Source organism: Roseovarius sp. YIN77, assembly GCF_057219155.1.
The window spans coordinates 1-55482 of record NZ_JBXVVI010000020.1; the positions used below are offsets into that span (position 1 = coordinate 1).

At 56.4% G+C, this 55482-nt stretch carries 59 protein-coding genes, 1 tRNA gene, 1 pseudogene and 1 riboswitch; of the genes and pseudogenes, 24 read left to right on the plus strand and 37 right to left on the minus strand.

Features of this window, described 5'->3' with window-relative positions; translation table 11 throughout:
* Positions 1-427: 427 nt before the first annotated feature.
* From ftsH to ybgC, 9 genes are all read right to left on the minus strand, one after another.
* Positions 428-2344: an ATP-dependent zinc metalloprotease FtsH gene (gene ftsH, locus AC2D8P_RS14110; protein ID WP_484703436.1), complete on the minus strand. Its 1917-nt coding sequence runs from the start codon at positions 2342-2344 to the stop codon at positions 428-430.
* Between the two features lie 81 nt (positions 2345-2425).
* Positions 2426-3703 (minus strand): tRNA lysidine(34) synthetase TilS, encoded by a 1278-nt coding sequence (tilS, locus tag AC2D8P_RS14115; RefSeq protein ID WP_484703437.1) that lies wholly within the window; start codon positions 3701-3703, stop codon positions 2426-2428.
* Entirely contained in the window at positions 3700-4515 is an 816-nt protein-coding gene (gene ybgF / locus AC2D8P_RS14120; protein WP_484703438.1) for a tol-pal system protein YbgF, read from the minus strand. Before ybgF ends, tilS begins: the two co-directional genes overlap by 4 nt.
* A gap of 9 nt (positions 4516-4524) precedes the next feature.
* Positions 4525-5040, minus strand: a complete 516-nt coding sequence (gene pal, locus AC2D8P_RS14125; RefSeq protein WP_484703439.1) for a peptidoglycan-associated lipoprotein Pal — start codon at positions 5038-5040, stop codon at positions 4525-4527.
* Positions 5041-5109: 69 nt separating this feature from the next.
* Complete coding sequence (tolB, locus tag AC2D8P_RS14130) at positions 5110-6450, minus strand: Tol-Pal system beta propeller repeat protein TolB (protein ID WP_484703440.1); 1341 nt, start codon at positions 6448-6450, stop codon at positions 5110-5112.
* Complete coding sequence (locus AC2D8P_RS14135) at positions 6447-7550, minus strand: hypothetical protein (RefSeq protein ID WP_484703441.1); 1104 nt, start codon at positions 7548-7550, stop codon at positions 6447-6449. Before AC2D8P_RS14135 ends, tolB begins: the two co-directional genes overlap by 4 nt.
* Positions 7551-7559: 9 nt before the next feature.
* The gene (tolR, locus tag AC2D8P_RS14140; RefSeq protein WP_484703442.1) at positions 7560-8042 is read right to left on the minus strand and encodes a protein TolR; all 483 of its coding nucleotides are present in this window, start codon (positions 8040-8042) and stop codon (positions 7560-7562) included.
* A gap of 1 nt (position 8043) precedes the next feature.
* The gene (gene tolQ / locus AC2D8P_RS14145) at positions 8044-8739 is read right to left on the minus strand and encodes a protein TolQ (RefSeq protein ID WP_484703443.1); all 696 of its coding nucleotides are present in this window, start codon (positions 8737-8739) and stop codon (positions 8044-8046) included.
* A gap of 109 nt (positions 8740-8848) precedes the next feature.
* Complete coding sequence (gene ybgC, locus AC2D8P_RS14150) at positions 8849-9238, minus strand: tol-pal system-associated acyl-CoA thioesterase (protein ID WP_484703445.1); 390 nt, start codon at positions 9236-9238, stop codon at positions 8849-8851.
* Between the two features lie 153 nt (positions 9239-9391).
* On the opposite strand from ybgC, the gene plsY reads away from it, so the two are divergent.
* The gene (gene plsY, locus AC2D8P_RS14155; RefSeq protein WP_484703446.1) at positions 9392-9997 is read left to right on the plus strand and encodes a glycerol-3-phosphate 1-O-acyltransferase PlsY; all 606 of its coding nucleotides are present in this window, start codon (positions 9392-9394) and stop codon (positions 9995-9997) included.
* A 28-nt stretch (positions 9998-10025) separates the two neighbouring features.
* Here the strand turns inward: plsY and AC2D8P_RS14160 are convergent, their stop codons facing one another.
* The 4 genes from AC2D8P_RS14160 to AC2D8P_RS14175 are packed head-to-tail and all read right to left on the minus strand — an operon-like array spanning position 10026 to position 12333.
* On the minus strand, positions 10026-10472 hold the full coding sequence (locus AC2D8P_RS14160; protein ID WP_484703447.1) for a MarR family winged helix-turn-helix transcriptional regulator: 447 nt from the start codon (positions 10470-10472) through the stop codon (positions 10026-10028).
* Positions 10472-11302, minus strand: a complete 831-nt coding sequence (locus tag AC2D8P_RS14165; RefSeq protein ID WP_484703448.1) for a carbon-nitrogen hydrolase family protein — start codon at positions 11300-11302, stop codon at positions 10472-10474. The genes AC2D8P_RS14160 and AC2D8P_RS14165 overlap by 1 nt, the downstream gene beginning before the upstream one ends.
* Before the next feature lie 17 nt (positions 11303-11319).
* Positions 11320-11577: a glutaredoxin 3 gene (gene grxC, locus AC2D8P_RS14170; protein ID WP_484703449.1), complete on the minus strand. Its 258-nt coding sequence runs from the start codon at positions 11575-11577 to the stop codon at positions 11320-11322.
* A 36-nt stretch (positions 11578-11613) separates the two neighbouring features.
* Positions 11614-12333 (minus strand): double zinc ribbon domain-containing protein, encoded by a 720-nt coding sequence (locus AC2D8P_RS14175; protein WP_484703450.1) that lies wholly within the window; start codon positions 12331-12333, stop codon positions 11614-11616.
* A gap of 42 nt (positions 12334-12375) precedes the next feature.
* On the opposite strand from AC2D8P_RS14175, the gene AC2D8P_RS14180 reads away from it, so the two are divergent.
* From AC2D8P_RS14180 to AC2D8P_RS14195, 4 genes are all read left to right on the plus strand, one after another.
* Complete coding sequence (locus tag AC2D8P_RS14180) at positions 12376-13248, plus strand: methyltransferase domain-containing protein (protein ID WP_484703451.1); 873 nt, start codon at positions 12376-12378, stop codon at positions 13246-13248.
* A gap of 35 nt (positions 13249-13283) precedes the next feature.
* Positions 13284-14315, plus strand: coding sequence for a ferrochelatase (hemH, locus tag AC2D8P_RS14185; RefSeq protein WP_484703452.1), 1032 nt, complete (start codon positions 13284-13286; stop codon positions 14313-14315).
* Between the two features lie 77 nt (positions 14316-14392).
* Positions 14393-14986: an OsmC-related (seleno)protein gene (locus tag AC2D8P_RS14190; RefSeq protein WP_484703453.1), complete on the plus strand. Its 594-nt coding sequence runs from the start codon at positions 14393-14395 to the stop codon at positions 14984-14986.
* Positions 14987-15060: 74 nt separating this feature from the next.
* A complete protein-coding gene (locus AC2D8P_RS14195) occupies positions 15061-15357 on the plus strand; it encodes a putative quinol monooxygenase (RefSeq protein ID WP_484703454.1) in 297 nt (98 codons plus the stop codon).
* Positions 15358-15404: 47 nt separating this feature from the next.
* Here AC2D8P_RS14195 and AC2D8P_RS14200 read toward each other — a convergent pair whose 3' ends face one another.
* Positions 15405-16001, minus strand: a complete 597-nt coding sequence (locus AC2D8P_RS14200; RefSeq protein WP_484703456.1) for a L,D-transpeptidase — start codon at positions 15999-16001, stop codon at positions 15405-15407.
* Positions 16002-16172: 171 nt separating this feature from the next.
* Between AC2D8P_RS14200 and dalA the strand changes: the two genes are divergently transcribed.
* Positions 16173-16703, plus strand: a complete 531-nt coding sequence (gene dalA / locus AC2D8P_RS14205; RefSeq protein ID WP_484703457.1) for a divisome-associated lipoprotein DalA — start codon at positions 16173-16175, stop codon at positions 16701-16703.
* On the opposite strand, the gene AC2D8P_RS14210 is transcribed toward dalA, so the two are convergent.
* The 4 genes from AC2D8P_RS14210 to AC2D8P_RS14225 form a co-directional block, all read right to left on the minus strand.
* Positions 16700-17197 carry a L,D-transpeptidase family protein gene (locus AC2D8P_RS14210; protein ID WP_484703458.1) on the minus strand — a complete coding sequence of 166 codons (498 nt, stop codon included), beginning with the start codon at positions 17195-17197 and terminating at the stop codon, positions 16700-16702. The genes dalA and AC2D8P_RS14210 overlap by 4 nt on opposite strands.
* Before the next feature lie 113 nt (positions 17198-17310).
* On the minus strand, positions 17311-18327 hold the full coding sequence (locus tag AC2D8P_RS14215) for a 5-oxoprolinase subunit C family protein (protein ID WP_484703459.1): 1017 nt from the start codon (positions 18325-18327) through the stop codon (positions 17311-17313).
* Positions 18324-19010: a 5-oxoprolinase subunit B family protein gene (locus tag AC2D8P_RS14220; RefSeq protein WP_484703460.1), complete on the minus strand. Its 687-nt coding sequence runs from the start codon at positions 19008-19010 to the stop codon at positions 18324-18326. Before AC2D8P_RS14220 ends, AC2D8P_RS14215 begins: the two co-directional genes overlap by 4 nt.
* Complete coding sequence (locus AC2D8P_RS14225) at positions 19007-19768, minus strand: LamB/YcsF family protein (RefSeq protein WP_484703461.1); 762 nt, start codon at positions 19766-19768, stop codon at positions 19007-19009. The genes AC2D8P_RS14220 and AC2D8P_RS14225 overlap by 4 nt, the downstream gene beginning before the upstream one ends.
* Before the next feature lie 122 nt (positions 19769-19890).
* Here AC2D8P_RS14225 and AC2D8P_RS14230 point away from each other — a divergent pair, with 122 nt between their 5' ends.
* The 3 genes from AC2D8P_RS14230 to AC2D8P_RS14240 all read left to right on the plus strand — a co-directional run bounded on the left by AC2D8P_RS14230 (position 19891) and on the right by AC2D8P_RS14240 (position 22861).
* A complete protein-coding gene (locus tag AC2D8P_RS14230) occupies positions 19891-20886 on the plus strand; it encodes a type I glyceraldehyde-3-phosphate dehydrogenase (RefSeq protein WP_484703462.1) in 996 nt (331 codons plus the stop codon).
* Positions 20887-20953: 67 nt separating this feature from the next.
* On the plus strand, positions 20954-22438 hold the full coding sequence (locus AC2D8P_RS14235) for an AMP nucleosidase (protein WP_484703463.1): 1485 nt from the start codon (positions 20954-20956) through the stop codon (positions 22436-22438).
* Positions 22439-22573: 135 nt separating this feature from the next.
* On the plus strand, positions 22574-22861 hold the full coding sequence (locus AC2D8P_RS14240) for an HU family DNA-binding protein (protein ID WP_484703464.1): 288 nt from the start codon (positions 22574-22576) through the stop codon (positions 22859-22861).
* Positions 22862-22913: 52 nt separating this feature from the next.
* Here the strand turns inward: AC2D8P_RS14240 and AC2D8P_RS14245 are convergent, their stop codons facing one another.
* Positions 22914-23804, minus strand: a complete 891-nt coding sequence (locus AC2D8P_RS14245; protein WP_484703465.1) for a LysR substrate-binding domain-containing protein — start codon at positions 23802-23804, stop codon at positions 22914-22916.
* A gap of 592 nt (positions 23805-24396) precedes the next feature.
* Here AC2D8P_RS14245 and AC2D8P_RS14250 point away from each other — a divergent pair.
* Entirely contained in the window at positions 24397-25767 is a 1371-nt protein-coding gene (locus AC2D8P_RS14250) for an FAD-binding oxidoreductase (RefSeq protein ID WP_484703466.1), read from the plus strand.
* Positions 25768-25793: 26 nt separating this feature from the next.
* On the opposite strand, the gene AC2D8P_RS14255 is transcribed toward AC2D8P_RS14250, so the two are convergent.
* Positions 25794-26579: a phosphodiesterase gene (locus AC2D8P_RS14255; protein ID WP_484703467.1), complete on the minus strand. Its 786-nt coding sequence runs from the start codon at positions 26577-26579 to the stop codon at positions 25794-25796.
* Positions 26580-26728: 149 nt separating this feature from the next.
* Here AC2D8P_RS14255 and AC2D8P_RS14260 point away from each other — a divergent pair, with 149 nt between their 5' ends.
* Positions 26729-27601, plus strand: coding sequence for a DMT family transporter (locus AC2D8P_RS14260; RefSeq protein ID WP_484703469.1), 873 nt, complete (start codon positions 26729-26731; stop codon positions 27599-27601).
* A gap of 64 nt (positions 27602-27665) precedes the next feature.
* Here AC2D8P_RS14260 and aroC read toward each other — a convergent pair whose 3' ends face one another.
* The 5 genes from aroC to petA form a co-directional block, all read right to left on the minus strand.
* Positions 27666-28766, minus strand: coding sequence for a chorismate synthase (gene aroC, locus AC2D8P_RS14265; RefSeq protein ID WP_484703470.1), 1101 nt, complete (start codon positions 28764-28766; stop codon positions 27666-27668).
* Positions 28767-28859: 93 nt separating this feature from the next.
* Positions 28860-29498: a hypothetical protein gene (locus AC2D8P_RS14270; protein WP_484703471.1), complete on the minus strand. Its 639-nt coding sequence runs from the start codon at positions 29496-29498 to the stop codon at positions 28860-28862.
* A gap of 171 nt (positions 29499-29669) precedes the next feature.
* Entirely contained in the window at positions 29670-30461 is a 792-nt protein-coding gene (locus AC2D8P_RS14275; RefSeq protein ID WP_484703472.1) for a cytochrome c1, read from the minus strand.
* A gap of 14 nt (positions 30462-30475) precedes the next feature.
* Complete coding sequence (gene petB / locus AC2D8P_RS14280) at positions 30476-31798, minus strand: cytochrome b (RefSeq protein WP_484703473.1); 1323 nt, start codon at positions 31796-31798, stop codon at positions 30476-30478.
* Between the two features lie 11 nt (positions 31799-31809).
* Positions 31810-32370 carry a ubiquinol-cytochrome c reductase iron-sulfur subunit gene (gene petA / locus AC2D8P_RS14285; protein WP_484703475.1) on the minus strand — a complete coding sequence of 187 codons (561 nt, stop codon included), beginning with the start codon at positions 32368-32370 and terminating at the stop codon, positions 31810-31812.
* A gap of 611 nt (positions 32371-32981) precedes the next feature.
* Here petA and AC2D8P_RS14290 point away from each other — a divergent pair.
* Complete coding sequence (locus AC2D8P_RS14290; RefSeq protein WP_484703476.1) at positions 32982-33434, plus strand: hypothetical protein; 453 nt, start codon at positions 32982-32984, stop codon at positions 33432-33434.
* Between the two features lies 1 nt (position 33435).
* Here the strand turns inward: AC2D8P_RS14290 and AC2D8P_RS14295 are convergent, their stop codons facing one another.
* Positions 33436-34044, minus strand: a complete 609-nt coding sequence (locus AC2D8P_RS14295) for a glutathione S-transferase (protein WP_484703477.1) — start codon at positions 34042-34044, stop codon at positions 33436-33438.
* Positions 34045-34326 (minus strand): hypothetical protein, encoded by a 282-nt coding sequence (locus AC2D8P_RS14300; RefSeq protein ID WP_484703478.1) that lies wholly within the window; start codon positions 34324-34326, stop codon positions 34045-34047. It abuts the gene before it with no gap.
* 124 nt (positions 34327-34450) lie between these two features.
* Positions 34451-34596, plus strand: a riboswitch (FMN riboswitch).
* Between the two features lie 65 nt (positions 34597-34661).
* Here AC2D8P_RS14300 and AC2D8P_RS14305 point away from each other — a divergent pair.
* Positions 34662-35096 (plus strand): 6,7-dimethyl-8-ribityllumazine synthase, encoded by a 435-nt coding sequence (locus AC2D8P_RS14305; RefSeq protein WP_484703479.1) that lies wholly within the window; start codon positions 34662-34664, stop codon positions 35094-35096.
* 91 nt (positions 35097-35187) lie between these two features.
* Here AC2D8P_RS14305 and AC2D8P_RS14310 read toward each other — a convergent pair whose 3' ends face one another.
* Positions 35188-35817 (minus strand): glutathione S-transferase, encoded by a 630-nt coding sequence (locus AC2D8P_RS14310; RefSeq protein ID WP_484703480.1) that lies wholly within the window; start codon positions 35815-35817, stop codon positions 35188-35190.
* Between the two features lie 242 nt (positions 35818-36059).
* Between AC2D8P_RS14310 and AC2D8P_RS14315 the strand changes: the two genes are divergently transcribed.
* Positions 36060-37007: a homocysteine S-methyltransferase family protein gene (locus tag AC2D8P_RS14315; RefSeq protein ID WP_484703481.1), complete on the plus strand. Its 948-nt coding sequence runs from the start codon at positions 36060-36062 to the stop codon at positions 37005-37007.
* Positions 37008-37026: 19 nt separating this feature from the next.
* On the opposite strand, the gene AC2D8P_RS14320 is transcribed toward AC2D8P_RS14315, so the two are convergent.
* The 3 genes from AC2D8P_RS14320 to dapF all read right to left on the minus strand — a co-directional run bounded on the left by AC2D8P_RS14320 (position 37027) and on the right by dapF (position 39925).
* Positions 37027-37728 (minus strand): hypothetical protein, encoded by a 702-nt coding sequence (locus tag AC2D8P_RS14320; protein ID WP_484703483.1) that lies wholly within the window; start codon positions 37726-37728, stop codon positions 37027-37029.
* Positions 37729-37829: 101 nt separating this feature from the next.
* Positions 37830-39086 (minus strand): tRNA (N(6)-L-threonylcarbamoyladenosine(37)-C(2))-methylthiotransferase MtaB, encoded by a 1257-nt coding sequence (gene mtaB, locus AC2D8P_RS14325; RefSeq protein WP_484703484.1) that lies wholly within the window; start codon positions 39084-39086, stop codon positions 37830-37832.
* Entirely contained in the window at positions 39086-39925 is an 840-nt protein-coding gene (dapF, locus tag AC2D8P_RS14330) for a diaminopimelate epimerase (RefSeq protein ID WP_484703499.1), read from the minus strand. The genes mtaB and dapF overlap by 1 nt, the downstream gene beginning before the upstream one ends.
* Positions 39926-40029: 104 nt before the next feature.
* Between dapF and AC2D8P_RS14335 the strand changes: the two genes are divergently transcribed.
* Positions 40030-40105, plus strand: a tRNA-Lys gene (locus AC2D8P_RS14335).
* A 221-nt stretch (positions 40106-40326) separates the two neighbouring features.
* Complete coding sequence (locus AC2D8P_RS14340; protein ID WP_484703485.1) at positions 40327-40527, plus strand: helix-turn-helix transcriptional regulator; 201 nt, start codon at positions 40327-40329, stop codon at positions 40525-40527.
* 46 nt (positions 40528-40573) lie between these two features.
* On the opposite strand, the gene AC2D8P_RS14345 is transcribed toward AC2D8P_RS14340, so the two are convergent.
* From AC2D8P_RS14345 to AC2D8P_RS14360, 4 genes are read right to left on the minus strand one after another with little or no spacing between them, the layout of a single operon-like run.
* Positions 40574-41452, minus strand: coding sequence for a replication-relaxation family protein (locus tag AC2D8P_RS14345; RefSeq protein ID WP_484703486.1), 879 nt, complete (start codon positions 41450-41452; stop codon positions 40574-40576).
* 20 nt (positions 41453-41472) lie between these two features.
* Positions 41473-41889 carry a hypothetical protein gene (locus AC2D8P_RS14350; RefSeq protein WP_484703487.1) on the minus strand — a complete coding sequence of 139 codons (417 nt, stop codon included), beginning with the start codon at positions 41887-41889 and terminating at the stop codon, positions 41473-41475.
* Positions 41890-41949: 60 nt separating this feature from the next.
* Positions 41950-42675: a type IV secretory system conjugative DNA transfer family protein gene (locus AC2D8P_RS14355; protein WP_484703488.1), complete on the minus strand. Its 726-nt coding sequence runs from the start codon at positions 42673-42675 to the stop codon at positions 41950-41952.
* Positions 42648-43409 carry a DUF4365 domain-containing protein gene (locus tag AC2D8P_RS14360; RefSeq protein WP_484703489.1) on the minus strand — a complete coding sequence of 254 codons (762 nt, stop codon included), beginning with the start codon at positions 43407-43409 and terminating at the stop codon, positions 42648-42650. The genes AC2D8P_RS14355 and AC2D8P_RS14360 overlap by 28 nt, the downstream gene beginning before the upstream one ends.
* Positions 43410-43640: 231 nt before the next feature.
* On the opposite strand from AC2D8P_RS14360, the gene AC2D8P_RS14365 reads away from it, so the two are divergent.
* From AC2D8P_RS14365 to AC2D8P_RS14395, 7 genes and pseudogenes are all read left to right on the plus strand, one after another.
* Entirely contained in the window at positions 43641-45161 is a 1521-nt protein-coding gene (locus tag AC2D8P_RS14365; RefSeq protein ID WP_484703490.1) for a Fic family protein, read from the plus strand.
* A 167-nt stretch (positions 45162-45328) separates the two neighbouring features.
* On the plus strand, positions 45329-45538 hold the full coding sequence (locus AC2D8P_RS14370) for a hypothetical protein (protein WP_484703491.1): 210 nt from the start codon (positions 45329-45331) through the stop codon (positions 45536-45538).
* A gap of 493 nt (positions 45539-46031) precedes the next feature.
* Entirely contained in the window at positions 46032-47246 is a 1215-nt protein-coding gene (locus AC2D8P_RS14375) for a hypothetical protein (protein ID WP_484703492.1), read from the plus strand.
* A complete protein-coding gene (locus AC2D8P_RS14380; protein ID WP_484703493.1) occupies positions 47210-47704 on the plus strand; it encodes a hypothetical protein in 495 nt (164 codons plus the stop codon). The genes AC2D8P_RS14375 and AC2D8P_RS14380 overlap by 37 nt, the downstream gene beginning before the upstream one ends.
* A 247-nt stretch (positions 47705-47951) precedes the next feature.
* A pseudogene (locus AC2D8P_RS14385) lies at positions 47952-48191 on the plus strand (ATP-binding protein); the annotation flags it as partial.
* 324 nt (positions 48192-48515) lie between these two features.
* Positions 48516-49193, plus strand: a complete 678-nt coding sequence (locus AC2D8P_RS14390; protein WP_484703494.1) for an aspartate/glutamate racemase family protein — start codon at positions 48516-48518, stop codon at positions 49191-49193.
* A 31-nt stretch (positions 49194-49224) separates the two neighbouring features.
* On the plus strand, positions 49225-52068 hold the full coding sequence (locus AC2D8P_RS14395) for an AMP-binding protein (RefSeq protein ID WP_484703495.1): 2844 nt from the start codon (positions 49225-49227) through the stop codon (positions 52066-52068).
* On the opposite strand, the gene AC2D8P_RS14400 is transcribed toward AC2D8P_RS14395, so the two are convergent.
* Together AC2D8P_RS14400 and AC2D8P_RS14405 are read right to left on the minus strand one after the other, a co-directional pair.
* Entirely contained in the window at positions 52055-53266 is a 1212-nt protein-coding gene (locus AC2D8P_RS14400) for a cytochrome P450 (RefSeq protein WP_484703496.1), read from the minus strand. The genes AC2D8P_RS14395 and AC2D8P_RS14400 overlap by 14 nt on opposite strands.
* Positions 53244-54368 carry an amidohydrolase family protein gene (locus tag AC2D8P_RS14405; RefSeq protein WP_484703497.1) on the minus strand — a complete coding sequence of 375 codons (1125 nt, stop codon included), beginning with the start codon at positions 54366-54368 and terminating at the stop codon, positions 53244-53246. The genes AC2D8P_RS14400 and AC2D8P_RS14405 overlap by 23 nt, the downstream gene beginning before the upstream one ends.
* A 275-nt stretch (positions 54369-54643) precedes the next feature.
* On the opposite strand from AC2D8P_RS14405, the gene AC2D8P_RS14410 reads away from it, so the two are divergent.
* Entirely contained in the window at positions 54644-55312 is a 669-nt protein-coding gene (locus AC2D8P_RS14410) for a sulfotransferase domain-containing protein (RefSeq protein ID WP_484703498.1), read from the plus strand.
* Positions 55313-55482 lie beyond the last annotated feature (170 nt).

The following is a 55482-nucleotide window of genomic DNA, read 5'->3' on the forward strand; positions in this document are numbered from 1 at the left end:
CATGCCCGTAAGGCAGCAAATTGTCGCTCGATATCCCAAGCTTCTCCCCAATCTCAATGATCGGACGCTTGACAGCCTCGCGAGCTATCTCAATGTCAGACTTGTAACTCATATATAGGATCCCCTGATTTTCGTGTCCCGGCCGTGCCGATTGTCGACCTATGCATACCGAGTGCATACCGATATTGGCAACGCCGCAGCACCGTATTTCCGACATTTCTGCCCCCGGAACCGTCGAAACCAAGCGCGAGAATTTCGCATTTGGTGCAATTCATTTCCTAAGGTGGAATGGATCACGGATAAGCCTATAAAACCAGGGGGCCGAGCCTAGAAAATCTTGCGAGATGTTCCGATTAGATGCGTCCAGAATCAAAAACCGCCGCTGATTCGCAGCGGCGGTTTTTTAGTTTTCTGACGATCCCAGGGATCACGCTGTCGGTGTCGGCTCCATATCCCCGCCGGGCTTGGCCTTGGGTTTGGTCTTTGGAATGGCTGTCACCGATGGTGCGCTGCCCTCGTCGGAGCCATTTTCATCATCTGGGTCGACATGTGGTGGCTCCCCGCGCAAGATACGCTGAATCTCTTCTCCGGTCAGGGTTTCATATTCCAGAAGACCCTGTGCCAGGCGTTCGAACTCTTCTTCGTTTTCAGAGACGATTTTATGGGCACGGTCATAGCCTTCGTCGATCAGGCGCTTGACCTCTTGTTCGATCAATTCCTTGGTCGCGGCCGACACAGAGAACCCCGCCGTCTGGCCCTGGTAGCCCTGATGGGCCTCTGAATAATCGATGTTGCCGACAAGATCGGACATACCGTAGCGCATCACCATGGCACGGGCCATCTGGCTGGCCTGCTGAATGTCACCTGCGGGGCCACTGGAGACCGAGTCCGGCCCATATTTCAGAATTTCCGCTGCCTTACCCGCCATGGTCATGGCGATCTTTTGTTCGGCCTCGTCCTTGAAGAGTTGAAGCTTGTCCACCTCAGGCAGGGACACCACCATGCCCAGCGCCGGACCACGTGGAATAATCGTGGCTTTGTAGACCGGATCACATTTGGGGAGTTTCAGGCCAACAATGGCATGGCCCGCTTCGTGATAGGCGGTTTTTTCCTTCTGCTCCTGCGTCAGGACCATGGACCGACGTTCGGCCCCCATCATTACCTTGTCCTTGGCGGATTCAAAATCCTCCATCGTGACAAAACGGCGGCCGATGCGGGCAGCTGTCAGGGCCGCCTCATTCACCAGATTGGCGAGATCGGCACCGGAAAAGCCGGGCGTACCACGGGCGATGATGCGCAGGTCCACATCCGGGCCCAGCGGCGTTTTGCGGGCATGAACGCCCAAGATTTTCTCGCGGCCCTTGATATCCGGGTTCGGAACGGTGACCTGACGGTCAAACCGGCCGGGGCGCAGCAGTGCGGGATCCAATACATCCTTACGGTTGGTGGCCGCGATGATGATCACGCCTTCATTGGCCTCGAACCCGTCCATTTCGACCAGAAGTTGGTTCAAGGTCTGTTCACGTTCGTCATTGCCGCCGCCATAGCCGGCACCACGGTGGCGGCCCACGGCATCGATCTCGTCAATGAAGACGATACATGGGGCGTTTTTCTTGGCCTGTTCGAACATGTCGCGAACACGGGAGGCACCAACACCCACAAACATTTCCACAAAGTCAGAGCCCGAGATGGTGAAGAAGGGCACGCCAGCCTCCCCCGCGATCGCACGGGCCAGCAGGGTTTTACCAGTGCCCGGAGGGCCGACAAGCAGCGCGCCCTTAGGAATCTTGCCACCCAGGCGGCTGAATTTTTGCGGGTCGCGCAGAAATTCGACGATCTCTTCCAGTTCTTCCTTGGCTTCATCAATCCCGGCGACGTCGTCAAAAGTGACCTTGCCCGCACGTTCCGTCAGCAATTTGGCCTTGGATTTACCAAAGCCCATGGCCCCGCCTTTGCCGCCGCCCTGCATCCGGTTCATGAAATAGATCCAGACCGCGATCAGCAGGATAAACGGCAAGAAGGTCATGATGATCGAGGCCAGCCCCGATTGTTCCTGCTGTTTGGCATCTACGGCGACGTTCTTTTCGATCAGGTAATCTGTCAGATCAGCGTCACCCGGTTTGATTGTGGAATAGGTATTGCCATCTGCCCCACGGAAACTGACCCGTTCCCCATCCAATGTGACGGCAGCGATATTGCCATCATCAACTTGTGCGATGAAATCTGAATAGCTGACCGTGCGGTTGTTGACTGACCCGCTGCCACCGCTGAACAGATTAAACAGCGCAAGGATCAGCAGAAAGAGCACGACCCAGAAGGCGATATTGCGTGCGTTATTGCCCAAGGAGATTCTCCATAAAATCCGGTTGGGGCTGCGCATAACACAGCCGCCATCCAGTTAAAATAGAGATGCCCGGGCACATGTTCAATGCGATAAGACAAACCGCACGAAATTGTTTCGCGATGGGGCAAGATTGGCCTGCCAGCCGTTTTCCAGCCCGGTGAGAGGTGCAGAGATCAGTTTTTCAGCCTGCCAGACAGCGGGCGAGGCGATCAAAGACGCGCGCGGCAGGCCGGTATCACGCCAGTTGGGGCAGCCTTTCAACCCCTCTGCCCCCAAGGCGCGAATGGTCAGATCAGAATCATGGGGACCGGCGAGTTGCCAGCGTCCATCCCAATTATCTGTTGTCGCGCAGGACAAATCACGCACAACATTGAATTCCCGTGCGATCCGAACCTGATCATCGCTGATGGTGATCCGGCATCCGGCAAGCGTGCGGGGTTTGTCAGCGATCAAAATGGCGTGGTGCAAGTTTTGCAACGTGTTGGCGCGCGGTGCATAGTCAGCCCCGCTGACCCACAGCAGCGCCTTGGTCACCAGCCGTCGGAAGATGTCAAAAGGCAGCTGGATCATGGGCTGGCGCGCTAACACCAAATCGCCACCCTTCTGACTGCAATGTCGCCGCGCAAAATCAGCGGTGGTTGAAATCAATGCAATGCGGGCAGAGGACAGGTTCAGGGCAATATCGTTCAAAACTCCCTGCGTAATGCCCAACGGTTTTAATACCGCCAGTGCCTGACGTGCCTTCACCCGGTCAAACCGCGTGTCCTCGTTTGAGGGATCATCAACCCATGGCACATCGTTGCGCTTCAGATACGCCCGCAATTCCTGGCGCGATGCTGACTGTAATGGCCGCGCCCAGGTCAGGTCGTCCTCCACCCACCTGCCCCGCATCGCGGCGAGCCCGTCAATGCCGGCTGACCGGGCCATGCGCATCAGGAAGGTTTCGGCCTGATCGTCAGCGGTATGGCCCAGCGCGATATGGCTGAGATGGTTTTGCTTGGCCCAGTCGGTGATCAATCGATACCGTGCGCGACGAGCCTGATCCTGAAGGTTGCCCGTGCCGTCCCAATCTGTCCATTTCACGGTGTCGTGCGGGATATCATGCTCGGCACAGAAATCAGCGACAATAATGGCTTCGTCAGCAGCTTCGGGCCGCAATCCGTGATCGACCGTCACCGCGAAAACCTGCCAGCCCGAATGTGGGGCGGCGCGGTGCATCAAGTGAAGCAAAGCCATGGAGTCGCCACCGCCTGATACGGCCACGCCAACACGACTTGGAGTATCAGGTGAAAAGGTCGACTGGACCACATGTAGCAAAAGAGCGTCCTGCCCCTCTGACACAGGAAACTTCTCACTCACAGGCAGTTGTACTCAACCTGTGCGGCGCGGGCTTCCAGCTCTGCCTCGGTGCCCGGAAACCGAATGCCGACCTGATCGAACATCTGGCAGGCATCCGATGTCTGACCAAGGGCGGCCAAAGTCGTGCCGACCTTGAACAGGGCATCCGACGCGCGCGCGCCATTGGGGGCGGTTGAAAAGCTGTCCAGATAGGCCCGGGCAGCATTTTGCGTCTGCCCAAGCTGTTCCAATGCGTCGCCCCGCAGGAAATGCGCCTCTGCACTTAGCGGGCCACCAGGGTAGGTTTGCGCGAAGGTCGCAAATTGTTCAGCGGCGGAGACAAGATCACCGCCTTCAAGTGCCGCCGCGGCCCGGTCAAAATCGGCCTGCTCGCCCACGGCAAGCTCCGCCCCACCGGTTGGCGTCGCGATCGCTGGCGCGGTGCCAACATCAACCCCACCCAGCGTCGTACTATCAGACAGATCGGCGATGTCGCAGTTTGCTTCGAGTTCACACAGACGGAATTCCAGATCACCGATCTGATTGCCACCGCGCGTGGCGATCTGGTTCACGTTGAACTCGATCTCTTCCGCCTTGGCGGTCAGGCGTTGCAATTCGCGCTCAATCGCATCAATCCGTTCCAAAGGCGTCACCCCACCAACCGCCGTTTGCGGCGCACCGGTTGTCGACAGGTGGCGTTTTAGGCGCTGCACCTCGACATAAAGCACCGACAGTTCCTGACGAATATCCGCCAGGGTTTCATCGCGGGACTGGGCGATGGCTGCCGGAGCGGTCAGGATCAGTGCCGCAATCACGGCAAAGGAACGGATCATAGCGGCCTCCTAGCTAGATGGGATACCTGCCGTCACCACCGATACAGACCGGCGGTTCTGACGATAGCAACTTTCATCCGAACAAATTTCTAACGGACGCTCTTTGCCATAGGATACGGTGTGCAAGCGGTTGGCGGCGACGCCTTGCGAGATCAGGTATTCCTGAACGGCGTTGGCACGGCGTGCGCCCAGCGCGAGGTTGTATTCCCGTGTGCCCTGTTCGTCTGCGTGACCTTCGATCCGCACCGTGTATTCTGGGTTGACGTTCAACCAGTCCACCTGGCCGTTCAATGTGATGCGCGCCTCGTCATCCAGCGTGCTTTGATCCACGGCAAAAAGCACACGGTCGCCGATGGATTGGTTGAAGTAGGCGATGGAACTTGGATCGGACGGATCACCGAACTGGCCGATGCCAGCCCCGGCATCAGCGCCGCCTCCGCCACCACTGCCAAAACGTGCGGGGTCGGTACAGGCCGCGAGGCCCAGTGCGGCGACCAGCATGGTCGCTTTGATCAGATGTTTCATGGTCATTGCCCTTTATATGTCTCTGCTCGTTTGATTTGCATTCTATCACCACCTAAGGTGTTTGGAAACTTAAGGCAGCAACGGCGACCAGGCCGGATCAGACGCGGCCCCGCCTGTGTTTACCCGACGCAAGTTACGCCCCGAAATATCAACGGAATAAAGCGACGGCGCGCCTCCCGATCCGGCAGTTTCGCGCATAAACATCAAAACCCGCCCGTTTGGAGCCCAGGTCGGTCCCTCATCCAGGAAAGAGGCCGTTAGCAGGCGTTCCTCACTGCCATCGGAGCGCATCACGCCGATATGGAAACGGCCCGCATTTTGCTTGGTAAATGCAATCATGTCCCCGCGTGGGGACCAAACCGGTGTGCCGTAGCGCCCCTCGCCAAAGCTGATGCGGCGCGATTCGCCGCCACCTGTTGGCATGACATAAAGCTGCGGCGCGCCAGAACGATCTGATTCAAACACGATCCGGGTGCCGTCTGGCGAAAAGCTGGGCGCGGTTTCGATGGACGGGGCTGAGGTCAGGCGTTGGCGCTGGCCGGAGTTCAGATTCAGCAGATAGATATCGGTATTGCCGCCAGCACTCAGCGAATAGACCACAGAATTGCCGTCGGGGCTGAAACGCGGGGCGAAGGTCATCGTGCCCCGCTGATCGTCCAAAGCCCGGCGTTGCACCGTGCGCACATCCATCAGATAGATACGCGGCAGGCCAGTTTCGTAAGAGGTATAGAGCACCCGGTCGCCGTTGGGCGAAAAGCGTGGTGCCAAAACGATCGAGGAATCATCGGTCAGGTACTGAATATTGGCGCCATCATAGTCCATGATCGCCAATCGCTTTTGCCGCGCGTTCTTGGGGCCTGTCTCCGCAACATAAACCACGCGGCTGTCGAAATAAGGGCTTTCACCGGTGATCCGGGAATAAACCGCATCCGACACCTTATGCGCCAACCGCCGCCAACTGTCTGCCGGGCCGCCCAATTGCAGGCCTGCGCCCATTTCCTGACCGGCAAAGACATCAAAGAGGCGGAACTTGACAGATACCCGACCAGAGGCGCTGACATTGACCGAACCGGTGATCAGGGCCTGTGCGTTGATCGCGCGCCAATCGGCATATTGTACAGGCGCATCAAAATTGCGGACCTGCCCAATGAATGCCTCACTGCCGATCTGGCGAAAGAGCCCGGTGCCAGCCAAATCCGCCGCAACCACCTGAGAGATTTGCTGTGCCATTTGACCCGATGCCGCATTTTCAGACACGAAGACCGGCAGTGCAAAGGGCAACGGTTCAATCACCCCTTCGGTGATTTCAATGCGAAGGGGGCCGCTGCTTTGCGCAGCAACAAATGTGGCTGGCACGCTGAAGATCAGCGCAGCCGCCAGAAGCGAGGTCAGTTTCTTAAATAATCTCATCTGGTCCTCATATTCTCAGGGTTGAAGGTAATTTCAATCTCTTGCCAGTGGTCATACTTGTCGATCGGCAGATTATAGCCGTCGCGCTGGCAGCGCAGGATCGCCCGGCGGGCGGCCTGAAAGGCCGTATCAACCGCGCGTCCAGTGCCACCGCTGCTGGAGACCAGCTGTAATGAGTTGCTGACCACTTTGCCATCACGGCCCATCGATAAGCCAATCACAACCGTGACATTTGCCGCCTCGGACCCGACATCAACATTCCAGCATTGCTGCACAGCTAGCCGCAGGCCCTCGCGTTCGCCACGGGTCAGGGGTGGGCCGGAGGCCACGCGCGGTTCCTCTGTCTGATCATTGGCTTCGGCCACTGCGTTGTTGATCACATCGGCCAGCGGATCGCGTTCGGTTTCCGGCTCTGGGTCCGGTTCAGGCTCTGGGCGGGACGGGCGCTGTGGACGCGACAGAGGACGCAGGGAAGATGCCAGACCCGTCTCTTCCTCTTCGGCCTCTGTCACGATTTCTGTAGTGGCCGCCTCGGGCGCGGTGGCGTCTTGTGCCTCTGCCTGAGCGGATTGAGTGGCATCTGGGCTAAGCGCAGGTTGCACCGTGTCGCCGACATCCACATCGGGCTCTGGCAGCGGCACCGCCTCTGGCGCCACGCGATCGGCCTGCTGAGGCGCGCCATCATCGGGCAAGATCGGGGTTTGGCTGTCGGCCTCATCCGGTGAGGGGAGCAGCTCTGGCGTTTCTTCTACGATTTCCGGTTCGGGCAGTGCGGCCAGATCGGACACATCGGGCGGCTCGGCCTGTTCCGTTGTGTCGGGCACTTCTGGGGCATCGGTGCTTTCGGGCACCGGATCAGGCTCGGGCGTTTCTGGTGTCTCAGCCTCTTCGGGTTCTGCGGGCGTCACAACCTCCTGCGACAATTCCGGTGCGGGGCGTGTGTTGGGATCGGTCAGTGCGGCGAATTCAGCCTCTGAAAGGATCGACACATCAGCAGCGGTGAATTCTGCATCCTCGACATGCGAAAACAGGCCGCCGAAAATCAGCCACAGGATCAGGGCCAGATGCCCGATGCCAGAGATGATATAGCCCGTGCGCACGTGCCTGCCTCAGCCGTCTTGACCGTCCAGCGTCGGGCCGCCGATATCCGTGACCAGCCCGATATTGTTGAACCCGGCCGCGTTCAGCGCCCCCATCACCTGCACGACCTGTTCATAAGGAATAGCGCCGTCGGCGCGAATGAAGACCTTGTCACCCTCACGCTCCGACGCGATGGCCCGCAGCTTGGCAATCAGATTGTCGCGTGGGGTTTCTGCGGTCTGGATCAACATCCGGCCATCGGCGGTCAGCGTGATGGTCAAGGGTTCCTCTTGTTCTGCGGGCAACGCGCCTGCCGAGGTTTCCGGCAGTTCGACCGGCACGCCCACGGTCAAGAGCGGCGCCGCCACCATGAAGATGATCAGCAGCACCAGCATCACATCGACAAAGGGCGTGACGTTGATTTCGCTCATCGCCTGATGACGATGACCCCGGCCCGAACGACGGCGGCGGCTACCGCCACCCCCACCAGATTTCATGACACCTGCGCCCATCTCAACTGTCCAACTGACGCGAGAGGATCGTGGAAAATTCGTCGGCGAAGGCCTCGTAGCCTGCAACCAGCCGGTCGGCATCAGAGGAGAGTTTGTTATAAAAAATCACTGCCGGGATCGCGGCCAGAAGGCCAAGGCCAGTGGCAAACAGCGCCTCTGCAATCCCCGGGGCCACAACGGCCAAATTGGTGTTTTGCTGGGCGGCAATTTCGATGAAGGCATTCATGATGCCCCAGACCGTACCGAAAAGACCAACGAAGGGTGCTGTCGACCCGACCGTGGCCAGAAACGGCAGGCCACTGATCAGTTTTTCGCTTTCCTTGGCAATTGCCACATCCATCGATCGGTCGATCCGGGCCTGTGCGCCCGCGATCATCTCTCCACCTTCACGATGGCTGCGCCGCCATTCCGACATGCCCGCCGCAAAAACCTTTTGTGACGCGCCGCCCGGGTCGGGGCCGATTTGGTCAAACAATTCGTCAAGTGGATCACCCGACCAGAAAGCGCGGTCAAAGACGCTCGCCTCTGTGCGGGCAGCCCGGTAGTTTTTATGCTTTTGGATGATAATCGCCCAAGACCAGAAAGAGGCCGCGATCAGCATCAGGATCACGAGCTTTACGATCAGTGTCGCCCGCGCAAACAGCGCCCACATGGAGAAATCAATCTCCGACGCCGCGCCAAGGATTTCGGTTTCCATTTGCCTGCTCTTTTGTTGTGCCGTCTTTATGCGGCGTATTTATCCACAACTTAGCTTAGTTACAGGGGGAATGCCATCAAATCTGCGTCAAGCCGGATGAAATCGCTGCCTAGTGCAGAATCAGGCGGATATTCGCCGGAAGCCGGGCGGGTTGACCGGTTTCAGACAGGGCCACAAGGGTGACGATGGCCGAAAACAAGACCTCACCGTCACGCATCACGTCCTGCCGCAAAACAATGCGCGCGCCTGTAACGGCCTCTATCGTGGTGACCACCGTCAAATCATCGGCAAAGCGTGCCGGCGACAGATAGTCGGCCTCCACTCGGCGGACGGCGAAAACGATCCCTTCCTCATTCTTCAACGCGGTCTGATCGATCCCCAATCCGTGCACCCATTCCGTCCGGGCGCGTTCAATGAATTTCAGGTAATTGGCGTAATAAACGATCCCGGCCAGATCGGTATCTTCGTAATAAACGCGGGTGTGAAACTGATGGGTCATGGGTCTGCCTGTTTTGGCAAAAAGATCAGGCCAGCGCCGGATTTGCAAGAGGCTCTGCGATGGCATCAACGTGTAAATCCGGGCATTTGGGCTATTCCGAATTCAGGGCGAAGGCGCTAGGTTGCCTGCGACAAGACATTGAGGACGCCGCACATGCCCCCGATCACGACCGATCCGACCATGCTGATACTGACCGCTGTGCTGGCCTATCTGCTGGGATCTGTGCCCTTTGGCATGGTGACAGCGCGGCTGATGGGGCTGGGCGATCTGCGCCAGATAGGATCTGGCAATATCGGGGCCACAAATGTGCTGCGCACCGGCAACAAACTGGCGGCTTTCCTGACACTGATCTGCGATGCAGGCAAAGGGGCGGTGGCGGTTCTGATTGCCCGCTGCGTGCTGGCAGAAGATGCCGCGCAATTGGCGGGGCTGGCCGCATTTCTGGGGCATCTTTATCCGGTCTGGCTGAAATTTCATGGCGGCAAGGGGGTTGCGACTTGCCTGGGTATCCTGCTGGCGCTGTCCTTCCCTGTTGGTCTGTTTACCTGTTTGACCTGGCTGGTGGTCGCCGTTGTTTTTCGGATCTCATCGCTATCGGCACTGGTGGCGGTGGCCGCCTCGCCCTTCTGGATGCTATGGGCCGGGTATTCACAAGGCATTTTGCTGGCCATCGCACTGATCGTGCTAGTCTACACGAAACACCTGCCCAATATCCGCAGAATTGCTGCGGGATCAGAGCCCAAGATCGGCAAAAAGTAGTTATCCCAACAATGTAAGAGGGCGGGATTTAGTTTTCAGAAACATCCATTTCGCGTCTAAGCTCGCGCAGCACCGGAAGCGCGGCGCGCACGCGATCTGCGCCGATATTGCGAACTGCCTGATCGATGATCGGAGAGATGGCCCGCAATGCCGCCTCTCGTGCCCGACGCCCGGCGGGGCTGATGGCCACCATCTTGCGACGCGCATCTTCCCAATCGGGGCGAATATGAACGTGACCCGCCCATTCAAGCTTCGACAAAGTGTTCGTCATTGCACCCTTGGTCACGTGAAAGGCCCGGGCCAATTGGGCCGGCGATTTTTCCTCATTCGTGTGGGCAAGATGGTTCAGCACCGAAAAATGCGACAGCTCCATCCCCTTTGGCAGGGCCTTGGTCAGCTGGGTTCTGGCCAGCTGATCTGCCATCAGCACTTCGGAAAACAGTGCGATGGCCAGCGTTTCGGTTGTTTCAGACATCAGGGGCCTTCGAACGGGCGGTCATGCGACAGCGATGGGATTTTCTGACGACACTTATCCACGTCCAAGAGGTCAAGATCAACGATTGTAATGCCGGGCGCCTCTCCGGCGTCGGCCAGAACCTCCCCCCACGGGGAGACGACGAGCGAATGACCGTAGGTTCGTCGCGGCCTGCCGGTCGAAATCTCATGAGCGCCGCATTGTGCCGGGGCCAGCACAAAACACCCGGTTTCGATGGCACGGGCGCGCAACAAGGCATGCCAATGCGCCGCACCAGAAATGGGGGAAAATGCCGCCGGGACGGTCAAGATACGGGCACCTGCTTTGGCCAATGTCCTGTGAAGATGGGGAAAACGCACGTCATAGCAAATGGTCATTCCCACCGCACCAAAGTCAGTTTGGGCCAGAACGGCGCGTGATCCCGGGCGATAGCCATCGGATTCGCGAAAGCTTTCCCCGGCGCCGAGATCGACATCAAACATGTGAATCTTGTCATAACGCGCAACCACCCCACCATCAGGCGCGATCATGAAAGAACGGTTGGCAAAGCGGCCATCAGGATCTTGGGTCTTCAACCCTAGAGATCCAATCAAAAGCCATATGCCCAGCTCTGCCGCGATATCGCGCAGGGCGGGCAAGGTCTGATCTTCCTCCTCCAGCGCCAGCACGTCTAGTTGATGGCGGCGGCTGTTGGAAACACAATTGGTGACCTCTGGTGTCAGGATGAACGTTGCACCCTGCTCTGCCGCCTGCCGGATCATATCCTGCACCACCACGACATTATCCGCAGGCTGGTCGCTGGAATTCAGTTGCAGAAGGGCAATGCGCATGGATATCCGTTCCGGGGTCAGGCGGTCAGTTGTGTATCGAGCTTACCCCTGCGATCCAGATCATACAATTCGTCGCAGCCCCCGATATGCCGCCCGTTGATGAAAATCTGTGGCACCGTGTGACGACCACCGGCCAGACGCATCATTTCCTGACGTTTACCAACATCGCGCCCGACGTCAATTTCATCAAAGCTTGCGCCCTTTTTTGCCAACAGACGCTTGGCCGCATGGCAGTACCCGCAATAAGCGGAGGTATAGATGGTAACCGATGGCATGTAAGCACCTGTCTGGAATCGCGCAGTCAGGTGCATTTAGTGATCTTTTGGCACCCGCGCTAGTACTGCGACATCAATTTTCTGTGCCCCGGCTGCAAGGCATGCCTCTGCCGCTGTGGAAAGTGTCGCGCCAGATGTCATCACATCATCGACCAACAGGATGTTTCGCCCAACAATCAAGGATCTGTGCCGGGGTGTGATCTGAAACGCACCTGCCAAACTGGCAAATCGGGCATCGCGTCCAATCCCATCCAGAACCGGGGTCGGCCTGGTCCGCAACAGCAGGTCGACACAAGCGTGCCCGGCTGTCTCATGTGCTAGCCCCTGGGCCAAGAGAGCGGCCTGATTGTACCGTCGCCGAAAGAGCCTGTTTCGATGCAACGGCACCGGTGCGATGAGCGTCTTTGGCCCGATCAAACTACCTATGGCGCGCACCATCCATCGCGCTGCAGGACGCGCCAGATCCGTGCGATCCCCATGCTTTAATGCCAAAACCAAAGATCTGGCTTTATCCTGATAAAGAAGGGCCGCCCGCCCCTGCACCCATGGCCGTGCAACACGCAGGCAATCATCGCAATATTCGGTCTGACCCGTGTGCCCCCCCGGCAGCGGCGTTCCACACGCATCACAGATCAGTCCCTGAATGAACGCCACAGACTGCCAACACTCAGGACACAAAGCGAAATCCTGATCCACGATCAAGGGGCATCCCACGCATTGTGGTGGAAAAAGTCGGTGCAACAGGCTTTGAATCATAACCAATCCTTACTAGATAGGGTGGACTTCAAAGGACCACACATGACCACCTCTGCCTCTCCGACCTCAAACGCGCCGCCAGAACTGACAGACCGCAAGGCCGTTCTGCGCAACCGGTTGCGGGCAATAGCCACCGGTGCAGAGCTGTTTCTGCACCACGACGTGGCTGATGAGATTGAGGAAAGACTGATTGAGGTTAACAGAACGTTTACGCACCCCGCCATTGTCACCGGTTTTCCCGAGGTTTGGGCCAACCGATTGCCCGATGCGGTGATTGTCGCGGATGACGATCGCCTCAACCTTCGTGAAGGGGCTCATGATCTGGTCATTCATATGATGGGACTTCACTGGGCCAATGATCCGGTTGGGCAGCTAGTGCAATGCAGACGTGCATTGAAACCAGACGGGTTGCTCATTGCGGCCTTTTTCGGCGGGCAGACTTTGTCAGAGCTTCGTGGCGCACTGGCGGAGGCCGAGGCCACAATCCTGGGTGGCCTGTCGCCCCGCGTGGCGCCAATGGGTGAAATCCGCGATCTGGGTGCCCTGTTGCAACGCGCGGGTTTTGCGCTGCCAGTGGCCGATTCCGGTGTTCGAAATGTCACTTACCCGGATTTGTTCCGGCTGATGCATGATCTCAGGGCAATGGGCGAAGGCAATGCGCTGTCAGCACGTATGAGAAATATCACCCCGAAGGCCCTATTCGCCGAAGCTGCCACCCGATATCAATCCGCATTCGGTCTGCCTGACGGCCGCCTGCCCGCCACGTTCGAGGTCATCATGCTGACCGGTTGGGCCCCCGATGACAGCCAACCCAGACCGCTACGCCCCGGTTCTGCCTCTGCCCGTCTGGCAAATGCCCTGAACGCCGTAGAAATTCCTTTGGATGAGGGTGCAAACCCCGACCAGACCGACTAGACAGCCACAAATCAATTCGAGCAGGACGCAACCCAATGACATCGCCACTTCCTCTGGACCATCCCAAGTTGCCGCCCCGCAAGATCGGCGTTCTGATTGCAAATCTGGGCACACCGGATGGCTATGACTACTGGTCGATGCGCCGTTACCTGAATGAGTTTCTGTCTGACAAGCGGGTGATCGATTACCCGGCCTGGAAATGGCAGCCGATCCTGCAGGCCATTATCCTGACCAAGCGGCCCTTCAGTTCCGGCGCGGCCTACAAATCGATCTGGAATGAGGACAAGGGTGAAAGCCCGCTGATGACCATCGCCAGAGACCAAACCGACGGGCTGCGCGAGGCTTTGACCAAAGAATATGGCGATCAGGTGATGGTGGAATTCTGCATGCGTTACGGCAATCCGTCGACCAAATCCAAGGTTGACGCAATGATCACTGCCGGATGTGACAAGATCTTGTTTTTCCCGCTTTATCCGCAATATGCAGGGGCCACGACAGCGACGGCAAATGATGCTTTCTTTGCGACGTTGAAAGATGCGCCCTGGCAACCCGCCGTGCGCACTGTTCCGGCCTATTTCGACGATCCCGGTTATATCGATGCGCTGGCCGGGTCGGTTCAGGCGGCCTATGACAAAATGGATCATCAACCCGATCTGCTGGTCGCCTCCTACCACGGTATGCCCGAACGCTATCTGATGCAGGGCGATCCGTATCACTGCCAATGTCAGAAGACCTCTCGGCTTTTGAAAGAACGCTTGGGCTGGGCCGATGATCAGATCGTCACAACGTTCCAGTCCCGTTTTGGCCCGGAAGAGTGGTTAAAGCCCTATACTGTGGACGAGGTCGCACAGCTGGCACAGTCCGGCAAAAAGAACATTGCGGTGATCGCCCCGGCCTTTTCGGCCGATTGCATTGAGACGTTGGAAGAGATCAACGAGGAAATTCGTGACAGTTTCATCGAGGCCGGCGGCGAGAGCTTCACCTATATTCCCTGTCTGAACGCGGATGACGCCCATATCGCGGCTTTGGCCGGAATTGTCCGTCAGAACCTGTCCGGCTGGGTCTAATCCCGAACCAAGCCATCAGTCTTGACACGGATTGGAGCTCTCTTAATATTGACATTGTCAATTAAATGGAGCGCGCGATGTCGGAACAGAAATTCTATCAAGTGGGCGAGGTGTCTGATCACCATCCCGTCCCACAAGAATTCACCCCAGACCCATTCAAAAAATCCCGCCCGCCCGAACCGCTGCGATTTGAGGTCAATCTGACCGCCGAAGCCGGAACCAAGCAAAAGAAAACCGGGACGGTCCAAGTCAACATTCCCGGCTTTAGCCCGGTTCGGATGTTTTGTGACGAACAGCCCCCGGTGGGCGATGACACAGCGCCGCCGCCCCTGGCATTTTTCTGTGCCGGGATCGGGTTTTGCCTGATGACCCATTTGACCGACATCCTGACAGCCCGAAAAATCCAGGTTGACGGCCTGAAACTGGAACAGCGCGTCCGGTTCAAAACCAACCTGGGGACGATGCGCGATCTGGGCTACACCACAGAGGGTGAAACCGAACATGTTGAAACCCACGTCATCATCGAAAGCCCTGAGCCCACCGACCGGATCCGCGACTTGTTAGACGAGGCCGAAGGCGCCTGTATGGCGCATCACGCCCTGCGAAATCCGATCCCATGGTCCACGCGGTTGGTTCATAATGGGACAGAAGCGATCAGCCGCACGGGGTGACAACCAGGAAGATTTTGGGCCCGCTGTTTGTGCTATAATCCCACTGTCACAATGACAAGACGGAGGGGTTTTCGATGATTATGCGAGTTTTACAGGTGGTAACACGACCTGGCAAGGAAGACGCATTCAGCCGTTTCTTTCATGAAACTGCGATTCCATTGATGAAGGGGACGGATGGAATTGTGGATGTGTTACCTGGCGCTGCACGGCCCGAAAGCCCGAGGGAGTTCAGCTTTGTCATGATCTGGCGGGATTTAGATGCACTAAAGGCCTTTGTTGGCGAAGATTACACAACACCACACATCGATCCAGCAGAGGAAGAGATCGTCGAGTCACGTACCATCCGCCATTATGATCTAGTAGAAGATTAAAAAAGGCGAGGAATTCCCCGCCTGATATGTGCAATCTGTTGAGGGCGTCAGATCAGCAGAACCTGCGTGCCCACTTTGGCCAGTGAAAACAGCTCTGAGATATGTTCGTTGTAAAGGCCAATACAGCCGTTTGACGAGCGCCGCCCGATCTTGCGCGTGTCATGGGTGCCGTGAATGCGGTAATAGGTCCAGCTGAGATACAGCGCATGCGTTCCCAGCGGATTGTCCGGCCCCGGGGCCACATATTCCGGCCATTCCGGGTTGCGTTCGCGCATCGCAGGGGTCGGCCGCCAAGATGGGCCTTCGACCTTGCGAACCACTTTGGTACGGCCACGCCGCGTCAGATCATCGGACATGGGGACAGATGTCGGGTAGAGCTTATAGGTCTGGCCATCCGCGCTCCAGTAATGTGCGGCACGAGAGGTAATATCGACCAGAATTGCCCCATTGCGCAGATTGTCGAAATAGGGTTCCCAGTCCAAAGACCGGAAGCTCGAGATATTGCGACGGGTGACCGGGGTAACCGCTTGCTCGAATTCCGTGCTTCCATCCGTGTTTTGAGCCCATACAGGCGCGGCTGTCAGGCCCAACGCGGCCCCGCAAGACGTTTTCAGAAAACGACGCCTATCCAATCCATATTTCATCGCACCACCTATTGTACCTTTCTTGGCTGTCAGCCAAATATGGGCGCATAATATGGCGAGAATGACGCAGTCGCAATTCAAATAGGCGTTAGATTGCCGGTTTGCGCGCCTGAGAGTTTGATCTGTCACACCAGACCCGATAGATCAGGGCAACGGCAAAAGGGTTTATGTATGTTACAGAAGTTTGGGTTTATCTTCGCTCTTGGCTTGATGCTGACCGCTTGTACAACATCCGCGATACGGTTGGGTCCTGATGGTCGCCCGTTGCCGCAGGTCTATCATATACCCAGCGAATCCGAGGTGCAGTTCCGGACGTTGGACTCGGTGAACTCGCTGCGTCAGGCCGCCGGCGTGCAGCAGGTGATCCTGAGTTCAGAATTGAATGCAGCGGCGGCCACGCATTCGCGCGACATGTCGGTGCAAAACCGTGCCTGGCACTTTGGGTCCGATGGCTCTTCGCCATTGGATCGCGCCGCGAGAGCAGGGTATTCAGGCACGCTGATGGGTCAAAACATCTCTGAAACTTATGAGACAGAGCTGGAAACTCTGGCCGCCTGGATGCAACGTGAGGATACGCGCGATGTTATTCTTGATCCGCGCGCGACGCATCTGGGGATTTCCTGGCATCAGGATGAAAATGGCAAGATCTGGTGGACGCTTCTGACCGGTGCGGCCCGCAGCACGGTTATCAGTAGTCTTTAAGGGTATATCGAGATCGGCGTGCCGGTCGCGACCATCGCATAAATCTCTTCCATCTCTTCATTGCTGACAGCGATGCAGCCATAGGTCCAGTCGGGCCCTTTCAGGCGGCGCATCAGCTTTGGGTCGCCATGGATAAAGATGTCACCCCCCGGGCTACGCCCCATCGCGCGGGCACGGGCAATATCGCGTGAATTGGGGTAGGATATGCCGATTGACAAGTGAAAATCGCTGTTCGGATTGCGGCGGTCGATCAGGTAATGGCCTTCGGGTGTGCGACCGTCGCCTTCGATCTGTTTATGACCCTCCGGGGAGAACCCTAGATCGACATTGTAAGCTTTCAGCACATTCCGATCCGCCATTAGGTACATGCTGCGTTTTTCCTTGAAGACAAGAACGCGCGACACATCCGGCCCATCATAGGTCCGAATTTTGCTGCTGCATCCGCTCAGCAAACCCAAGGCCCCCAGCCCGGTCACTATTGTTCTACGATCCATCTGCCCGATCGCCTGTTTTATTTTATTGTCATTGTCTTATCGCATCGGCCACCGCCGAGGCAACGAAAACAGGCAAACATTACGAAATCGTGTTTGAGGTGTGGATCAGCCGATCAAGGTTCATCCGGCGTCTGGGACACCACACCGCTGATCAGGTTCATCCGGTACAGCCGATCAAGCACAGAACCCCGATAATCGGGCAACCGCTCAAGATAAGTGGTGAGGCCCGCGTGAAACCTCCGTGCCTCTGCCACCGCTTCGGCGACGGTCATCGGTTTGAACCTGATCCTGTCCCCCGGACGCGCCTGCGAGACCCGATCGATATCGGCGCTGATCACGGTGGCGATCTTGGGGTACCCGCCGGTGGTCTGGTGATCTGCCAAAAGGATCAGCGGGTCGCCATGGCCCGGCACCTGCACCGACCCCCGGAGCAGCGCCTCTGACGGGATCGACAGGGCATCCTGCGGTGGAAGTTTTGGACCAGACAATCGCATGCCCATACGGTCGTATTCCTGTGTGATCTGATAAATCTCACCATTCAGCGCGGTCAGCGCCTGTGGGGTGAAACGATCGTCTTGCGGGCCAACCACGATGCGCGTGCGCCCATCAAAGCGGGCGAAATCGGGGATCGGAAACGCCCCGTGCAGATTGCCACGAAGTTCTGCGTTTAAGACAGACAACTGATCACCGGCCTGCAAGGCCCGGCCACACAGGCCCGAGGGCAAATGCGCGGCATGGCTGCCTAACCAGTTGGGGCCGTCGATCTGGCCAGCAAACCCCAAATAGCACCAGCTGCCCGCGGGACCCGATCGAATGGTCAGGGACTGTCCCTCTGATACGGAAAAGACAGACCACGGGCTTTGCGGGACCCCGTCGAGCCGGATGCCAAACTCCCCCCCTGCAACGCCAAGGGTCACCGATCCGCTCGTGCAAGTCAGGGCCAAACCGCCCATAGACACTTCGATTGCTCGAAAATCGTTACCTCCGTCCAGCGCGTGACGCAGAATGTCAAAGCCAACCCGATCCATCGGTCCAGATTCGGTCACGCCAAAGCGCAGAAAACCGGGGCGTCCCCGATCCTGAACAGAGATAAAGGGCCCCGCAGCCGTAATGTTAATTACAGCCGTCATTGATGGGCCCCATTTATCAGGGCGTTTTCATAATCATCGCGGCTGACCCGCGAAAACCTCACTTGATCTCCAACCGCCAGCGGAAACGCGTCATCAGCTTCTGGTCGCAAAAACCGAAATGCCGTCCGCCCCAATAGCCACCAACCATTGGGGAGGGTCATCGTCGTGACCAGCGACTGCGGGCCCGCTATACACACTGTTCCCTCTGGCACTCCGCGAACCGGGGTTTCCTTGCGTGGCAGTTGCAACACGTCCGACACGCCGCCCAGATAGGCATAGCCGGGGGCGAAACCGTACATATAGATCATGTAGGTGCCGGACATATGGGCGTTGATGACGGCATCAGTGCTAAGGCCCGTTTGCGCTGCGACCTCTTCCAGATCCGGGGCCAAGTCGCGCTCATAGCAGACCGGGACGGTCCACACGGTCGGCGCACGCGCCTCTGCCGCATCTGGGTTCAGGGCCATAAGTGCCGCGGAGAGCGTGTCATAATCGGTTGTCAGCGGATCATACCCCACGAAGAGCGCGGTGTAGGACGGGACAAATTCGGTCACCCCGGCAAGCCCCACCCGCTCTGCGGCTTTGTGGAAAGCGACAACATGCGCATGGATGTTTTGATCTATCCGGTCACCAAAGCGCAGCATGACCCCGCAATCGCCAACCGGTTGGGCCATGGGTGTCATACGAAGGACCTGATCTCAAACCCGGCGGCGGTCAGCCGGTCGCGCAGGGCTGCGGCCATGGCAACCGCTGTCGGCCCGTCCCCGTGCACGCAGATTGATCCCGCATTAAGGCGCGCGGGATCGCCACCAACTGTCGGCATTTCACCGGTTTCCAAGAATGCAATCAACCGTTGCGCCGCCTCATCCGCGTTATGGATCATGGCACCGGGTCTACCACGCTGTACCAACTGGCCCTCTGGTGTGTACCCGCGATCGGCGAAAACTTCGCACACGGCTGGCAAACCAGCGCGGTCGGCCTCTGTCTCTAATGCTGTCCCTGACACGGCCAGCAACAGGGCGCGATCCCCCAGAACCGCGCGTGTGGCGCGCACAACGGCGGCGGCGATCTCGGGCGTTTCGCAGGCCCAGTTCGACAAGGCGCCATGCGCTTTGACATATTGTACTTCTGCCCCGGCCAGCGCCGCCACACCGCAAAGTGCGCCGGTCTGGGCGGCGACCAAGCGTTCAACCTCTGTCGCGGTCAGGGGCAAGCGACGCCGGCCAAAGCCCTGACGATCCTCAAACCCCGGATGGGCCCCAATGGCGACACCGGCCGCCTTTGCCGCGACGACACTGTCATACATGGTCATGTTATCACCGGCATGGCCGCCACAGGCGATATTGGCGCTGGAGATGATCTGCATCATCTGCGCGTCTTCGCCCATTTTCCAGGGGCCGAAACTTTCCCCCAGATCAGCGTTCAGATCGATGCTTTTCATGAGCCCCTCCGATTGGTTGCGTGGAACGTTACACCGGCCATGCCGGGCGTCAAGGCAACGATCCCGGTTGACCTTGCCTCAGGATTTAGGAATGGTCCGGCCATAGATCGCCGGAGAGCCCCATGACAGACGCACCAATTCGCATTGCCATTAACGGTTTTGGCCGCATCGGGCGGTCGATCATGCGTCTGGCCATGTCCAAACAGCATCGCGCCCATTTCAAGCTGGTTCTGATAAATGACGTGGCGGCGATTGATATGCTGGAATATTTGCTGCGATATGACAGCGTCTTTGGGCCCTATCCCGGAACAGTTCATGCCCAGGGCGACACGCTGATCGTCGATGGCCAACGCATCCCGGTGACGATGAAGGGCGACCTGAGCGAGCTGGATCTGTCGCATGTGGATATTGTTTTGGAATGCACAGGTGGCGCCAATACGCGCGGCGTGGCCGAACGCGGGCTTAAGGCTGGCGCGGGTCGTGTGTTGATATCGGGGCCCTCGCCCGCAGCGGACAAAACCATCGTTCTGGGCGCAAACGATTTCGAATTGCGGGATCAAAAGATCATCTCCAACGCTTCTTGCACCACCAACGCGTTGGCGCCGTTGTTAAAAACTCTCGACGATGCGTTTGATGTGGAAAGCGGCCATATGACGACCGTGCATTGCTATACCGGCAGCCAACCAACCGTCGACACCCCGCGCGCGACAGAGGCACGCAGCCGGGCCGCCGCCCTATCGATGGTCCCGACCACGACCTCTGCCGCGCAACTGATCGGCGATGTGCTGCCGCATCTGGCGGGACGGGTAGAGGCACGTGCGATCCGCGTACCGACAGCCAGCGTATCCTGTATCGATCTGGCAATCGCCCTGGGGCGCAAAGCCAGCGTCGCAGAGGTCAACGATGTGCTGACCGCAGCCACCGGGCCAATCATCGGCCGGGTCACCGACCGCGTGGTTTCCACCGATATGCGGATGCGCCCGGAAAGTATTGTGATGGTCCCGCATGAAACTTCTGTCTCGCGCGGGGGGATCGTTCGGGTGTTTGGCTGGTATGACAATGAATGGGGATTTTCGAACCGAATGCTCGATATGGCCCGGTTGATGGCGACAAGATAGAGCCTCGATCAGGTTCTTCCCCCTTTAACCGGAATGTGAAAGAATTGCTGCGAAAAGGATAAAAATAATGAAAGCAGCCGATCTGAAACTGACAATCCAATCGCCACCCACACCACCTGCAGAACAATTTACCAGTGCCGAAGAAGCGGTGGATCGTTTGTGCGAACTTTATGATATTGCAACGCGTTTTCTGTGCGAAAAGTTTTCTACAAAAGCCTCCGGCCCGCAACCGGCAGAACGCTATCGCGCCTATTATCCTGAAATTCGGGTCAGAACACTTAGCCATGCCCATGTCGACACACGGCTGGCCTATGGTCACGTGTCGCAGCCGGGGGAATATTCCACCACGGTTACCCGCCCCGACCTGTTTCGAAACTATCTGATCCAACAGATCGGTTTGCTGATCAGAAACCACGATGTGCCGATCACGATCGGTCTATCTGACACGCCGATCCCAATGCATTTTGCCGTTGCCAACGACCCCACCGTGACAGTTCCGCAGGATGGGTGTCTGCAATTCCCGCTGCGTGACATCTTTGACGTGCCGGATCTGGAGACGACCAATGATCTGATCGTCAATGGAATGGGCTTTGTTTATCCGGATGGGTCGATGCCGCTGGCCCCGTTTACCGCGCAGCGCGTCGATTACTCTCTGGCCCGGCTGTCGCACTACACCGCGACAGATCCTGAACATTTCCAAAACCACGTTTTGTTCACCAACTATCAGTTCTACGTGGCGGAGTTCGAGGCCTATGCCCGCCGGGCGCTTGCCGACCCGGAAAGTGGTTATACCAGCTTTGTCTCAACCGGGAATATCGAGATTTCTGATCCCGACGCTCCGCTGGACATGCCCGTGAAACTACCGCAGATGCCAACCTATCATCTGAAACGGGAAAACGGGAACGGCATTACGTTGGTCAATATCGGGGTTGGACCATCAAATGCCAAAACCGCCACCGACCACATCGCCGTTCTACGCCCCCATGCCTGGCTGATGGTTGGTCATTGCGCGGGGCTTAGAAACTCCCAAAGCCTGGGCGATTTTGTGCTCGCCCATGCTTATCTGCGCGAGGATAACGTTCTGGATGCTGATCTGCCAGTCTGGGTTCCTATCCCGCCTTTGGCAGAGATTCAGATCGCGCTGGAACGGGCCGTGGCCAAGGTCACGGAACTGGAGGGCTATGAGCTAAAACGCATTATGCGGACCGGCACCGTGGCCAGCATCGACAACCGCAATTGGGAATTGCGTGACAATTCCGGGCCAGTGCAGCGCCTGTCCCAGTCACGTGCCATCGCCCTGGACATGGAAAGCGCGACCATCGCCGCCAATGGATTTCGCTTCAGGGTCCCCTATGGAACGCTTCTGTGCGTGTCTGACAAACCCCTGCATGGGGAGCTGAAATTGCCCGGCATGGCGTCTGAATTTTACACCAGTCAGGTGGCGCGGCATCTGCTGATCGGCATTCAGGCGATGGAAACATTGCGCGACATGCCGCTTGAGCGTATCCATTCGCGGAAACTGCGCAGCTTTGAAGAGACCGCCTTCCTCTAGGGAATGGCAAAAAAGCGCATATTTTTAGGGAAAAACAGCTTTTCAGCGCCACTAATTGTTGTGTCGTCCCACCATATACAGTTTAATGCGGCCAATAACGCCCCAACAACAGGGCAAATCTGAGGAGACATACAAATGGCAAAACCTATGACCAAGACACAGCTTGTGGCTGCTCTGGCCGATGAAATGGGGTCTGATAAGAAATCCGCAGCAGGCGCTTTGGACGCTGTCATCAGCATCATCACCCGCGAAGTATCCGGCGGTGGCGCAGTCACCCTGCCCGGCGTTGGCAAAATCTACTGCCGTGAACGCCCGGAGCGTATGGTCCGCAACCCGGCCACCGGCGAGCAGATCAAGAAAGAGGCGGACAAAGTCGTGAAAATGACCATCGCCAAGGCACTGAAAGACAGCGTCAACGGCTGATCCGCGCCAGATCGCAAGAATTCGGAAAGGGCCGCTTAACCGCGGTCCTTTTTTATTTCCGACCGCTTTGAGACGCCGCCTGCTGTCGCAGCCATTTCTTGAAGATTGACACACCAGGCGGGTTTCGACCGGGCAAAGTGACCATGTTATACCCCAGCTCATGGTGGCCAAGGTCTGTGACGAAAGCCAACTCTCCGGCATCGACCAACTGTTCGACAACAGATCGCGGCTGCACGGTAACGCCCAAACCTGATTTTACCGCTGCCAGAACCAACGCATTGGTGTTGAGCAGGCGCAGGGTCAAATTTTCCAGTTTGATCCCCACATGTTCAAGCATAACACGGCGTTCCAGCATGTGCGTTTCCAAGACCCAGGTCATGTCCTCAATTTCACGAACTGACTCTATTTCGACCGCTGATACCAATGCAGGGGGACCAACTATCCAGAAATCCCCATCGGTCAAAAGCTCAACCTCCAACCCCGGCCAGTGCCCATCCCCATAGCGGATCGCCATATCAAAGCCCCCGGATTTCAAATCCACAACATCGATGTTCGGGCTGATGCTGATTTCAATGTCAGGATGTTGAGCCCAAAATTCCCCCATTCTCGGCATGAGCCAATTTGACGCGAAGGCGGGCGTCGTGCTGAGATTTATGGGTCGTGTCTCAACCTCGGCGCGTAAGGTATCCACCCCATCGGCGATGGTGGAAAAACCCTGCCGTAAACTTTCTGCCAATCTGGCACCAGCCGGGGTCAACACCACACCGCGCCCTTGCCGGATCATCAGCGTCTGGGAAAACTCTGCCTCCAAACAGCGCACATGTTGCCCGATGGCGGCATGGGTGACGTTCATTTCCTCTGCAGCCCTGCTGTAGCTTTGATGCCTGGCGGCGGCCTCAAAGGCGCGAAGTGCTGATAGCGATGGCAGTTTCCAAAGCGACATATGTAAGTACATCTTTCATATTGAAATTCATATTGAATTGATTTTCACACCAAATAACCGAAATATTCAAGTATCGGATAACTTGATTAAGAAAAGGAAACATAAAATGTTAGGTGTTCTTTCTTCCACGCTCAGAATCGCATCCCGCCAAGACCGGTGGAACCACACAAGGAATGCAGCCTCCCACCTTGATTTGAAATGCCGCCATATTCGCAGGCAGAACAGTTCGACTGACCGGGTTTTTGAGGAGCTGAAAAGATTTATCAGATGAGAAATACCGCCGGATAAGCCGAAAATTACTTCGGCTTATCCAAGAAAAAACTCAGCGTCGCCTACGTTGGCGACCGTCGCGTCAGCAAGTAACCAGATTGATCGACCAAGGTCTAACTGGGTCAATCTTACCCAAATCTCCCGCCATTTTCTGCGATCCGTCCAAATATGTTATGATCAACGAGAGGACGCAGACCGCTGAGTCGGCGTGTATGCTTATCGATCTTTCTGTTTTCCCGTCTGTGTCCGATCGTTTTCTCGTCGGCACTACAACGTCCCCGCGATTGGTATCGCGGGCGCGAACGTTATTTAGGGGGATAAGATGACTACGAAAACACCGAGTGAATTGAATGATCTGGTCCGCGGCGACGTGATTGTCGAAGGTGACGCAGATTACGAGGATGCCCGTTCCGTTCATAATGGCATGATCGACAGAAAGCCCGCCGTAGTTGTCAGGGTGATGAATGCCGGTGACGTGGCAACCACGATCCACTTTGCCCGCGACAACGGTTTGGATCTTTCGGTCCGCGGTGGTGGCCACAGCGGGCCTGGATTTGGCACCAATGACGGCGGTGTTGTCATCGACATGTCAAAAATGCGCGGCGTGCGTGTTGATCCGGCCGCCAGAACCGCCCGCGCCGAGGGGGGCACCACCTGGGGTGATTTTAACGCGGCCACTCATGCCTATGGTCTGGCCACGACAGGCGGTGTGATTTCCACCACCGGGATTGCGGGCCTGACATTGGGCGGCGGTATTGGCTATCTGACCCGCGGATGCGGATTATCGCTGGACAATCTGATCTCTGCCGATGTGGTGACCGCAGATGGCAGCATTCTGGTTGCCAGTGAAAATGAAAATGCTGATCTGTTCTGGGCCATCCGCGGCGGCGGTGGGAACTTTGGTGTCTGTACATCTCTGGAATATAAGCTCCACCCGATAGAGACCGTCTATTGGGGGCCGATGTTCTATGAAATCGAGGAAACGGAAAACATTTTCAAATTCTATCGGGAATTCATTGCAAATGCCCCGCCCGAGATGGGAGGCTTCCCTGCCTTCCAGATTGCGCCACCTTTGCCTTTCATCCCCGAAGATCGACATGGCGATATGTTTGCGGCCATTGTGGCCTGCTGGTCCGGTGATCCGGCAGAGGGTGAAAAGCAGTTCAAAGCGTTCCACGATGTGGCAGAGGTGAAGGCAGAAATGGTTGGCCCATTGCCCTACCCGGCCATAAATGGCGCCTTTGATGCCCTGTTCCCACCGGGAATCCGCCAATACTGGAAAGGCAACTTCGTCAAAGATCTGACGGATGAGGCCATTGCAGAACATGTCCGACATGGGCCAAATGCGCCCACCGTCAGTTCGACCATGCATCTCTATCCAATCAACGGAGTCTGTCATGACGTGGCCGCGGATGCCACGGCCTTTGGCCACCGGGATGCCAATTTTTCAATGGTGATAATTGCAGCGTCCGATGACCCGGCTCAAGACGCAGCCAACACCAAATGGGTGCGTGACTATTCGGACGCGCTGGCCCCGCATTCGGAGGCGGGGGGTTATATCAACTTCATGGACGATGACGATTCCGTCCGCGTTCAGGACAATTATGGCGGCAACTATAACCGGCTGGTCAGCATCAAACGCCAATATGACCCGGACAATCTGTTCAGGATAAACCAGAACATCGCACCGTAGGCGAGATCCGTATGGTCACACTAGCGCTAGTCCGCGGGCATCGGACCGCGTGACATGAACGGCTCTTCGACAACGGTGATCTGGTCGTTGGTGATCGTGATGACAGCGTAGGACGGCGGCTCATCACTTAGTTCTACCGGTACGCTTTCAGGCACCAGTGGATTTTGGTGGTTAAGGCTGGGTAGGCTGGTAAAGGGAATGCCGCGCCAGTTGGTGTAAACCGTTTTGTGGATATGGCCAAAGAAGACATGGCGGATGTTGCGCCCTTCGCGCAGCACCTCGCCAAAGGCCTCGGGCTCCCATAGTTGAATGTCGTCTACCACCGGCATGCCGACCTGAAACGGGGGATGATGCATGAAAAGGTAGGTGGGTGTGTCACCTGCCTGTAGCAACTGTTCGGCCAGCCACGCGCGGCGCGCAGGGCAATATTCGCCCTCGTGCGCATCGATGCCATCCTTGGTCGTGTCCAGAAATAACATCACGCCCTGATCCGTTTCCAAACGGCACTGAACAAACCCATTGGGATCACGGGTGAGATCGGGAAAGGCCGCGCACAGGTTTTCGCGGATGTCATGATTTCCCATCATCAGATGCACCGGCATGGGGCACGCCGCCGTCATCCGGCGCAGCAGATCATATGCGACAGGTTCTCCGGCATCCGCCAGATCACCGGTAATCACCAGAAATTCCGCATCTGATTGCCAGCGGAGAATATCCTCCAGACAGGCAGCAAAGCGTTGCTCCGGGTCGTTTCCATAAAGCAACCCGCCCGGTGTGATCAGGTGAATGTCAGAAATCTGGATGATTTTCACACGACTGCCCTTTGCTATTTTCTTAGTGCATCGATGCAGGTTTTCCGATTTCTCGCAATATTTATGTTGTTGAAATGTGGATTTCAGTGTCTGTCTTTTTGCGAAGCCATTGGGGCAGAACTTAAACGGGATTGGCAGTAACGGGTTTCATGGATATTCGTGCGATTTTTATGGGGCTCGCCTTTGCCTTCATGTGGTCATCGGCCTTCACCTCTGCCCGTATGATCGTGATGGATGCCCCGCCAATGACGGCGCTGGCGATCCGGTTTCTGATTTCCGGCCTGATCGCAATTGGCATCGCGCGGGCCCTGGGGCAAAGCTGGCGCCTGACGCCTGGGCAAAGAAAGGCAACGATTGTCTTTGGCCTGTGCCAGAACGCGCTTTATCTCGGCCTGAATTTCATCGCCATGCAATGGGTAGAGGCATCGCTGGCCGCGATCATCGCCTCGACAATGCCGCTATTGGTGGCCTTTGCCGGGTGGGTTCTGTTTCGTGAACGCCTGCCCGCCCTTGGCACTGCCGGACTGGTCGCAGGCTTTGCCGGAGTTGCATTGATCATGAGCGCCCGGTTAGGGCAGGCCGATGTCAGCCTTTTGGGCGTCGGTCTGTGTGTTCTGGGGGCCTTTGCACTGTCCATTGCCACATTATCAGCACGCTCTGCCTCTTCTGGCGGGAATATCCTGATGGTGGTTGGGCTGCAGATGCTGGTCGGCAGTGGCGCATTGGCCATTGCCGCGCTCGGGTTCGAAACCTGGCAGGTCAACTGGAGCTGGCGATTGGCAGGCGCATTTGCCTACACGACGCTGGTGCCCGGCCTTGCCGCCACCTGGGTCTGGTTCACGCTGGTTAACCGGATCGGGGCGACACGGGCCGCCACCTTTCACTTCCTCAATCCGTTTCTTGGGGTCGCTGTTGCCGCCGTCCTGTTGGGGGAAACACTGGGCGCGCGCGATATCTTAGGCGTCACAATCGTGGCTTTTGGCATTCTCGCTGTTCAGATATCCAAAGCCCAAAGACGTTAACCGCCTTTTCTTTTTGGCACAAATACTCCCGCCGGAGGCGTGGGACGCTTGCACGCACCCTGCCCTATCCGATCTTTCCCCGGTTTTCACCCACCTGCCCACGATGCAAAAGCAGGTGGTCAAGGATCACACAGGCCATCATCGCCTCCCCCACGGGAACCGCGCGGATACCGACGCACGGGTCGTGGCGGCCTTTGGTGATCACTTCGATGGGGGAGCCATCCTTGCGGATCGATTGGCGCGGCGTCAGGATCGACGACGTCGGTTTCACGGCAAAACGCACGACAATATCCTGGCCCGTGGAAATACCGCCCAGAATGCCGCCTGCATGGTTCGAACTGTATTCGGGCCCGTTGGGGCCCATGAAGATCTCATCCGCATTATCTGTGCCGCTCAAACCCGCTGCGGCCATGCCCTCGCCAATCTCGACACCCTTCACAGCGTTGATCGACATCATCGCCGCAGCCAGATCCGTATCGAGCTTGCCATAGACCGGCGCGCCAATCCCGGCGGGCACATTGCGGGCAACAATTTCCACAGCAGCCCCGACAGAATTGTGCCCCTTGCGGACCCCATCCAGATAGGTTTCCCATTCGCCCACACAGCCCGCATCGGGCACCCAAAACGGGTTCTGATCAATCTGATCCCAGTCAAAGTGGCTGCGATTGATGTGCTTTTCCCCCATCTGAACCATGTAGCCCTTGATCTCGACACCGGGCGCGATGGCCTTGATTGCCTCGCGCGCCAGACCACCTGCCGCCACACGGGCCGCCGTTTCCCGGGCAGAGGATCGCCCGCCGCCGCGATAATCGCGATTGCCGTATTTCAGATGATAGGTGATGTCGGCATGGCCGGGGCGAAAGGTATTGGCGATGTCGCCATAATCCTTTGATCGCTGATCGGTGTTCTCGATCATCAGCTGAACCGGCGTTCCCGTCGTCTTGCCCTCGAACACGCCAGACAGGATTTTCACGGCATCGGGTTCACGACGCTGGGTCGTGTGCTTGTTCTGCCCCGGTTTGCGTTTGTCCAGCCACTGCTGGAGCATGGCCTCGTCCACCGGCACCTCTGGCGGGCAACCGTCAACCGTCGCACCTAAAGCAGGCCCATGGCTTTCGCCCCAGGTGGTGACGCGGAAAAGATGTCCGAATGTGTTGATCGACATGGGCGATGCTCCTTTCCCAGCGGTCTACCGGGCGGGAGCGGATCGCTCAAGTACGGAATCACAGTTGCGCAATCGCAATCAGGCCGTGTCGCCCTACATCCACAAAATACAGAAGATCGGAACCGGGGCCACAGCCACCAAAATCGCGGCCAGATAGGCCAACGGGTTGTACAGTCCCGACATGCCGGCCGCCAACCCAATGCCCCCAGCCCCGCCTATCAGGGCGTTTCCGGGCATATTCAGGATCAGCATTAGCCCAAGATAACGATGGCGCAGCATGAATGGCAGCAAGCGGTTGGGCGCATGTTGCGTCAGATATGTCAGTCGGTCTTGGCGTGTGAGTTGCGACAAATCTTCGACCAGCCCTCGTGCCTTGTGAAATCCGAGATAGCTGAAGGCCGCAGAACAGACCTGCACAGGCACAAAACGCCCGACCCCGTAGGCTATCAGCAGCGCTAACACCATAGACAGATAGACCCCCATCGCGATCTTACCGCCAAAGACCAGTAAAAGCCCGACCCCGATCTCTACTCCTGGGACAAACGGCAAGGCCGACAAAAGGAGGAATGCCCCCAAAACCATCAACACCACCGGGCCCATCACATGACTGGCGCGCAGTTCTTCCTCTGCCGTCATGCCGAAGGCGCGGGCCAACATCATGCCGCCCACCAGAAGGGCAGCATAAACGGCCAGCGCCGCCAACCTGCGTGTGTTGTGGTTCATCCAGCGCATGGCGCCTCCTGAAACTCTGGTTGAGTGTCGCATATTGTCATCCCTTTGTCTGTGTACGGATGATCAATCCTAGGTTTCAGCCTGTCATTTCAGCGTGAGCCAAAGCAAAAAACCCCGTCATCGGACGGGGTTTCATGCAGTGTTCAGGTGATTTCGGCGTGAAAAGCGCTGTTACGCGTGCTTTTTGCCTTTGATGCCTGCCCAGATCCGCTTGTTGGTCAGATAGAGCAACACAGACAATATGGTCAGAAAGACTACGCCCAGCAAACCGGCCTGCTTACGTGCCATCATCTTGGGTTCTGCCGTCCACATCAGGAAGGCCGAAACATCCTCAGAGAGGTGATGCAGGTCGTTTGCATGACCGTCAGCAAACTCAACCAGCTCATCTGACAGCGGCGGTGCCATGGAAATCCAGCCGCCTGGGAAGGCGGTGTTTTCATAAAGCGTGGCACCTGCCTCGGTTTTTTCCTTGCCGGTATAACCAGCCAGCAGAGAGGCGATATATTCAGCGCCACCCATGCCTTTGACGATCTGGTTGATCCCCAGACCAGCCGGGCCGTGGAAACCGGCACGTGCTTTTGCCATCAGGGTCAGATCAGGGGCGCCAGCGGCAGTGTTTGCCGGGAACTTGTCTGCCGGGGTCGCAGCACGGAAATCATCCAGTTCCGGATCGAAAACCTCAAACTGCGCTGCATAGGCGCGGGCCTGCTCTTCGGTATAACCCAGCCCTCCCTCATCCGCGATATTGCGGAAATACAGGTATTGCAGACCGTGGCAGGCAGAGCAGACCTCGGTGTAGATCTGAAAGCCGCGCTGCAACTGCGCCTGATCGTAGGTGCCAAACGGCCCCTCGAAAGAAAAGGCGAAGTCCTCGATATGCTGTTCCCCACCGCCGGCGGCGATGGCACCCCCTGCCGACAGGCCAAGGGCGGTAACTGCGGTGATCGCGAGTTGTTTGATCATTGTCAGTGTCCCTCTTATTCGGCAGGTGTTTCAGACGCGCCATAATGGGCGTTGAAGTCAGCTTCGATTGTATCCGGCGTGGCCAGCGGTTTTTCGATCACACCCAGCAGAGGCAGGATGATCAGGAAATAGGCGAACCAGTAGGCAGATGCGATCAGCGAAATCCAGTCATAGGGGAATTCGGCCGGACGGGCACCAACCCACATCAGCACGAAGAAGTCGATGACCAGCAGCGCAAACCACCATTTGAACATCGGGCGGTAACGACCGGAACGCACGCTGGAAGTATCCAGCCATGGTGCCAGCGCCATCACAGCAATCGCACCGAACATGGCCAGCACCCCGAAAAACTTGGCGTCTACGATGCCGCCGGTGACAAAGCTGACCAACTGAACAGCCCACACATCGGCGGTAAAGGCGCGCAGGATCGCGTAGAACGGCAGGAAATACCATTCAGGTACGATATGCGCCGGGGTGACCAGGGCGTTCGCCTCGATATAGTTATCTGGGTGGCCCAGATAGTTCGGCATAAAGCCAACGATCGCCATGAAGACAACCAGAATAACCGCCAGCGCAAACACGTCTTTGATGACGTAGTAGGGCCAGAACGGGACGGTGTCTTTTTCAGCTTCGGCTTTTGACCCGCGACGCACCTCAACCCCGGTCGGGTTGTTGTTGCCGGTGGTGTGGAAGGCCCAGATGTGAACCATAACCAGACCTGCGATAACAAATGGCAGCAGGTAATGCAGGCTGAAGAAGCGGTTCAGCGCCGGCTGACCCACAGCAGATGCCCCCAAGAGCCAGCCCTGTATTGCTTCGCCGATACCCGGGATCGCGCCAAAGAGGCCGGTGATAACCGCAGTACCGTGGAAGGACATCTGCCCCCAAGGCAGAACGTAACCCATAAAGGCGGTGCCCATCATCATCAGATAGATCAGCATTCCGATGATCCAGGTGACCTCACGTGGGGCCTTGTAAGACCCGTAATACAGGCCGCGGAACATGTGGGCATAAACCGCCACAAAGAACAGCGATGCGCCGTTCATGTGGAAATAGCGGATCATATGACCGCCATTAACGTCACGCATAATGTGTTCGATCGAGGCAAAGGCCAAGTCGACATGCGGGGTGTAATGCATCACCAGAACGATCCCGGTGATGATTTGCAGACCCAGACAAAAGGTCAGGACGATGCCCCAGATCCACATCCAGTTCAGGTTCTTGGGCGTGGGGATCATCAATGTGTCATACAAGAGGCCAACAACCGGCAGGCGGGAGTGCAGCCATTTTTCGATACCCGTCTTGGGTTCGTAGTGATCGTGCGGAATTCCGGACATCTGCGTCTCCCTTAACCCAGCTGAATCGTTGTTTCGTCGACAAAAGAGGCAATAGGCACCGGCAAATTTTGCGGCGCAGGTCCTTTGCGGATACGTCCAGCGGTGTCGTAATGCGAGCCGTGGCAGGGGCAGAACCAACCATGGAAATCACCAGCGCCATCGCCCAACGGCACGCAGCCCAGATGCGTACATAGGCCCAACATCACCAGCCATTTGCCTTCGGCATCCAGCGAACGGTTTTCGTCAGTGGCGTCCAGACCGGGTTTGTTGTCATTCCGGTCGATCGGGTCGATCAGCTCGCCCATCTCAACAGAACGCGCCTCGGCGATCTCATCGGCGGTGCGGTGGCGGATAAAGACCGGCTTGCCCTGCCATTTGACCGTCAGCTGAGTGCCTTCGGCAATACCGGAGATATCAACCCGGATCGAGGCCAAAGCGCGCACATCTGCACTGGCGTTCATTTGATCGACCAGCGGCCAGACAGCGGCCCCGGCGGTGACTGCACCGGCGCCAGCCGTTGCATAATATAGGAAATCCCTACGGGTGCCTTCGTGATCTTCTGCGTGGGACACGGACAGTTTCTCCCTTTGTTGGCGGTTGCCAAATACGACTACAGGGCCGCGTCAATAGACGAGCCTTCCCGGGCGGGTTATTAGCGGGCCCGAACGCCCGCGTCCAGCGGACAATCGGGCGCAGCCCTAAAAATGCACCATTGACACGAGAATACCACCCAACATCGCGTTCCGCGGGGTCATTTGACCGAAACTGATACGAAAAGACAGGTTGCCTCGAATCTTGTGCCAATGTGCGAATCGCTTTCCCGCCTTATTGTTGACGATTTGTAACCAGTATCCGCAAGTTTTGCTAAATTTAGGCACAATTTGGAAACCGCGCCCGGTGCCAAAAGGCAGAACTGATCTGCTTACGCAGAGGAAAGCGGGAGCTAAAATTGTATTGTGGCCAGAATAGGAAGCCATGCACTAAGTGAAATATATTTCATATATTCAACTGCTTAGATTTTTTCAAACGAGAATCAAAAGGATAAATAAGGCGGATTTGTGACGGTCGGGACCGGCCCGCCTTATTAATGACAAATGTAAGATATTCCTTAGGCAGACACCGATTATTTCGGCTCACACACACTTTGAAAGACTTTGAAATGTCTGCCACTCAACTACACCAGATGCAAACCGCCCCGCTGCCACAGGGCCTTCCTCAGTTATCCTTCGAAAAACAGTCCAGTCTTTCGAAGAAGATCGAGATCTCGACTTCTGTGGTGCAGTTGGATGCGGGGCACATGCTCGGCCAGTCGCGCCGCTATGCGGTTGAACTGATCGCCAAATCCATTTTTGTCGCCCACCTGATGGGCAAAGAAGAGTTGCTGATCACCAGCGTCATGGGTTGGATCAATGATTTTTGCGGCCGTTATTGTAGCCCGGTCGAGGCCGAGCCGTGGTTCAATGCCATTATCGAAGATGCCTGCGAACTGCTGGAATGGCAGCGCCCGGTCATGCGCCTCAGCCGTCGTGAAAACAAACTGGAGCTGCGCTGCTATCTGAACGAGGCAAAACCAACAGATTATCGCTTTCTCGACAATTGGTATTGCGAAGCCCGTGAAAGCTTCACGCCGGCGTAGTTTAACCCGTTGGTTGCGTGTCCTGAAAAGATTGGCGTTTGCTGAACCCGGCAAACCAGTCGCCGATCTGGGGGGCTCGACTGCGCCAGTCGCGATCCGCATGGCGCAAATCCAGATATCCAAGCGCACAGGCCACAGCAATTTGCCCCATATTCAAGGGTGCATTCAGATGGGACATCCAGCGATCTTCTAACGCCGCAAGCGCCTGATCGATCTTGCGCCACTGCCCATCTATCCAATCTGCCGATTGTGCCCCTGCCGGTCGCAGACGAGCTTCATAGACCATCAGAAGCGCCGCATCGAGCATCCCCTCCGCCGTCGCCTCCAGCGTCAGTACCTCCCACAGTGAACTACCCTGCCCGTAAAGCCCTGTCCCGACCCGATCATCCAGATAGCGGCAGATCACCCGGCTGTCATAAAGCGTGCAGCCATCGGGCCGTTGCAGCGCAGGCACTTTGGTCAAAGGGTTCTGCGCGACGTAACCGTCAGATGGGGTCAGTGGTGTCCCCGTTGTCGGGATCAATTCTACATCATCCAGTTGACCCGATTCATGAAGCAATATCATGACTTTGCGCACATAGGGCGAGGTTGGGCTGAAATGAAGCTTCATTCACTTGACCTTTCGAATGCGCAGACGGCCAAGCGTGGTCAAATCAACCTCTATGCCCGGGCCATTGGTCCCCACCCGGATCACCCGGTGGAAATGCGATGTGGTGTTGACTTGGCCTGCATCCCTGCGAAGGGTCAGGCCCTCCTCCACATCGTCCAGCGCATCTTCTGCCCGCTGATCCCGGCGGCCCGGAGAAATCTGCCGCATCACCGCATATCCGGCCAGCGCCACAGCGCCGTAGCGCATCGCAATGCCGGCAATCGGCAGGATTGGTAAAGCCATGTCCGTTCCTCCTGTGTTGATCAACATGTAGGGGCGAATTGGGCACCGGTCCACTTTGATCTCTGGATCCATAACGAACAGGCTGAATTTATCTTGCCCGAAATCTCGACTTGGTGCAGGGTGCCGGCGTTCTCAGGGCGGGGTGAGATTCCCCACCGGCGGTATGTGGGTCAGCCCCACGAGCCCGCGAGCGCCCTTGGTTTCAAGGGGTCAGCAGATCTGGTGAGAGGCCAGAGCCGACGGTTACAGTCCGGATGAAAGAGGACGAGCGGCACGGAAATCCGTGACCGCCCGTAATCGCCTTGGGTGACGTGTCGATACCAAAGGAGATTACGATGACACACACCCGTTACGCTTTTATCAAGGCCAGTTGGCATGCTGATATTGTTGATCAGGCCTTGGTCGGATTTCAGGAACTGATCCCAGCAGACCAGATCGATATCTTTGACGTGCCCGGCGCGTTTGAAATGCCCTTGCTGGCCCGCGATCTGGCCGCATCAGGGCGCTACAGCGCTGTGACTGCTGCGGCCTTCGTCGTGGATGGTGGTATTTACCGCCATGATTTTGTGGCCCAGGCCGTGGTGGACGGGCTGATGCGCGCGGCAATGGACACCGGCGTGCCGGTTTTGTCGGTCTCGCTAACCCCACACCAGTATCAAGAGACCCAGCACCATAATACGATCTATCGTGAACATTTCGTTGAGAAGGGGCGCGAGGCTGCCCGAGCAGCGTTGATGATCGGCAAAACGCGCGCGGCGCTGGCGGCGTGATCTGACAGCGCGCCTGCGGCGCATTCCATTCGGTGAAATGAGGGGCGTTGCCCCTCAAACACCCCAAGGTATTTCGGGCGAAAGGAAGGGGTCAGGGGAAGGTCGTGACCGGATCGCCGGCATACCAGCGGGGGTATTTGGTCATGATCGAGGTGAAACGGTCGGAGGCTTTGAAAGCCACCAACCACCGGGCCAGTTCGGGCCAGGGCTGGGCGGTGAACCAATCCAAATCGACATGGGCGAATTGCCGGACGAACGGCAAGATCGCCATGTCGGCAAAGCAGGGGTGATCGCTGAACAAATAGGCGCGACCTTCCATCATCTTGTTGATTTTATGCAAAAATAATCCTGCCTTGTGGCGTTCAACCTCGATATCCACATCCTTGTGGCGCACCGAGTATTTATACCGATCAAGCGCGGTTTTAAACGGCCCGTCTTTTTCCGCAACCAGATCAAAGCCAAGGGCAGGCATGTTCAGCCATCCCTCTGGATCGTGTTGATCCAACGCCCAAAGCATGATGTCAAAGCTTTCATCCAGCACCAGATCGCCCGCCTTCAGGCAGGGGACAGTGGCTGTGGGGGACGTGGCCAGAAATTCGGGGGCCTTGTCGCGCAGGATGACCTCTCTCAACTCCACCTTCACCCCGGCACTGGCCACGCCAAGACGGGCGCGGATGGCATAGGGGCAACGACGAAAGGAATAGAGAATGGGAAGGGTCATAAAGCCCACGCGAATCAAAGGTTAATGACCGGAATAGACCAGAAAACCGGTGCTGCAGCACGTCGGTATTTTGTCGGTATCACGGCGGCGTGAAATCGGGCTATGGTGGCCTGAACCGGGCGTGCGGTGGTCGGCCCATGAGGGCGGGTGGTTGGCACGCATCCGCTGCCCCATCCGGGCTGCGTATTCACGGAGTGTTAACAATTATGCTAACCTGTCAGGTGAGACCGACAGGGGGCCACATGCAGGATTTTCCACCGAGACTTGAAAACAAATTTTACATCACCGAAGGCGGTGTAGAGACCGAAATTCTATACAAATGGGGTTTTGAACTTCCGGAATTCGCGATGTTCCCCTTGCTGGATGATCCCAAGGCGCACCCGATTATTGAGGATATTTCCCGTCGATGCTTTGATGTCGCGGAACGGCACGGAACCGGAATACTGATCCTTGGCCACGACTACAGGGCAAGCCCCGATTGGGGGGCAAAGCTGGGTTATTCGCCAGAGGGTTTGGTGGACATGCAAATGCGCACCATCGCCTTTCTGGATGGTATACGGCGCGAATATGAAGGCCGCGTCTCGGATGCCTATATCGCCGGATGCATCGGCCCGCGCGGGGATGCCTATGGCACCGGTGTGGGCATCACCGAAGAAGAGGCCGAAGATTATCACTCCGTCCAATTGACGACGCTGACAAAGACGCCAGCTGACATGGCCATTGCGGTGACTTTCAACAATATTCCCGAGGCCGTTGGTGTGGTCCGGGCTGCGACCGCAATCGGGATTCCAATTGGTGTCAGCCTGACCCTGACCAATGAGGGTCGTTTGCGGTCTGGGCCGAGCCTGCGCGAGGCGGTGGAGACGATTAACGACAAAACCAATGGCGCGGCGACCTGGTTTGGCACCAATTGTTCGCATCCGTTGGAGTTTGAACCGGCGCTGGCTGATGCGGGGCCTTGGCTGGATCGTCTGCGCTATGTCCGCCCTAACGCGGTCCGAATGGATAAGCTTGCCCTGTGCAAACTCGGCCATCTGGAAGACGGCGATCCGGTGGAACTGGGCCAGCAAATGGGAGGCGTCGCTCAGATGTTCCCGCGGGCCGATATTCTGGGCGGGTGTTGCGGCACTGATGAGCGGCATCTGGGGGAGATCGCCGCGAATGTGAACGCCTTGCGTGGATATGGGTAATCCTTCGGCCGGTTAAACGTCAGCGGGCCATGATCTGGGCCAAAACCGTATCAAAATCCTCCCCCTGTTCGGCACGCGTGATCAGTTCCAGCACTCCACTGCGACCGGCGTGGCGCTCTATCGCCGCGACCTCTGCCGCGGCAGCGCGATAGGCCAGCCCGGCCCCAATTGCGCGATAGATGTCATCCCAATCCCAGAATCTGAGCACCCGGCGCACCCGGGCGCGGGCGGTGTCTGTGACCGGGCCGTTCCATTTCGGATGATCGGCCACATGGGTGGCGAGCCCCTCATCAAACCAGGTGGGAAAGGGCTGACGGATCAGGTTCCTGAGGCCCATGGAGTGGTGCAACCTGGAATGTGTCAGCTCATGCGTCAGGGTGCCCAGTGTTAAGCCGCCAGGACTGACCAACACCGCAAAGGGACCAATAGCAGCCCCATTGCCACCAATGCCGAACCGGCGGGCACAGGTTTTGGTCGAACACAGGATGATGACCGGATTGTTGGCCGTGCCGAAATACGCCGCCACGTTCCGGCGCGCATTTGCCACCAATGCGCGATAGGTTGCGGCATTGTGGGGCGCATCCGACCAGATACGCGGGGCAATCTCTATCAAGCCGAATGCACTGGGAAAGGCCGCCCGATGAGACCCCGGAATCGCCATGGAGATCACCACAACGACAAAAAGGGCATTGATAAACCGACTGATGGTCCCGACAAACATAAAGGGAGTCAGCACGTGGATGGGGCTGAGATCAATGGGAAATATACCTAATCCGATCTATGGACATCAGTCCCGATTTCGATTTTCGTGCGTTGGGTGGGTCACACTACCAGCCGTTCGCTCGCAATCCCTGTGACTTCGGCCCGGACAATCGTGCTTTCCACCTGATCGGCATTGAACGTCACCTCGGTGAACTGTTCGGTCCGACCCATGCGGGGGTTTTCCATCAGGATATTATGCGTACGCCCGATCTGGGCGGTCAGGTGTTTGGTGACCTGGGCATCGCCAGCGGCGCGCAAGCGGGCGGCGCGGGATTTGATGTCATTGCCGTTGACCTGATTGGGGATTTTGGCGGCGGGGGTGCCGTCGCGTTTCGAATAGGGGAAGACATGCAGCCAGGTCAGGTCGCAGTCCTGCACCAGTTTTAGCGAGTTTTCGAACATCACCTCTGTCTCTGTTGGGAAGCCCGCGATGATGTCCGCGCCATAGGTCATGTCGGGGCGCAGTTTGCGCGCCTCTTCGCAGAACCGGATCGCGTCATCGCGCAGATGGCGGCGCCTCATCCGTTTCAGGATCATATCGTCGCCGGCTTGCAGCGACAGGTGCAGATGCGGCATCAGCCGGGATTCAGTTGCGATGGCCTGCATCAGGTTTTCATCCACCTCGATGGAGTCGATGGAACTGATCCGCAGGCGCGGCAGATCTGGCACCAGTTTCAAAATCCGCATGACCAGATCGCCCAGTTTCGGCTGCGCGGGTAGGTCCGCGCCCCAGCTGGTGAGGTCGACGCCAGTCAGGACGACCTCGTTATAGCCACGATCCACCAGCCGCTTGATCTGATCCACCACGACGCCCGCAGGGACCGACCGGGAATTGCCGCGGCCATAGGGGATGATGCAGAATGTACAGCGGTGATCGCACCCGTTTTGGACCTGAACATAGGCGCGTGATCGGGTGCCAAAGCCATCAATCAGATGGCCCGCGGTTTCCGTGACCGACATGATGTCATCGACCTGCACGCGCTCCGTCTGGCCAATAAAATCCGGGCCCATGGCCTTCCAGGTACCCGCCTGCATTTTTTCGGTGTTGCCTATGACCAGATCAACCTCTGCCATCTGGTTATACGCTTCGGGGTCCGTCTGGGCGGCGCATCCGGTGACGATCAGCTTAGCCCCGGGATTGTCCCGGCGCAGCTTGCGGATTTCCTGCTTGCCCTTGCGCACGGCCTCTGCCGTGACAGCGCAGGTGTTGACCACGACGGCGTTTTCAACCCCTGCCCCGGCGGCGAGCTCTTTCATCGCCTCGGTTTCATAGGCGTTCAGGCGGCAACCCAATGTGGTGAATTTGGGGGCGGACATCAGGTGCCTCTTAAAAACTCTGCGGTCAGGACACCGTCAAAGACATAAGTCGCAGCACCCGTCATCCAAACCCCATCGTCGCGCCAATCAATGGTCAGCGACCCGCCATCCAGATCCACCCGCACACGGCGCCCGGTCAGGCCCCGACGCGCCGCTGTGACAGCCGTGGCGCAAGACGATGACCCAGAGGCCAGCGTGATCCCCACACCCCGTTCCCACACCCGCATGCGGATGTGATCCGGGCCGACAATGTGCGCGACCTGCACATTGGTCCGTTCGGGATAGAGCGGGTGATGTTCGATGGTTGGGCCAAAGGCCGCCAGATCCACCGCCTCTGCATCCTCGACAATAAACGTGCAATGCGGATTGCCCATGCCGGTGGCCGACGGTGCGCCCTCTATCGGCAGTTCCAGCGTATCCATTTCGCGCGCCAAGGGCACATCCCGCCAGTCCAATTGCGGCAGGCCCATATTGACGCTGATCTCCCCCTCTGGCGTGCGAATGGCCGGCAACAGCCCCCGTGCGGTGCGCATGGTGACAGCGTCGCGACCGCTCTCTTCGATCAACAACCGGGCGATACAGCGGCTGGCATTACCGCAAGCCCCAGAGGTCGACCCATCGGAGTTGTAAAAGATCACATCGACATCGGCGCTGTCTGACGGCAGCAGCAAAGCCAGCTGATCAAAGCCGACGCCAAAATGCCGGTGCCCGATCGCGCGCACCAGGGAATCGGACAACTCTCGCGCAGCCCCACGCCCATCGACAATGACAAAGTCATTGCCAAGCCCGTGCATCTTGCGAAACGGCAGCCCGTTTGAGGTGTTCAACGTCGAATCCATCCGCTTCATATAGGGGAGAGAGAAAAATCTGACCAGTGCCCGCATTAATCCACCTTTTCGCCCTTGACCCGGGGGGTACGCTTTTCTAAGTAGGCGCCTCATGTGGGCCGTTAGCTCAGTTGGTAGAGCAACTGACTTTTAATCAGTGGGTCGCAGGTTCGAATCCTGCACGGCTCACCACTGTTTTCAATTACTTAGAAGACGTTAAATATGGGCTTAGGCCCATTCTAGTCTCTTTTTAGTCGCATCATTCGCGTCGTTTTCAGGCGACACGCTGTGTTCCGCAATGTTCAGCTGAGTTTGCGACTCGTTTCGAATCTCCGCCGCTGATACGCTCGCCGGGCCTAGGTATTGTCGTAACCTGGGGCATCGCGATGCTCCTCAAATGAGGAGAGATCGTGATGAGGATCTTATCGAAGCGTCAGCTGAAGGAGCTGGTTTTGTATTCGCCGCAACATGTCGCACGTCTGGAAAAGGCAGGCCAATTCCCAAGAAGGGTACAGCTGGGCCCGAACAGGGTGGGATGGGTTGAAGCCGAAGTTCTGAACTGGCTTGAACAAAGGTTGGCCAATCGGGAAAACCCACCCGACACTCCTGCATAGGAGCCAGGTGGCCGGAGGTGCATACTCCGGTCACCCACTTATAGGTTCAGCTACAAATCTTGAACGGCGAGACGCCGCAGCGCTGCCATTGTTCTTCAAACAGCGAATTATCGATGTTGGAAACGAGACTGAGCGGGTCGACTGCTTTTGTTAACACAGACTGTCGAACACGTTCAGAACAGGGATTCAACAGCTGCAAGAATTCTGACTGACGCGTGCGGCTGGTAAAAACCCACAATGAGAGCGTGTTGGCCATCAGGCCGTAGTGCGTGTTGAACAGAGACTTCTCGATGACATCCGCGTATTGTTGTGCTGATCGGCGAAGGCTTTTGCGGGCCGCTGTTGAATGTACGGGCTCTGTGCCTCGATCAACCTCAAGCATGAATGCACGAAAACTGCCGCCATAATCCAATGCAAAAAGCTGATCAGGGTTCAGCCCGCCACGCTCCATCGGCACCTCTAAAGATGCCCCCCGTTTTGCAAGGATGATGTGTGCCGGGATGTAGCGAACACCATGTCGTGCCGCCGCGATGTCGATCGAACTCGTTACGCAAGATGTCAAAAAGCTGTGCCACCAATGGCCGGTCGGACGAACAGTCGGTTCTGACAGTCCCAGATCAAACAGGTGATCTTTCGCAACTTTGGTCAGATCATAGACATAAGGATTAAAATCCGCATGCTCGGCCGCCCGCTGCTGTTGAGGCAATCGCAGGAAACCACCCGCACGCAGTTTCTGCATCTGCCGCAACGCGGTGTCCTTGCAGCGATGCGTGTTGCGGGTCAGTTCAAAGAGGTACTGCGACGATTGCGGGCCATGGCGCTCAATGTGCTTGAGCCAGCGGATCTCACGATTCGTCGGCCTGACGCCTATTTGAGGCGCCATGTGATGGAATGTTGATCTGCCAAGCGTGTCTGTCTTCGTCATGTATGACAGGTTAGCAGGACCTAGAGCTCAGGAGAACGGGATGTTGGGTCATCCTCCTGTTTTTCATCAGGTTTTTGAGGCTCTCCGTTCTCTGCTGGTTCAGTATGGTCAACCTTGTTCCGCAATGGCTCAGCGTAGGTTTTTCGGCTGTGTTCGCGGATGTCGGTAATCTCGTCCTTTGAGGCTTTGGGTAGGTTTTCCAGAACAAAGAACGGAAAACTGATCGGAACCGCGTTCTGGGTGAGGCCGCGCACATAGGTGGCGAAGGTGCCTTTGGGGTGTTGCTGGATCTTCTCTGGACTGGAGGCCATTTGCCCCGCCAGAGCGCGCGCATCGCGGGCAGAGACGCCCCCGGCCAGCTTGATCGATGTATTGGCTTCAAACGACTCCTGGAGCCCGATTGAGAGCTGGCCCAGGTATTGGTGCGCCATGATCATGCCGACCTTGAATTTTCGGGCCTGGCTGAGAATGACGCCAATGTTTTGGTCAAAATAATCCTATGCCTCATCGACATAGACCATCACCGGCAGCCGGTCGTAATCCGGCAATGTGGCACGCTCCTGAGCAGCCTGGGCGATAAGTGCGATAAAGAACCGCCCAAAGATTTCGGTGCCTTGTTCTTTCAGCAAACTCTTCGACGTGTTGATCAGGATGAGCTTGCCCGCGTTCATCTCGGTGAACATGTCGAACTTCGATTGCGGGTTCGTGAACATCCGCTCAAAGGTCTGGTTCTCAAGCACGCCGTAGAGACGGCGCAGCACCTGGGTCTTGGTGTTGGTAAATTCCTTGCTGTTGAATTCGGTTTCAAAGAAACGCCGAGGTGTGCCTTCGAGCTTCTCAATATGTGCGCGATATTTATCGGTGCCGCCCGGTTCCATCAATTCTCGAAGCGTGTGGATCGTCGCATCCGGGATATGGAACATCAGTCGGGTGACATACCGGAAAACAACGCTCTGCTTGGCGGTCATGCCAGCAGACAAGAGCGATCCAAGCACAAAATCATAAAGCTCAATGATGGAGTTGGTCAGCCGTTCGCGCTCCAGATCGTCATAGCGTTCCAAGCGCTCTTGGCCGACCGAGAAGAGATTCAGACTGACCGGAAAGCCGATATCCTCGGGATCGATCAGGACAATGCGTTCCGGTGGTAAGGTCTTTGCCTTCAGGATCGTGTTGATCAAATCTCCCTGGCTGTCGATCACAATGACGGACTTGTCGTGGCGCATCGAATTGTCAGAGCGGATTGGCGGTGAGTTGGGACAGAGAAGCAATTTCGGATGGCGGAATGAATTGTCACGAAGCGTTGCAGATTGCCCGGTGAAAAACAACAGGTTCGCCCCTTGATGACCCAATCAAAGCGCGGGGTTTCGTCCCCATCGAACAGGATTGCCATGGCCTGCTTCGAGGTGTGGGGCGTGGAAGCGGCATAGATTTCGGGTGGTAGCTTTATGGGTAGCATATTGACCAGGGCGTCTTCACCACCACCCAGTGGTGGTACGTAGTAGCCATGGCCTGCTTTAGGCACGGTGAGTTGGGCGATGCTGTCCGCTGCCTCATGGTTGAGGACGTCGACCTCCTTGTCGAAGACAAGCTTACGCTCTTCGACGCTGAATGCGTTCGGGATCTCCTTCCAATAGTAGGTCTCATCTGACCGGCGATATAGGACAAGGATGACCGGCAAGTTAGAGTTGCGCCAATAGCGTAGATCCTCAGTTCTCAGCAGATATGTGAAGCCGTTGTCGTCCTCGTTGGAGTATCGAGCCTTGTCGGTTGCCTTGACCTGAACCACGATCATTTTCGCTAGCGGTGTTCCGTCATCCATGACTTCGGCGATGCCGTCGATGCCCGCTTCCAGGCGCGAACGCCCATCGAACTGAAATCCGATGTTCAGGAATCGTGTCTTGGCAACCGACTCCCCGATCTTACCTATCAGTTGACTATCTGTGATCCTCTTTGACATGTAGGCTTAATAGAACATTACGGAAACAAATCCCACACTCTTTAGCATTTCCCTGCGATCTTTGCGTTTGGTTTTTTGAGCGCTGAAACCGCGGTATGCGCCTAAACCTAACTTTTGATCGACGCCTTAACCTAATAAGTGAACGACTTCAAAACCTAAAAATTGCTCGACACACAAACCTAAGACATGTACAGCATTAAAACCTAAAACCCGACTGAACGGAGAGGTGGCATGGCGAGTGCTGCAGAGAAGCTCGCAAGCTCGTTGGAAGAGCTAGAGACACTACAAGCAAAAAGCGTGGTCGCCATACGATCGAAAGACCTTTCTCGCACACACCGAGAGCGGTTGATGAAGTCTGGTTTCCTGAAGGAAGTCATGCGGGGGTGGTACATCCCCTCCAGACCGGACGAAAACGCAGGTGAAAGCACCGCATGGTACGCATCCTACTGGGGCTTTTGTGCGCAATATCTTTCGGATCGGTTTGGTGAAGACTGGTCATTGTCGCCTGAACAGTCTCTCGTTCTTCAAGCCGGTGACACGACAGTACCAGCGCAACTACTGGTGAGGGCACCCAAAGCTGGAAACTCGAAGACCGATCTCCCGCACAACACATCGCTCTTTGAAACGCGTGCTTCGATTGCTTCCGGCGATACGCTGCGGATTTCAGACGGGTTAAGGCTGTTTTCGGTTGAAGATGCACTAATCCAGGTTCCAGAGGTTTTTTTTCGAAATCACCCTACAGAGGCCCGCACCATTCTGGCGGTTATACCAGATGCTTCACGCTTGCTTGGCAGGCTTTTAGACGGCGGGCACACACGTGCAGCAGGTCGCCTGGTCGGCGCGTTCCGGAGTATTGGTTCGGAGAAAATCGCAGATGAAATCCTGTCGGCGATGAAGGCCGCCTCTCACGAAGTGCGTGAAATCAATCCATTTGAGCAATCCATAACTGTCGCCAATGCAGGACGGATTACGTCTCCACATGTGCACCGTATCCGGTTGAAATGGGAAACCATGCGTGGTGACGTCATTAAGCTGTTTTCAAAAGCACAGCCCATCGCCAACGACATCGAGGCATATCTAAAACAGATCGACGACATCTATGTCACGGACGCCTATCACTCGCTGTCCATCGAAGGCTATCGCGTATCCCCGGAGCTGATCGAAAAAGTTCGTTCAGGAACGTGGAACCCAGAAGACAATGAAGAAGACCGCGCACTAAAGGACGCGCTGGCGGCACGGGGCTATTGGGAAGCATTTCAGCAGGTCAAGGAGAGTATCCGAAGGGTGCTGGAAGGTGCCGATGCCGACGAAGTTGTCGAGCAAGATCTGAGTGACTGGTATCGCAACCTTTTCGCACCATCCGTGACGGCCGGTATCTTGAAGGCCTCCCAACTGGCAGGCTACCGATCATCACCTGTCTACATTCGGCAATCCCAGCATGTGCCGATGAGTCCCGAAGCTGTTCGCGACTGTATGCCGGTGTTTTTTGATCTGCTCAAAGCGGAGCAAGATCCGGCAGTGCGGATTGTGCTAGGACACTTCATTTTCGTGTTCATCCATCCGTTCTTGGATGGCAACGGTCGCATTGCGCGCTTTCTCATGAATGTCATGATGGCAGCGGCCGGTCATCCCTGGACAGTGATCCGGGTCGAACAGAGATCTGACTATATGGCAGCACTGGAGGCCGCCAGCGTTCAAGGCGACATCCGGCCTTTCGCTAACTTTCTCGCGGCAACAGGGGTTGTAAAATGATTTGTCATACATGCAATCAAAAAATTGACCCACGGCCCGAACGGACCTGCTCAACCCTGGGTCCTAGCGACCGGAGAATGCCTGAACAGAGGGGGATTTAAAAAATGACAGGTCGTGGTTCACAATGGCGTCGATGGGAGCCTCATATACACGCGCCGGGTACTGTCATGAACAATCAATTCAAGGGCCCGTCGGCATGGGAGGATTACATATCCGCACTCGAAGCTGCAACACCTGCCATCGAAGCCGTTGCGGTCACCGATTACTACGTCACTGAGGCCTACGAACAAGTTCTCGACTATAAAAAGGCTGGTCGTCTCTCCACTACGAAACTGATTTTCCCGAACGTAGAACTGAGACTGGACGTCGCCTGTTGATTTCCGTTGAGAACTGACCCGGTATTTTCACCGAGATTTGACCCACTCTTGTTTATGTATCAGCGGTCAAGTTGTGGATATTATCAATCAGTGATTGTTTTATTGTTTAATGCTCTTCGCAAAAGCGAAAATATCCTCATTATTGTTGAATTTTCTTTACTTTTTCTTGAACACAGAGAAAAATTATCTCTGAGGCACGTTCGTGTCTCGTGGTGGGAAAGGAATACACAACCCAAACAGCTGTACGTTTAAGCAAATTTTATGCCGATTTTGCCGGTTGTTTGAAATGTATTAACTATACAGGCAGTCACCCTTTTTGGTGGCGTATGATGTTTGATTTTCATTAGGCCTATATCCGCATTGAAAAAAGCGGTGATAAGCCAGATCCGTTTAAGGATCCAAGCACAACATACCCAAATCCTGTTGAGCGCATACATCAACTACGCCGACTGGCACTCATCTGCCTCCTCGGCGCAGCTGGCTTAAGGGGGTATTGGATATGGTCGAGATAATTGACGACACGGACATTTTTGGCGATCTTCTTGTAATTGATGAAAGCTTCGGATTGCAAAACGGCCTTCCGCCCGACCCTGTTTCCGGCGAAGACAATGATGATAACGATATCTCTGCATCATTTGTGCCAACGGATCTTTCTGACTGGCTAACCGATGAATTTGGGGCAGATTTCGATGACGATATCATTGATGTCGCACTCAGTAAATTTGACATGGTTACTGCAGATGGCACCGAAGACGCAACATTGCTCGCGATGCCCTCCATCACCATTGATGGTTTCGAATATACAGAAACCAGCGCCGTTGCACTGGTCGCTTTGATAAATGACCCTGCGACGACGGCCCTCACCGGCGTTCACGCATATATAGATAGTGACGGTCATATTAACATCCGAAGCGAAATCGGTATTGAGATTGGCGATAATGATCTGGGTTTCGCCGCAACCGATGATGTCCCTTTGGTTCTGGACGACCCGCAAGCGTTTGACGCGACAAAAGTTTTGAGCCTGAGCGGAGAAAATCTAACACTTTTAAATTTCACCAGCGATTTCGGCACTTTTAATGTGTTCGACGGAACCACCGCCAACGGAATTGACAGCACTCTGATCGCAACAGGTGGCGCGGAAATTCATTTGTGGCTGGATGATGAAAACCCGAACATTCTGGTCGGATACACGGTTGATGAATTCGGTGTCCCGCAAGACCTCGCCGTCGTCTTTTATATGGAGCAAGACCTGAATGAAGACGTATCCGGGACGACAGATACGCTCGATGTCCGGTTCTGGACAGTGCAGGTGCTGCCGATCGCGAACATTCCTGAAAAAATTGAAGACATTGACAACCCTGACAACCCTGACAACCCTGACAACCAAGTTGGGATTATGGACAACGTTATAAAGGTCGAAGCACAGGACAGCCTGCAATTTGACGCCAATGAATCCCCGTCCGGGCAAAACCTGTTCATTACCTTTACCGAACTGAATGCCACTCCGGATTCCGGGCTCTTTTCACGAAGCGTGGTCGCGACCGGTCGCAATCCCCCAGATGAAAGCGCGGGCGAAAGCCTGAGCGATGCCGGCGCGGATTCAATTAACTCCTCCAAGGCCCTAGGGAAGGACCAGGTGTTTGGGGGTCAAACAGCCAGTCATTTGTCGCCTTGCAGCCGGGAGAAGACCCCGATGGCATTTTCCTGACCTTTGTCGAGAATTCGACTGAAGGATTGACAGTCCCCAACCTCGATCAAAACGAGGCAGACATTGAATCAAACATCCAGTTTAGCGACACATTTGGTGTGGGCGCGGCGAAATTCGACGTGATTCAAGTTGGCGGCGGGTCGAAAAAGGCCACCATGAAGATCACCGCCTATGGCGAAGAGGTGAATGAAGATATCGACGGCCTTGGCGGAGACGACGAAATTCTGGATGGCGACTTCTTCGTCGGCTTGCCTTGTCCCCCGGCGCGCTTTCAAGCAACAACTTCGTTGCAGGCGAAGCAGCGCTGGATGCAGATGACTACTTCATATTCAACGCAGCCGATCAACTATTGTTCGATGCCGATGGAAGTGGCGCAGGTGCAGCAACGGTCATTGCGTCGTTCGATACGGATATTGCCGCAATGGATATCTTCATCATCGCCTGAGCGTCGTCATTGAGTTAAGGGAAGCCGAGCCTTCTGGTTCGGCTTTCATCGTTCCTGATCCTGCGTCTGGACAAGTGAAACAATCTGAATTGCGTGTTTTTGGTTAAAGACCCCTCGGCTATCAAAACTGTCTGGCTGTATCCAGCCCAGTCGGGCCATCCATTTCAAAGAATATTTTCAATTCTTTTCGCGCAGCTTGTCGATTTTGCCCGCAAATAGCTCCACAGCTTCCCGCAGGGGATCGCCAGCGAGATGCGCGGCCGCTGAGCAAAACCGGCGCTGAATTGCTCGTCGAGCTGATCTCGCAGCGCTACGAGCGGAATTCCACCCTGATCACCAGCAATCTGCGGATCGAAGAATGGACTGATACCTTGGGCACAGAACGTCTCACAGGAGCGCTGTTGGACCGGCTGACCCATCATATGAACATCCTGGAAATGAACGGCGAAAGCTATCACCTTCACCAGAGTCGCGCCCGCCTCGCAAAATCCGGAAAATGATCTTCACGTGATTGGCCCGGCGGCCAATGCGCCTTGGAACGTGCCTGTTGTATGAGGGGCGCACGCCCCTACGCGCGCACCCCCAACTGGACTACTTTTGCTCAGCCCCAGCGGCTGGTTTTTACGCCGCCGTTGACATCGCAGATAGTGCGCATTGACTAATACGATGCGTTGGATCAGTACGGTAAAAAAATTAACCGTGGAAAAAAGAACCAGATATCATTGATTTGATTGGCTTTAAAGGTATCCGTAGCGTGGAGTTCGGCCAAATGACATGCCACTCATTTTGCGGTAGCATGTATTCAGCAAAGATGAGGAAAAAACATGGATTCCTATTTAATTGTTATCAATCCCAACTCATCGGAAGTAGTCACTGAGGCGATAGCGGAATCCCTGCGACCCCTGTCAAAAAGCGGTGTGCGATTCAGGTGCCTGACGTCCTCGGAAGGTCCGCCCGTCATCGAGTCGCACCGCGACGTTGCGGCCTCCATTGGACCAATGCTCAAGGTCGCGGATACCGCGGCAACGGATGCCGCAGGTTTCATCATCGCCTGTTTCTCGGACCCGGGCCTACATGCTTTGCGTTCATCGGTGCATGTGCCAGTAATTGGAATCCAGGAAGCTGCTATTTCGGTTGCATTGTCGATGGGAACCCGGTTCGGCGTTGCGGCCATTTTGCCAGCATCGGTCGAAAGACAACGGCGAGGCTTCATGGCGCAGGGTGTGACCGATCGCTGGGCGGGAAGCTTGCCTCTGGGGATGGGCGTGACGGAACTTGCCGACCGAAAAAAGACGCTGGCGAGGCTGGTCGAGGTGGCGGCAGAGCTTCGCGACGGGCGCGGAGCCGATACAATCATTCTCGGCTGCGCCGGGATGGGAACTTATCGGCAGGAAATTCAGACAGCGATCGGCCTGCCGATCATCGATCCTGTGCAGGCGGCGGCCACACTTGCGTTTGGCCAAGTTCTATTTGCCAAACATGAACTTAATACTCTGGAATAGGATTTATTTAACTTAGACGGGGCGCGCACGAGTGAAAGAACAGTCTATCATAGACCTTATCTCGCCTGCCGAGCGTTTTACCAAAGCAATTGCGCTGGCGGATGGCTCTGGACCCTCCTGCAGTTACGGCTCGCTTGTAGAGACGCTGGACAAACTTGGATCGGACCTGCGCCACATAATGCGTGGAGAAGGCCGAGTGCGTTTGATGACGGTCTTACCGGACGGCGCGGCCACAGCGGCAGTCCTTCTGGCCTGTCTGGATAAGGCGGCACTTGTTCCGGCCAATCCCGGACTGACAGTGCCTGAACTTGGCCTTTTGGCCGATTCAACTGCGTGTATCGCTGTTGTGACTATGGCCGATGATACGGCGACGTCTGACAAGGTCACGGCATTGGGCCTGCCAATCCTTCGGATCGAACGGTCGGACAATCATTGCGCCGATGTTCGCCTGTCGCGGGATGCGAAACCACTGGTAAGCGGCTCTCGCGAGGGTGAGACGATCCTGATCCTGACTACGTCGGGGTCAACCGGAGCGCCGAAGGCTGTGCCACTTGATCTGTTGGCGTTGTTTGCCTCTGCCAACAACATAGCGGAGACCCTTGAACTGGGCCCGGAAGATACTGCGCTTCACATGCTTCCGATGTTTCACATTGGCGCGATTGTAGACCTTCTTCTTGCCCCCCTGTCACGCGGGGGAGCTGTTCATTTTGCGAAACGTGGTGGCGTAGAGGATATGCTTGTCGCCCTTGGTAGCTCCGAGGCGACTTGGCTGCAACTTGTACCAACGATGCTGCAGAGTTTCCTGACCTCTTCTAGAACCGAAGATGTCCGCAGGAACTCGGGCAAGCTTCGGTTTATTCGATCAGTGTCTGCAGACCTAGCCCCATCATTACATCTTGAGGCCGAGGAGCTTTTTGGCGTTCCGGTCATCCAAATGTACGGAATGACCGAAACGGCTGGCCAGATCGCATCCATGCCGCTTCCACCAGGCCAAAGGCGCCCCGGAACGGTTGGCCGCGCAGCGGGACCTCGGATCGCCATCCTTGATCGTGCGGGGAATCCGTTACCTATCGGTCAGGAAGGCGAGGTTTGCGTTTCGGGAGCAACCTTAATGCGGGGGTACCTGGACCAACCAACGGGCACGGGTTTTTTCGGAGAATGGTTCAGGTCAGGCGACCTGGGGAAGCTTGACGAGGACGGAACTCTTACGCTGACAGGGCGGTTGAAGGAAATCATCAATCGGGGCGGTGAAAAAATTTCGCCTGTCGATATTGAGCGCGCGCTTCTTGCACTTCCCGGTGTGAAAGAGGCCGTGGCCATAGCCAAGCCGCATCACTCCCTCGGCGAAGAGCCTTATGCGATTGTCATCCCCAAGGGCGAAGATAAGCTCGACTCGGGCGAGCTTAGGCGTGCACTTAAGCAGCTTTTAGCCGATCACAAAATTCCACGCCATATTGAGATTCAAGATGACCTTCCCCGACTGGGGTCGGGCAAGGTCGACCGCCGTGCACTCGCGGTAGAGTCCTATCGGTCAACGACGTCTAAGCGCACTAAAACTGGAAACTACGAACCGAAAACCCGAAGGGTTGCGGATATCTGGGCATCAGTCCTGAACGTGGGAGTGCCGGTTGCAAACGACGATTTCTTCGACTTGGGCGGTGATTCCTTGTTGGCGACAACCCTGATCCTGCGCGTCGAAAGCGCGACGGGCCGCAAGCTTCCGCCCGACATTCTTTTCGAGGCTCCTTTGTTCGGCGATTTCACTAAGGCCGTCCTTGCGGCCCCGTCTTCTGGCACCGCCAGGGAACCAATGATCGCTGCATTACAACGCGCGACCGCTGGGTGGGACGGCGCACGCACCGGCCAGTTTGGCCTAATGCTTGGGCATGGGCTGATATCTCGGAAATCGCCTATTTTCTTCTGCGCACAAGCACGGCACCAATATGTCGATCTAGTGTCCAACTTATCGCGAAACCAGCCGGTCTTCGTGATGCGTTCGCTGAGCCGTCTGAACAGGTATCGGATTCTGGCCGAGTACCCTCACGCGCCGATCGGCCGCTTGAAGTCGAAAGAGAATACACAACGTTTGGCCAAGGTCTATGCCGAAGACATCAACATGATCCAGCCCGAGGGTTCGATCCGGATTGGTGGTTACTGTCAGGGCGCGGTTCTTGCGCGCGACATTGTCGACGCGCTGAATGAGCTGGGTCGCGGTGTCGACTTATTCTTTGTGATTGATCGCGTCTTTCCCACTCCCGTTAATGCGCCAACCCTGCTGTTCTGGAGCGAGACTACTGAGCATTCGGGGCGGAGCCTATTTTTGAACCCGGAACGGCATCTGGCGGCTATGTACCCATGCGGTGTGACCTATGCACCTGTCAACGCTCATCATTACAACATCGTACAGGGAGAGTGGGCCAAGCGATTGGCCAAAGAGATTGGACTTGCAATCGAGCATCCACCGACGCCACTTGTGCACGAGTTGCCGGACCGACAGCATGCAAACATCCGCCTTTCTTCGCCCCGTTGGGTGCTTGCCGGATCGACAGTCCAAGTGCGAGCCGAAGTGACGAATAAGAGCGATCAAGCCTGGCCTGCTAGTCAGGACGGCGGGCCGCATTTGGCCTGCCGCTGGTTGAACCTGGATGGGCATATTCGCAACGTGTGCGCCGCCACAGCCCCACTTGCCGAAATGGTACAGCCGGGCGAGAGTGTCACGCTGAAATTGGGCGTTCCGGTGCCCTCTAAAAAAATGCCCTATGTCCTTTTAGCCGATTTGGTCGAAGACGGTGCATATTGGTTTCACCAACGCTGCGGCCGCGCCGGGCGGCGGCTGGTTTTTCCGCGGCTGTGGGGAGACCTTAACCCAATATGACAGGCACGCTAGAGGGCCAACGGTGCCCGAAGCGATGGACATATTGCAGATGTGCCTTATCTTTGACTTGAGCGTTTCGACCAATGAGCGCTGCGGTGAGCGCGCCAATCATGACCCGCGCAAGGGGCGCCCCGATGCAAGAATGGCGACCACGCCCAAAGGTCAGCACCTCGCTGTGGTAACGGTCGGGATCGAACAGATTCGGTCTTTCGAACACCGCAGCGTCCCTGTTCGCCGAGCCAAGCGCAAGAAGAACTGGCTTATCGGACTTGATTGCAACACCGTCAATTTCCGTGTCACGACGAGCAACACGAGGGATTATTTGACCCGGCGTTTCAAGGCGCAGGACCTCTTCTACCACGCCTGTGCGCCTGCCTTCAGCAATGGCGGCGCGCGCTTCTTTATCAATCAAAATAAGCGCCGACGCGACAGCGGCCCGGATATTTTCAATGCCGTCAGCCAGGATGAGAAGCGTTAGATCGGAGATTTCGATGTCAGAAAGTGTTGCACCATCTACATCTATCTTGATCAGGTAAGACATCAGGTCGTGAGTTGGTGTGTCCCGCCTTTTCGCCACGATGGGTAGAGTCGCCTCGCGGAATACCTGAAGCCCAGCATTGACTTGAGCCAGACGGTTGGCGTCACTTAACGGAGCAAATAGCTCGAAGAAGACGGCAGAGGCTGCGGTTAACTGGTCGATTTTTAATTTGTCTAGTCCCGTGAACTGCTGCATGACGCTAAGCGCAAATGGCGAGGAAATATCCGTGATAAGGTCGCAATTCTTTGGTGCCTGCTCGACGAGTTCGATGGCGCAATCGTCGAGTTCTTCCGAAACATCGGCGAGTCTTTTGGCAAATGCTGCCGACAGAGCGCGACGCGTAACGACATGTTCCGGTTTATCTTGGAACGGCGGGATGTTCGCTGCAACATGCGCGGCGGTGCGCGTGAGTTTGAACCGTGGGGCAAGTCCGGAAAACCGTGATGGAGCATTTCCCAGATCCGGATGCGTCATCGCTGCCTTTACGGTTGCATGATGGACAAGAAGATGCGCCCCGGACGATGTTATGTGCACAGGCCCCAGATTCCTTAAACGCTCGTAAACCGGATAGGGTTTGGCAAAAAAGGAAGCCGCCGTCAGGTCGACAATCCCGCCCTGACTTACGCTCAAGAACCTGTCAAGAAACCGTGGCAGGCGCATTGAGCAGCTCACTTATTTCGCGGACGTCGCTTTCAAGATGGTACTGGATCCGTTCCCTTTCGTCCTGATTCAACACTTGTCCGCTGGCCATGCGCGCGAGGATATCGATGTCATAAAACCTAAGTGCCGCCGACAGGACCATGACCTCGTCCATAAGATCCGCCGTTGTCGAGGGCGAACACATGTCGGACACGTTGTCGGAGCCAAGTCGCACGTGGACGCCTTTTGCCGCAAGATCCAGAACCCGCGTAATCGAATTGGTTGTCGGTGTCATCACCGGGCGAAGCTGTCGCATCCCTAGAGCGGCTGTTGGACAGCAGATTACACCGACATTGCATTCTAGGAGACCGTCTACGAGGCGGCGGAAGCGCGTTTCGTCGTAGGTTGTTGGTGAAATTACGTGAACTGCCCAGACCATCGGGGTTCCATCAGGTGAGCTGGGCACACCTTCGCGGCGGACAATTTTGACCAAAGCTTCGGTCGCATTCTCGGTCGGCTGATTTCTTTGATCGGTGTGTACGTGGATGAACTTTCCCAGGCGACGAGCAAGATCGAGGATCCGGACGCAGCATTCCTCAAACCCGATGTGATCAGGATAATCGCTGCGGTTGTCACGCTCGGGCAAGGCGCCGATAAAATCGGATAGATTCGCGCCTTTTTCCAGCAAGGTCCATCGGTCGGGACGGTTGGCGGGGAAGCCGAAAGGATTGTAACTCCCGGTACGGAAAGTGATCCGCCCCTCGTTCTCGCGGGCAATGATGTTTGCCGTTTCAATCGCTGTGAGCCCGACATCGTCGTCGGTTACGTCGATAACGCTGTCTGCGGTCGTTGCGCCCGAACTTACCAGATCATCCATCGCCTGGGAAAGCCGGGAGCGAAGGCCATCATCGGTGTAAGCGTCACTGGCGTGTAGGCTTGATATCAAGCTGTGTTTTTTCTGGAGAGATATATGGGAATTGCGGGCGATCCCGCCAGATGCGCCTCCGAGGTGCTCCGGCTCGAGTGTGTAGGCGCGATCGAGGTGAAGGTGCGCGTTGAACAACCCACCGAAGTCCGCAACCGCCTTTCGCAGCCTGTCAAAATATGGTGAACGCAAAGTCACTGATTCCCCTCCTCACCATGCCCATAACCCTAGATTAGACCGTAAATACAAGCAACTGGGCTTTGCGAGAGCCGTGTTCTCCGATACAAATGGGCAAGCGTAAGCCGCGAATGTCGTACTGAACATTGGGGATGAGCTAGAGAGCCATGGAAACAGAAGTCTGGTCAGACACCTCGACTGAAAGGATTCGAAAACCAGTTCGTGTTCACGCCGGGTTGCACAAATGTCTGACAATGTACCAGCGGCGAACCTATAAACGGGCTTGTCGCCTATCTTTGAGCAGACCGCGGAGTTTCAAACATTTTTATCATCGGATCGAAGATTTCTATGAGAAGTGCGAAGATTATCGGATATCGTCGATCAGCGGCTATGCGCTTGAATTGTCGCGTTTTGAAGATGTCCGGATTGTCCGTTTTATCCGAGATCCCCGTGACCTGATCGTATCTGGTTATTTCTATCACCTAAAGGGTGCCGAACCCTGGAGCCGGGTGATCGACCCAAGTGAAGACGACTGGGGAACGGTACGGGGCGCACTGTCGCCACGTCTGAGTAAAGGCCAATCGCTGATGACCTACCTGGAAGGCGTTTCGCGCGATGAGGGCATGCGTACCGAGCTTGAATTCCGACGCTACCACATTGAATCGCTGCGAGATTGGCCCACGGATGACCCGCGTGTGCGTCTATTCAAATACGAAGATATCATTGGCAACGAAGTCGAGACATTTCGCGAGATCTTCGATTTTTTCGGCTTTTCAAAGTTCGAGCAAATGTGGGGGCTATACTACGCCGACCGCCATGCTGCGGGTCGCAGCATGGCCCGGACAGACCACATCCGCGATCCGCGAAGCGGGCAATGGCGGGACAAACTACCCGAAGATGTCGTCGACGCGGTGGAGCGTGACTATGGCGATATTCTGCAACGATATGGCTATCCAGAGCGCTGAGTCCTCCGCCACTTTGCCCTCGTGTCATTTATATAGAGGATCAGGTGTCTTAGCCCCCTAAAACTGTGCCACTACTTGAGTGTTACAGAAGGAACGAGGGATGGCTCGAAAACGGTATTCGGATGAGGATGCGCTGAAGATATTGCGCGAGATTGATGTGCACCTGCACG

Excerpts from the sequence above, each read along its gene's own strand:
- AC2D8P_RS14235 (WP_484703463.1), top strand. The coding sequence starts at position 20,954 with ATGAAAGCAGCCGATCTGAAACTGACAATCCAATCGCCACCCACACCA.
- AC2D8P_RS14175 (WP_484703450.1), bottom strand. The coding sequence starts at position 12,333 with ATGATTCAAAGCCTGTTGCACCGACTTTTTCCACCACAATGCGTGGGA.
- aroC (WP_484703470.1), bottom strand. The coding sequence starts at position 28,766 with ATGTCGATCAACACATTCGGACATCTTTTCCGCGTCACCACCTGGGGC.
- AC2D8P_RS14275 (WP_484703472.1), bottom strand. The coding sequence starts at position 30,461 with ATGATCAAACAACTCGCGATCACCGCAGTTACCGCCCTTGGCCTGTCG.
- AC2D8P_RS14340 (WP_484703485.1), top strand. The coding sequence starts at position 40,327 with ATGAGGATCTTATCGAAGCGTCAGCTGAAGGAGCTGGTTTTGTATTCG.
- plsY (WP_484703446.1), top strand. The coding sequence starts at position 9,392 with ATGCCCCCGATCACGACCGATCCGACCATGCTGATACTGACCGCTGTG.
- AC2D8P_RS14355 (WP_484703488.1), bottom strand. The coding sequence starts at position 42,675 with ATGCGCCACGACAAGTCCGTCATTGTGATCGACAGCCAGGGAGATTTG.
- AC2D8P_RS14180 (WP_484703451.1), top strand. The coding sequence starts at position 12,376 with ATGACCACCTCTGCCTCTCCGACCTCAAACGCGCCGCCAGAACTGACA.
- ybgF (WP_484703438.1), bottom strand. The coding sequence starts at position 4,515 with ATGATCCGTTCCTTTGCCGTGATTGCGGCACTGATCCTGACCGCTCCG.
- tolQ (WP_484703443.1), bottom strand. The coding sequence starts at position 8,739 with ATGGAAACCGAAATCCTTGGCGCGGCGTCGGAGATTGATTTCTCCATG.
- AC2D8P_RS14300 (WP_484703478.1), bottom strand. The coding sequence starts at position 34,326 with ATGGCTTTACCAATCCTGCCGATTGCCGGCATTGCGATGCGCTACGGC.
- AC2D8P_RS14245 (WP_484703465.1), bottom strand. The coding sequence starts at position 23,804 with ATGTCGCTTTGGAAACTGCCATCGCTATCAGCACTTCGCGCCTTTGAG.
- AC2D8P_RS14230 (WP_484703462.1), top strand. The coding sequence starts at position 19,891 with ATGACAGACGCACCAATTCGCATTGCCATTAACGGTTTTGGCCGCATC.
- AC2D8P_RS14215 (WP_484703459.1), bottom strand. The coding sequence starts at position 18,327 with ATGACGGCTGTAATTAACATTACGGCTGCGGGGCCCTTTATCTCTGTT.
- AC2D8P_RS14210 (WP_484703458.1), bottom strand. The coding sequence starts at position 17,197 with ATGGATCGTAGAACAATAGTGACCGGGCTGGGGGCCTTGGGTTTGCTG.
- AC2D8P_RS14270 (WP_484703471.1), bottom strand. The coding sequence starts at position 29,498 with ATGCGCTGGATGAACCACAACACACGCAGGTTGGCGGCGCTGGCCGTT.
- AC2D8P_RS14310 (WP_484703480.1), bottom strand. The coding sequence starts at position 35,817 with ATGACCCTTCCCATTCTCTATTCCTTTCGTCGTTGCCCCTATGCCATC.
- mtaB (WP_484703484.1), bottom strand. The coding sequence starts at position 39,086 with ATGTCCGCCCCCAAATTCACCACATTGGGTTGCCGCCTGAACGCCTAT.
- ybgC (WP_484703445.1), bottom strand. The coding sequence starts at position 9,238 with ATGACCCATCAGTTTCACACCCGCGTTTATTACGAAGATACCGATCTG.
- AC2D8P_RS14390 (WP_484703494.1), top strand. The coding sequence starts at position 48,516 with ATGGATTCCTATTTAATTGTTATCAATCCCAACTCATCGGAAGTAGTC.
- AC2D8P_RS14345 (WP_484703486.1), bottom strand. The coding sequence starts at position 41,452 with ATGACGAAGACAGACACGCTTGGCAGATCAACATTCCATCACATGGCG.
- pal (WP_484703439.1), bottom strand. The coding sequence starts at position 5,040 with ATGAAACATCTGATCAAAGCGACCATGCTGGTCGCCGCACTGGGCCTC.
- AC2D8P_RS14290 (WP_484703476.1), top strand. The coding sequence starts at position 32,982 with ATGCAAACCGCCCCGCTGCCACAGGGCCTTCCTCAGTTATCCTTCGAA.
- AC2D8P_RS14260 (WP_484703469.1), top strand. The coding sequence starts at position 26,729 with ATGGATATTCGTGCGATTTTTATGGGGCTCGCCTTTGCCTTCATGTGG.
- AC2D8P_RS14240 (WP_484703464.1), top strand. The coding sequence starts at position 22,574 with ATGGCAAAACCTATGACCAAGACACAGCTTGTGGCTGCTCTGGCCGAT.
- AC2D8P_RS14365 (WP_484703490.1), top strand. The coding sequence starts at position 43,641 with ATGGCGAGTGCTGCAGAGAAGCTCGCAAGCTCGTTGGAAGAGCTAGAG.
- dapF (WP_484703499.1), bottom strand. The coding sequence starts at position 39,925 with ATGGATTCGACGTTGAACACCTCAAACGGGCTGCCGTTTCGCAAGATG.
- AC2D8P_RS14370 (WP_484703491.1), top strand. The coding sequence starts at position 45,329 with ATGAACAATCAATTCAAGGGCCCGTCGGCATGGGAGGATTACATATCC.
- petB (WP_484703473.1), bottom strand. The coding sequence starts at position 31,798 with ATGTCCGGAATTCCGCACGATCACTACGAACCCAAGACGGGTATCGAA.
- AC2D8P_RS14160 (WP_484703447.1), bottom strand. The coding sequence starts at position 10,472 with ATGTCTGAAACAACCGAAACGCTGGCCATCGCACTGTTTTCCGAAGTG.
- AC2D8P_RS14305 (WP_484703479.1), top strand. The coding sequence starts at position 34,662 with ATGACACACACCCGTTACGCTTTTATCAAGGCCAGTTGGCATGCTGAT.
- AC2D8P_RS14190 (WP_484703453.1), top strand. The coding sequence starts at position 14,393 with ATGTCGGAACAGAAATTCTATCAAGTGGGCGAGGTGTCTGATCACCAT.
- AC2D8P_RS14295 (WP_484703477.1), bottom strand. The coding sequence starts at position 34,044 with ATGAAGCTTCATTTCAGCCCAACCTCGCCCTATGTGCGCAAAGTCATG.
- AC2D8P_RS14350 (WP_484703487.1), bottom strand. The coding sequence starts at position 41,889 with ATGATCATGGCGCACCAATACCTGGGCCAGCTCTCAATCGGGCTCCAG.
- hemH (WP_484703452.1), top strand. The coding sequence starts at position 13,284 with ATGACATCGCCACTTCCTCTGGACCATCCCAAGTTGCCGCCCCGCAAG.
- AC2D8P_RS14315 (WP_484703481.1), top strand. The coding sequence starts at position 36,060 with ATGCAGGATTTTCCACCGAGACTTGAAAACAAATTTTACATCACCGAA.
- AC2D8P_RS14225 (WP_484703461.1), bottom strand. The coding sequence starts at position 19,768 with ATGAAAAGCATCGATCTGAACGCTGATCTGGGGGAAAGTTTCGGCCCC.
- AC2D8P_RS14400 (WP_484703496.1), bottom strand. The coding sequence starts at position 53,266 with ATGCGCCTGCCACGGTTTCTTGACAGGTTCTTGAGCGTAAGTCAGGGC.
- tolB (WP_484703440.1), bottom strand. The coding sequence starts at position 6,450 with ATGAGATTATTTAAGAAACTGACCTCGCTTCTGGCGGCTGCGCTGATC.
- AC2D8P_RS14320 (WP_484703483.1), bottom strand. The coding sequence starts at position 37,728 with ATGTTTGTCGGGACCATCAGTCGGTTTATCAATGCCCTTTTTGTCGTT.
- AC2D8P_RS14220 (WP_484703460.1), bottom strand. The coding sequence starts at position 19,010 with ATGACACCCATGGCCCAACCGGTTGGCGATTGCGGGGTCATGCTGCGC.
- AC2D8P_RS14200 (WP_484703456.1), bottom strand. The coding sequence starts at position 16,001 with ATGAAATATGGATTGGATAGGCGTCGTTTTCTGAAAACGTCTTGCGGG.
- AC2D8P_RS14250 (WP_484703466.1), top strand. The coding sequence starts at position 24,397 with ATGACTACGAAAACACCGAGTGAATTGAATGATCTGGTCCGCGGCGAC.
- AC2D8P_RS14195 (WP_484703454.1), top strand. The coding sequence starts at position 15,061 with ATGATTATGCGAGTTTTACAGGTGGTAACACGACCTGGCAAGGAAGAC.
- grxC (WP_484703449.1), bottom strand. The coding sequence starts at position 11,577 with ATGCCATCGGTTACCATCTATACCTCCGCTTATTGCGGGTACTGCCAT.
- tolR (WP_484703442.1), bottom strand. The coding sequence starts at position 8,042 with ATGGGCGCAGGTGTCATGAAATCTGGTGGGGGTGGCGGTAGCCGCCGC.
- dalA (WP_484703457.1), top strand. The coding sequence starts at position 16,173 with ATGTTACAGAAGTTTGGGTTTATCTTCGCTCTTGGCTTGATGCTGACC.
- AC2D8P_RS14165 (WP_484703448.1), bottom strand. The coding sequence starts at position 11,302 with ATGCGCATTGCCCTTCTGCAACTGAATTCCAGCGACCAGCCTGCGGAT.
- AC2D8P_RS14360 (WP_484703489.1), bottom strand. The coding sequence starts at position 43,409 with ATGTCAAAGAGGATCACAGATAGTCAACTGATAGGTAAGATCGGGGAG.